General features: G+C 45.8%; 49 protein-coding genes (2 of these 49 only partly in view). 44 read left to right on the top strand and 5 right to left on the bottom strand.

The window, feature by feature from the left end:
- From LRL21_RS21250 to LRL21_RS21260, 3 genes are all read left to right on the top strand, one after another.
- Window positions 1–330, top strand: partial view of an ABC transporter ATP-binding protein gene (locus LRL21_RS21250; RefSeq protein WP_240417789.1) — the end only. It extends 531 nt beyond the left edge of the window; 330 of the gene's 861 nt are visible here — the last part of the coding sequence; the start codon falls outside the window, past its left edge; it ends in the stop codon at window positions 328–330.
- Between the two features lie 43 nt (window positions 331–373).
- Window positions 374–1,159 carry an ATP-binding cassette domain-containing protein gene (locus LRL21_RS21255; RefSeq protein ID WP_240417790.1) on the top strand — a complete coding sequence of 262 codons (786 nt, stop codon included), beginning with the start codon at window positions 374–376 and terminating at the stop codon, window positions 1,157–1,159.
- Between the two features lie 271 nt (window positions 1,160–1,430).
- A complete protein-coding gene (locus LRL21_RS21260; RefSeq protein ID WP_240417791.1) occupies window positions 1,431–2,966 on the top strand; it encodes an MDR family MFS transporter in 1,536 nt (511 codons plus the stop codon).
- Between the two features lie 166 nt (window positions 2,967–3,132).
- On the opposite strand, the gene LRL21_RS21265 is transcribed toward LRL21_RS21260, so the two are convergent.
- From LRL21_RS21265 to LRL21_RS21275, 3 genes are all read right to left on the bottom strand, one after another.
- Window positions 3,133–3,633 (bottom strand): SRPBCC family protein, encoded by a 501-nt coding sequence (locus LRL21_RS21265; RefSeq protein ID WP_240417792.1) that lies wholly within the window; start codon window positions 3,631–3,633, stop codon window positions 3,133–3,135.
- 53 nt (window positions 3,634–3,686) lie between these two features.
- Window positions 3,687–4,073 carry a DoxX family protein gene (locus LRL21_RS21270; RefSeq protein ID WP_240417793.1) on the bottom strand — a complete coding sequence of 129 codons (387 nt, stop codon included), beginning with the start codon at window positions 4,071–4,073 and terminating at the stop codon, window positions 3,687–3,689.
- Between the two features lie 219 nt (window positions 4,074–4,292).
- On the bottom strand, window positions 4,293–4,628 hold the full coding sequence (locus LRL21_RS21275; protein ID WP_240417794.1) for an ArsR/SmtB family transcription factor: 336 nt from the start codon (window positions 4,626–4,628) through the stop codon (window positions 4,293–4,295).
- A gap of 160 nt (window positions 4,629–4,788) precedes the next feature.
- On the opposite strand from LRL21_RS21275, the gene LRL21_RS21280 reads away from it, so the two are divergent.
- The 23 genes from LRL21_RS21280 to dmpG all read left to right on the top strand — a co-directional run bounded on the left by LRL21_RS21280 (window position 4,789) and on the right by dmpG (window position 33,068).
- The gene (locus LRL21_RS21280; protein WP_240417795.1) at window positions 4,789–8,658 is read left to right on the top strand and encodes a glycoside hydrolase family 44 protein; all 3,870 of its coding nucleotides are present in this window, start codon (window positions 4,789–4,791) and stop codon (window positions 8,656–8,658) included.
- A 57-nt stretch (window positions 8,659–8,715) separates the two neighbouring features.
- Window positions 8,716–8,961, top strand: coding sequence for a hypothetical protein (locus LRL21_RS21285; RefSeq protein WP_240417796.1), 246 nt, complete (start codon window positions 8,716–8,718; stop codon window positions 8,959–8,961).
- Window positions 8,962–9,179: 218 nt separating this feature from the next.
- Window positions 9,180–11,021 carry a sensor histidine kinase gene (locus tag LRL21_RS21290; protein WP_240417797.1) on the top strand — a complete coding sequence of 614 codons (1,842 nt, stop codon included), beginning with the start codon at window positions 9,180–9,182 and terminating at the stop codon, window positions 11,019–11,021.
- Complete coding sequence (locus LRL21_RS21295; RefSeq protein ID WP_240417798.1) at window positions 10,999–12,621, top strand: response regulator; 1,623 nt, start codon at window positions 10,999–11,001, stop codon at window positions 12,619–12,621. The genes LRL21_RS21290 and LRL21_RS21295 overlap by 23 nt, the downstream gene beginning before the upstream one ends.
- 167 nt (window positions 12,622–12,788) lie before the next feature.
- Window positions 12,789–14,171 carry an ABC transporter substrate-binding protein gene (locus tag LRL21_RS21300; protein ID WP_240417799.1) on the top strand — a complete coding sequence of 461 codons (1,383 nt, stop codon included), beginning with the start codon at window positions 12,789–12,791 and terminating at the stop codon, window positions 14,169–14,171.
- Window positions 14,172–14,199: 28 nt separating this feature from the next.
- The gene (locus LRL21_RS21305) at window positions 14,200–15,141 is read left to right on the top strand and encodes a carbohydrate ABC transporter permease (protein ID WP_240417800.1); all 942 of its coding nucleotides are present in this window, start codon (window positions 14,200–14,202) and stop codon (window positions 15,139–15,141) included.
- Between the two features lie 38 nt (window positions 15,142–15,179).
- The gene (locus tag LRL21_RS21310) at window positions 15,180–16,022 is read left to right on the top strand and encodes a carbohydrate ABC transporter permease (RefSeq protein WP_076234907.1); all 843 of its coding nucleotides are present in this window, start codon (window positions 15,180–15,182) and stop codon (window positions 16,020–16,022) included.
- A gap of 40 nt (window positions 16,023–16,062) precedes the next feature.
- Window positions 16,063–16,980 carry a dihydrodipicolinate synthase family protein gene (locus LRL21_RS21315; protein ID WP_240417801.1) on the top strand — a complete coding sequence of 306 codons (918 nt, stop codon included), beginning with the start codon at window positions 16,063–16,065 and terminating at the stop codon, window positions 16,978–16,980.
- 50 nt (window positions 16,981–17,030) lie between these two features.
- The gene (locus LRL21_RS21320) at window positions 17,031–18,008 is read left to right on the top strand and encodes an aldo/keto reductase (RefSeq protein ID WP_240417802.1); all 978 of its coding nucleotides are present in this window, start codon (window positions 17,031–17,033) and stop codon (window positions 18,006–18,008) included.
- A 17-nt stretch (window positions 18,009–18,025) separates the two neighbouring features.
- Window positions 18,026–18,943: a dihydrodipicolinate synthase family protein gene (locus tag LRL21_RS21325; RefSeq protein WP_240417803.1), complete on the top strand. Its 918-nt coding sequence runs from the start codon at window positions 18,026–18,028 to the stop codon at window positions 18,941–18,943.
- Window positions 18,944–19,206: 263 nt separating this feature from the next.
- Entirely contained in the window at window positions 19,207–20,949 is a 1,743-nt protein-coding gene (locus LRL21_RS21330; RefSeq protein ID WP_240417804.1) for a sensor histidine kinase, read from the top strand.
- 1 nt (window position 20,950) lies between these two features.
- A complete protein-coding gene (locus LRL21_RS21335; RefSeq protein ID WP_240417805.1) occupies window positions 20,951–22,525 on the top strand; it encodes a response regulator transcription factor in 1,575 nt (524 codons plus the stop codon).
- 102 nt (window positions 22,526–22,627) lie between these two features.
- Entirely contained in the window at window positions 22,628–23,902 is a 1,275-nt protein-coding gene (locus tag LRL21_RS21340) for an ABC transporter substrate-binding protein (protein ID WP_240417806.1), read from the top strand.
- A gap of 96 nt (window positions 23,903–23,998) precedes the next feature.
- Window positions 23,999–24,877, top strand: coding sequence for a carbohydrate ABC transporter permease (locus LRL21_RS21345; protein ID WP_076234921.1), 879 nt, complete (start codon window positions 23,999–24,001; stop codon window positions 24,875–24,877).
- Window positions 24,877–25,707 carry a carbohydrate ABC transporter permease gene (locus LRL21_RS21350; protein ID WP_240417807.1) on the top strand — a complete coding sequence of 277 codons (831 nt, stop codon included), beginning with the start codon at window positions 24,877–24,879 and terminating at the stop codon, window positions 25,705–25,707. The genes LRL21_RS21345 and LRL21_RS21350 overlap by 1 nt, the downstream gene beginning before the upstream one ends.
- A 39-nt stretch (window positions 25,708–25,746) precedes the next feature.
- Window positions 25,747–26,769, top strand: coding sequence for a Gfo/Idh/MocA family protein (locus tag LRL21_RS21355; protein WP_240417808.1), 1,023 nt, complete (start codon window positions 25,747–25,749; stop codon window positions 26,767–26,769).
- A 27-nt stretch (window positions 26,770–26,796) separates the two neighbouring features.
- On the top strand, window positions 26,797–27,792 hold the full coding sequence (locus LRL21_RS21360; protein ID WP_240417809.1) for a 4-hydroxythreonine-4-phosphate dehydrogenase PdxA: 996 nt from the start codon (window positions 26,797–26,799) through the stop codon (window positions 27,790–27,792).
- Between the two features lie 17 nt (window positions 27,793–27,809).
- Window positions 27,810–29,063 carry a nickel pincer cofactor-dependent isomerase, group 22 gene (locus LRL21_RS21365; RefSeq protein WP_240417810.1) on the top strand — a complete coding sequence of 418 codons (1,254 nt, stop codon included), beginning with the start codon at window positions 27,810–27,812 and terminating at the stop codon, window positions 29,061–29,063.
- Window positions 29,064–29,372: 309 nt separating this feature from the next.
- Window positions 29,373–29,621, top strand: a complete 249-nt coding sequence (locus tag LRL21_RS21375; RefSeq protein ID WP_240417909.1) for a hypothetical protein — start codon at window positions 29,373–29,375, stop codon at window positions 29,619–29,621.
- A 44-nt stretch (window positions 29,622–29,665) separates the two neighbouring features.
- Window positions 29,666–29,977: a UxaA family hydrolase gene (locus tag LRL21_RS21380; RefSeq protein ID WP_338044656.1), complete on the top strand. Its 312-nt coding sequence runs from the start codon at window positions 29,666–29,668 to the stop codon at window positions 29,975–29,977.
- Window positions 29,967–31,139 carry a UxaA family hydrolase gene (locus LRL21_RS21385; protein WP_240417812.1) on the top strand — a complete coding sequence of 391 codons (1,173 nt, stop codon included), beginning with the start codon at window positions 29,967–29,969 and terminating at the stop codon, window positions 31,137–31,139. Before LRL21_RS21380 ends, LRL21_RS21385 begins: the two co-directional genes overlap by 11 nt.
- A gap of 23 nt (window positions 31,140–31,162) precedes the next feature.
- Window positions 31,163–32,068, top strand: coding sequence for an acetaldehyde dehydrogenase (acetylating) (locus tag LRL21_RS21390; RefSeq protein ID WP_240417813.1), 906 nt, complete (start codon window positions 31,163–31,165; stop codon window positions 32,066–32,068).
- Window positions 32,058–33,068 (top strand): 4-hydroxy-2-oxovalerate aldolase, encoded by a 1,011-nt coding sequence (gene dmpG / locus LRL21_RS21395; protein WP_240417814.1) that lies wholly within the window; start codon window positions 32,058–32,060, stop codon window positions 33,066–33,068. Before LRL21_RS21390 ends, dmpG begins: the two co-directional genes overlap by 11 nt.
- A gap of 216 nt (window positions 33,069–33,284) precedes the next feature.
- Here the strand turns inward: dmpG and LRL21_RS21400 are convergent, their stop codons facing one another.
- Complete coding sequence (locus tag LRL21_RS21400) at window positions 33,285–33,770, bottom strand: PCYCGC domain-containing protein (RefSeq protein ID WP_240417815.1); 486 nt, start codon at window positions 33,768–33,770, stop codon at window positions 33,285–33,287.
- Window positions 33,771–33,922: 152 nt separating this feature from the next.
- Between LRL21_RS21400 and LRL21_RS21405 the strand changes: the two genes are divergently transcribed.
- From LRL21_RS21405 to LRL21_RS21470, 14 genes are all read left to right on the top strand, one after another.
- Complete coding sequence (locus LRL21_RS21405) at window positions 33,923–34,825, top strand: LysR family transcriptional regulator (protein ID WP_240417816.1); 903 nt, start codon at window positions 33,923–33,925, stop codon at window positions 34,823–34,825.
- 127 nt (window positions 34,826–34,952) lie between these two features.
- Complete coding sequence (locus LRL21_RS21410) at window positions 34,953–36,311, top strand: sedoheptulokinase (RefSeq protein WP_240417817.1); 1,359 nt, start codon at window positions 34,953–34,955, stop codon at window positions 36,309–36,311.
- A gap of 19 nt (window positions 36,312–36,330) precedes the next feature.
- Window positions 36,331–37,344, top strand: a complete 1,014-nt coding sequence (locus LRL21_RS21415; protein ID WP_240417818.1) for a response regulator transcription factor — start codon at window positions 36,331–36,333, stop codon at window positions 37,342–37,344.
- Entirely contained in the window at window positions 37,341–39,125 is a 1,785-nt protein-coding gene (locus LRL21_RS21420) for a sensor histidine kinase (protein WP_240417819.1), read from the top strand. The genes LRL21_RS21415 and LRL21_RS21420 overlap by 4 nt, the downstream gene beginning before the upstream one ends.
- A 94-nt stretch (window positions 39,126–39,219) precedes the next feature.
- Window positions 39,220–40,716 carry an extracellular solute-binding protein gene (locus LRL21_RS21425; RefSeq protein ID WP_240417820.1) on the top strand — a complete coding sequence of 499 codons (1,497 nt, stop codon included), beginning with the start codon at window positions 39,220–39,222 and terminating at the stop codon, window positions 40,714–40,716.
- A 57-nt stretch (window positions 40,717–40,773) separates the two neighbouring features.
- Window positions 40,774–41,679, top strand: a complete 906-nt coding sequence (locus LRL21_RS21430) for an ABC transporter permease (RefSeq protein WP_240417821.1) — start codon at window positions 40,774–40,776, stop codon at window positions 41,677–41,679.
- Between the two features lie 2 nt (window positions 41,680–41,681).
- Window positions 41,682–42,551, top strand: a complete 870-nt coding sequence (locus LRL21_RS21435) for a carbohydrate ABC transporter permease (protein ID WP_240417822.1) — start codon at window positions 41,682–41,684, stop codon at window positions 42,549–42,551.
- A gap of 29 nt (window positions 42,552–42,580) precedes the next feature.
- Entirely contained in the window at window positions 42,581–44,056 is a 1,476-nt protein-coding gene (locus LRL21_RS21440; RefSeq protein WP_240417823.1) for a sulfatase, read from the top strand.
- 30 nt (window positions 44,057–44,086) lie between these two features.
- The gene (locus tag LRL21_RS21445) at window positions 44,087–45,631 is read left to right on the top strand and encodes a sulfatase family protein (protein WP_240417824.1); all 1,545 of its coding nucleotides are present in this window, start codon (window positions 44,087–44,089) and stop codon (window positions 45,629–45,631) included.
- A gap of 7 nt (window positions 45,632–45,638) precedes the next feature.
- Window positions 45,639–47,903 (top strand): beta-glucosidase, encoded by a 2,265-nt coding sequence (locus LRL21_RS21450; protein ID WP_240417825.1) that lies wholly within the window; start codon window positions 45,639–45,641, stop codon window positions 47,901–47,903.
- Between the two features lie 204 nt (window positions 47,904–48,107).
- Window positions 48,108–48,488: a GntR family transcriptional regulator gene (locus LRL21_RS21455; protein ID WP_240417826.1), complete on the top strand. Its 381-nt coding sequence runs from the start codon at window positions 48,108–48,110 to the stop codon at window positions 48,486–48,488.
- Between the two features lie 4 nt (window positions 48,489–48,492).
- Window positions 48,493–49,206 carry an ABC transporter ATP-binding protein gene (locus LRL21_RS21460; RefSeq protein WP_240417827.1) on the top strand — a complete coding sequence of 238 codons (714 nt, stop codon included), beginning with the start codon at window positions 48,493–48,495 and terminating at the stop codon, window positions 49,204–49,206.
- Window positions 49,203–50,795, top strand: coding sequence for a hypothetical protein (locus tag LRL21_RS21465; protein ID WP_240417828.1), 1,593 nt, complete (start codon window positions 49,203–49,205; stop codon window positions 50,793–50,795). The genes LRL21_RS21460 and LRL21_RS21465 overlap by 4 nt, the downstream gene beginning before the upstream one ends.
- A gap of 175 nt (window positions 50,796–50,970) precedes the next feature.
- The gene (locus tag LRL21_RS21470; RefSeq protein ID WP_240417829.1) at window positions 50,971–52,356 is read left to right on the top strand and encodes a protoporphyrinogen oxidase; all 1,386 of its coding nucleotides are present in this window, start codon (window positions 50,971–50,973) and stop codon (window positions 52,354–52,356) included.
- Window positions 52,357–52,445: 89 nt separating this feature from the next.
- On the opposite strand, the gene rarD is transcribed toward LRL21_RS21470, so the two are convergent.
- Entirely contained in the window at window positions 52,446–53,336 is an 891-nt protein-coding gene (rarD, locus tag LRL21_RS21475) for an EamA family transporter RarD (RefSeq protein WP_240417830.1), read from the bottom strand.
- 202 nt (window positions 53,337–53,538) lie between these two features.
- Here rarD and LRL21_RS21480 point away from each other — a divergent pair, with 202 nt between their 5' ends.
- The 4 genes from LRL21_RS21480 to LRL21_RS21495 form a co-directional block, all read left to right on the top strand.
- Window positions 53,539–54,273 (top strand): class I SAM-dependent methyltransferase, encoded by a 735-nt coding sequence (locus LRL21_RS21480; protein ID WP_240417831.1) that lies wholly within the window; start codon window positions 53,539–53,541, stop codon window positions 54,271–54,273.
- Between the two features lie 42 nt (window positions 54,274–54,315).
- Window positions 54,316–56,400, top strand: coding sequence for a LuxR C-terminal-related transcriptional regulator (locus LRL21_RS46310; RefSeq protein ID WP_240417832.1), 2,085 nt, complete (start codon window positions 54,316–54,318; stop codon window positions 56,398–56,400).
- Window positions 56,401–56,678: 278 nt separating this feature from the next.
- The gene (locus LRL21_RS21490) at window positions 56,679–57,053 is read left to right on the top strand and encodes a cbb3-type cytochrome c oxidase subunit I (RefSeq protein WP_240417833.1); all 375 of its coding nucleotides are present in this window, start codon (window positions 56,679–56,681) and stop codon (window positions 57,051–57,053) included.
- A gap of 258 nt (window positions 57,054–57,311) precedes the next feature.
- Window positions 57,312–57,671, top strand: the 5' end (the start) of a protein-coding gene (locus LRL21_RS21495; RefSeq protein WP_240417834.1) for an MFS transporter. It continues 903 nt past the right edge of the window; the window shows 360 of its 1,263 coding nt (coding positions 1–360); it begins with the start codon at window positions 57,312–57,314; its stop codon lies off the right edge, out of view.

A 57,671-nucleotide genomic window follows, 5' to 3' on the forward strand; every position in this document is an offset into this window, starting at 1 on the left:
ATCGCCGATGAGCCGACAACTGCCCTTGACGTTACTGTTCAGGCAGGCATTTTACGATTGCTAAAGGGCCTGCAGCAGGAATTTGGTATGGGCATGCTGTTCATCTCTCACGATTTGGGTGTTGTCTCTGAATTGGCGGATCGCATCGTTGTGATGCGCCAAGGACAGGTCGTCGAGTACGGGGAGGCTTCCCGCTTGTTAGACAATCCGACCCACCCCTATACGCGTCATTTGCTGGAGATGGTGCCCGTATTGGGACGCACACTTCCAGCAAAGGTACTGACCTACGATCAGCATGTGCAGCAGACTGAGGTCGTTGGGGCTATTTAATTAAGCTGGCGAGGCCGGCATATACAGAAGGTGGCGGATGCAAATGCTGGCTGCAAAGCAAATACAAAAACAATATATACAGCGCCACTGGTTCGGGCCTCCGTCGGTGACCGAAGCGGTTAACAAGGTTACGCTTGAGCTGCGTGCCGGGGAAACAGTAGGGCTGGTTGGAGAAAGCGGAAGCGGTAAAAGCACACTGGCTCGGTGCATGGCTATGCTTGAACCGATAACAGAAGGCAGTTTGACATGGAACGATAAGGATATAACACAAATATCGTTCGAAGAGTCAAGAGAGCTTAGGCGTAACATCCAGCTAATATTTCAGGACCCTGTTGATGCCTTGAATCCAAGGCTGACGATCGAACGGATTTTGACGGAGCCGCTATACCATTTCGCCATCGGCACCTTGCAGGATCGTAAGCATAAAGCGAGACAGGCGATTGAACGTGTCGGCCTGAACAGGGATCACCTCAGTCGCTATCCGACGGAATTAAGCCGTGGGCAGTGTCAGCGTGTCAATATTGCCAGAGCGTTAATGATTGACCCGCAAATTCTGATCTGCGACGAGATTATTTCTGCGCTCGATGTTTCCACAGGAGCACAAATCGTCCGTTTGCTGCTCGATTTGCAGCAGCAATTTGGATATGGTTATTTATTCATTTCTCATGATCTGGCCAGGGTCATGCAGGTGAGTCACCGAATCGCCGTCATGTACAAAGGGGAAGTCGTGGAAACACGTGCTAGCAGCGGGTTCCATCTGGAGGCGGAACATCCTTACACGCGCAGCCTGTTGGCTGCGGTACCCAAGCTTCGCTCCACTCCACAGTAGAGCAAGCTGTGTCCGAATATCATACACGACAGTGAAACGAATCAGAGACCGCCTCAATGGTGGTCTTTTTGCATGTTCAGTGACTTTGTTGTCAAGACTGTGGACAGTGGAAATATTCGCTATAACCAAAGTTACCGTTGCTAACCATTTTCTGTTATGTAAAAGTAGTTAAAGGCTAGGAGCTGCGTGTTGTTTATATTCGGTTTAAACAAGTGCGATATGCTTCTTGCATAAAGCCTCCGTCATACGGCAGGTGCTCAAATTCTATGAGGTGATTCCTATCGAAAAAACGAAAACGAACAACAAAACCTTGATTCTGATCGGACTATTGATCGGGCTGATTTTTGCTGAGCTCGACGAGACGATTGTCTCCACGGCGATGCCGACGATCATCCGCGAGCTGCATGGCTTGTCCCTGTATGGTTGGGTCGCAGGTATCTACATGCTCACCCTGACAATGTTTATGCCGATCCTTGGCAAGCTGGCCGATTTGTACGGTCGCAGGCGGATTTATCTGATATGTATCGGTCTGTTTATTACAGGCTCTATTGTCAGCGGCATGGCATCGTCGATGACGATACTGCTGATTGGCCGAGGTATACAAGGGATCGGCGCCGGGGGATTAATGCCGCTTGCCCTGGTCATTATCGGCGAGGCTTATCCACTTGAACAACGGGCTAAGATCCAAAGTCTGTTCGGGCCCATGCTGATTATTCCGCAGCTATTGGGACCGACTGTTGGTGGTTACATTGTTGGCAATATTGATTGGCACTGGGTATTTCTGATCAATATCCCAATCGGACTGCTCGCAGCGCTTTTTGTAGCCAAGGGCATGCGAGAATCGATTGGCGACGAGAAGCGGTATATCGACTGGGCGGGTGCGTGCACGCTCATATTGGCGCTGCTTTCACTGCTTCTGACTCCAGTACTTATCGATAATCAGGGCTACGCCTGGTCGTCGCCGATCATTATTGGACTGCTGAGCTTGTCGGCACTGCTGTTTGCATTGTTGGTATGGATCGAAGCGAAAGCCAAGGAGCCGATCATCCCACTGCATCTGTTCCGCAACCGTAATGTAGTCGTGTTATCGCTGCTAGTATTTATCCTGATGCTCGGAATTATGGGCGGCATGGCGACATTTCCGTTTTTTGCACAGCATGTAATGGGCCTGACGCCGACGGAAGCCGGTTATTTGATGCTGGCCTTTATGGCAGGCGCGATTCCGGCAAGCATTGTGAATGGGTTTCTGATCACGCGGGTAGCATACCGCAGCCTGTTTATCGTATCATTTTTGCTGCCAATTGCTGGTTTCCTGATGCTGACGCAAATCGGTGTCGCGACAACCTGGATTTACATCGTCGGGGCATTTTTTATACTCGGCGTTGGACTTGGTGCGCTATTCGGCGGAGACAATCTGATCGTTCAGGAGTCGGTGGATACCAAGGACAGCGGTATTGCCCTGTCAACGGTCCAGCTGTTCCAATCGCTTGGCGCGACTATCGGTCTTAGTATTTTTGGCAGCCTGCTGTCCAAGCACATTAAGGACGGAATCGCCGCTCTTGACAGTCGACTTCCTGCTGGTGCGGCAGCTAATATTGAGACGGGCAACATTCCCGCAGATCTGCCAGCAGCTTTACTGCACGATATTAAGCAGGTATTCAGTTATTCATTTCAGAATATGTTCGTGATCTCACTCGTATTTGCAATTGCCGCTTTTATTCTCTGCTGGTTTTTGAAGAAAGAGGTGCTGTCTCAGAAAGCCGAAGAGGGGATGGGAACACAAAGCGAAGCGGGCGCAGGTGGATAAATCGGAAACAAGTCTTCTCAGCATGCTTATATTTGGATCGTGCTCTGGATAGCTGGGACAACAATATCCCCTCTATGGACTTCTATGCCATTACTCTTGCATTTAATGGTATTAAGAAGTACAAATAGAGGGGATAGCTTTAGTTTAGGATTAAATAGCTTATCGTTTATAGAGACGCAAGGTAATCGTCGAGTTGGCTGAAGGTTCCGGCAAAGCCCTGCTGCATGGAACCACGCATGGAGTGGAAAAATAGGAGTTCTTCCTCAGTAGCGTCAATAGGGCCTCCTTGCAAGGTTATGGTCGTTGTGCCTTGTTCCTCTGTGAACGTGAAAACATTATAAATTTCAAGTGGAAAAGTCTGGCTGAATGGCGCCCGGACAATATTACCTTCTTCATCGGAAAATGAATTGACAAACACAATCTTCTCAGGGGAAACGATTTCGTGATATACAAACTTACCCCACATTTCGTGGCCTTCAGCGGCCTTCATACAGTAATGAAAAACACCGCCTGGACGGATATCCGCTTTAGCGACATGAATAGTAAACCCTGTGGGTCCCCACCAATGCTTCAGGTGCTCTGCTTCGGTCCATACCTTGAATACGAGCTCGCGCGGTGCTTGGAAGGTACGGGTAATGACCAATTCGTTTGCATTGTTTTCGGACATGTTAATGCCTCCTATTTTGTAATTGTATGGAAAAGGAATGCCAATATATGAAGTTATTTGGCAAGATTCCGTGAAGCTGCCCTTAGTCTTTTGTGATATAGAACATAGGAGCCAATAATGACCAGGTAACCGATTAGAAAAAACACCAATCCGCCAAGAGGGTCGCCGACAGCTATTGTTGAGTACATGGCACCCGTCAGATCGATTACAAAACCGGCATATGCCCATTCCTTAACCCTCGGAAAGCCAGGAACAAGTATGGCAACCACTCCTAATAATTTGGCAACGCCCAGGAAGGGCAGAAGATAAGCAGGATATCCTAAATGGGCAAATAATTCAACTGCATCGGGAGCGGACAAGAGATCCGGAATTCCACCAACACCCATTAGCGCTAGCATTAATACGGTGAAAACCCAGTAAAATATGTTGACTTTTCTCATTGATTATCGGTTCCTCCTTGGCGTTGTATACACATAGCAACTATGATTTCCTTGAACGGAGAGCATCATATCTTCAGCAGCAACTGTTCGGGAAGATCAAGTGTCGATTGTGCAACCTCGATTGGCTCATACTCCTTAATTACTTTCTCCAGCTCAACTGTCGATTTGAAAAGGTTTGGAAATCATTCCCATACCTTCTTTTCATGCTGTTTGTCAGGATTACTGCTTGTCCTCATGATTCACGTCCTTTCTTTGCAGCTCCTGCAAGTAATCATCCAATCGATCGAATCTTTCTTCCCAAATATGCCGGTAGGACTCCATCCAGGTGTCCAGCTCCTTAAATGGATCAGGCCGCAGCTTGTAGATTCGCCGATTAGCGATCGCATTCACCTCAACGAGTCCGGCATCGCAAAGCACACGGAGATGTTTGGATGTTTGCGGTTGGTTGAGGTCGAGTTGATGGGCAACTTCCCCAACGGAAAGGGGACCTTTACATAAGAGCTCGACGATGTGTAATCGATTTGGCTCAGCGAGAACGCTAAAAGTTAAATTCATGTTCTCAATATACCCTAAAGAGAATATTCCAGTCAAGGAATATTAAATATTCATAAACCGTATACGATCGTATAGTTACGGCACCGCATTTCCTTATGCTATAGTCTGATAGTCGAAACTATATGATTTATACATCAAATCAATCAAGGAGGACTTTTCATTGACTCAACGTTTATACCGAATACCTATGAAGCTGTCGTTTTCGATGGCACTGCTCATTGCCTGGTCAGGCACAGCGGCAGGAATTGGGAGCATACCGGCCGCCGAAGCGGCGACAACTCCTACACAGCTAATCGTATACGACGACCAGCTGCGCAATTCTTTCAACGATTACAGCTGGGCAAAACATTCTTTATCGGAATCGACAACTCGCCATGCCGGAACCAAATCGATTCGGATGATACCTAACAACGACGATGGTCTGTACTTGTATAACGATCGTGTCCTTAAGGTTTCCGACTATCCCATTCTTGAGCTATGGTCTCATGGTGGTAAAGGAAACGCGCAGAAACTCGAAGTCGTCATGCAGGCAGGTGGTCAGCCGGTCGCCATTCAGCAGCTTGATCCAGCTGTGTTTAAGTCCGGTACGTGGCAGAAAACCAGCATTGATCTTAGCAAGCTGAACATACCGAACGGCATCTTTGACGGCATTCTTATCCGCGGAACCGTAAATGGTCTACAGCCGGAGGTTTATTTTGACGATCTGGTTCTGAATGGCGGTGGCGTTGTCCAGGAACAGAAGCTCACAAGCATCTCAATGTCGTCTGTTTCGCTAACTTTGAAAAAGGGGCAGGAAGGCGCTTTGAGCATTACCGCCACCTATTCTGACGGAAAGACAGCTCCGATTCCGCAAGGTGTGACTTGGAGCACTAACAATCCTGCAGTCGTAACTGTCAACGGTGCAGGTAAAGTGACGGCTCAGAAGGCAGGCACGGCTGTCGTGACGGCGCAATATGGCGGATTCTCTGCCACGTCGACGATTACTGTATCCGATGATGTGGTCGTGATGACCGGTATTGAAGCTGCTCCATCACAAATGGAGCTTAAGCCAAGCGATGCAGGAATGCTCGCTGTAACAGCTTCTTATTCCAATGGAACAAAGATTCCACTCACACAAGGTCTGCTATGGAGCTCCTCTAACGAAGACATCTCTACCGTAGCCAATGGAAAAGTAACGGCGCTTAAGTCTGGTTCCTCTGTCATTACTGCGGTATATGGCTCTTATAGCGCCAATGTGAACGTTACCGTTACGGATGTTGCTTTGCCACCGGACGATGACGGGCAGAAGGGCATCAAGATTTACGAGGATACGCTTAATTCGGCATTTAAGGATTACAGCTGGGCGCCGCACAGCTTGAACGAAGAGTCCAAGGTGCATACAGGCAAAAAGGCTGTTGTTTTCGACCCGAGCCAACGAGGTGGTCTTTATTTCTTCAAGGATAACGGGTCGGTTAACGTGAAGGATTATGATCGGCTCGAATTCTGGATAAACGGCGGCGAAGCGGGTGGACAGCAGCTGGAGCTTGTGTTCAATTCGGGCGGTCAGGCTGCAGGGCAGATTAATGTGAGCAGTCTGATCGAAAGTGGAAGTATTCCAGCTAATGGATGGGCCAAGGTGCAAATTAGTTTACCTGAGCTGAAAATAAAGGATAACCTGTTCGACGGGCTGCTGTTCCGTGGTTTGACTGACGGCGCGCAAAACAAAATTTACCTAGACGACATTCGATTGCTGGAGAAGTACGTAGCACCTCCGACAATGGTAGAGGGTGTTTTATCGCAATATGGCATGGTATTGGCCCCAGGAGACAGCTCCAAGCTGACGTTTGAAGCGCGTTACTCGAATAGCACGAGCGCAGACGTAAGCGACAAGACGACCTGGACCTCGAGTGATCCGAGTATAATCACAGTGAACAAAGGCTCGCTCACGGCTGTTGGCAGCGGCCTTGCAAAAATTACAGCGAGCTTTGGCTCGGCAAGTGCGTCGATGTACATTCAGGTTGTGTCGAATACGCCAGAGGCTGTCTACACGGACGGAATGGCAGCCGGTTACAGTGACTGGAGCTGGGGCACGCAGAACTTTGGCAACACGCAGCCGACAGCCTCCGGTTCGAAATCCATTTCTTTTGTTGCTAAAGGCTACGAAGGCATATGGCTGCATCGCAATACCAAAATCGATTTGACCAACTATTATGGATTAAGGTTAAAGCTGCATGGTGGATCGACGGGTGGACAACAGCTGCGTGTCAACCTGATGGATGACCGCAACTTTGTCGGTGAATTTGATCTGACGAACGTATTGCCGAACGGCGTACCTGCGAATCAGTGGACAGAAGTGAAGCTGAAATTTGCCGACTTGGGTGTAAGTAATCTCAATCTTGACGGTATTGTCGTTGCGGCGTGGGGTGAGAAGAACCAAGGGACGGTCTATATCGATGATATTGAATTGTTGAAAACGACATCGATCGTCAACTTGCCTGCTCCTGAGCTGCCTACGGTCAAAGTGGCTATCGATTCAACGAAGGAGCGCAGAACGCTTAGCCCTGGCATTTTTGGTGTTAACTTTGAGGATTCTCCGACGGAGGGGCATTCCACGATGAAATTCCCGATCAAGCGTTGGGGTGGCAATGCAATGACTCGTTATAACTGGGAAATCGATACGACGAATCGCGGCGGTGATTGGTACTTCCTGAACGTACCCTACGACAATCCGGATGCCTCCAAGCTGCCGAATGGCTCTTTATCCGACCGTTTCATTCAGGATTCGAAGAACGCGGGTACGCAGGTGCTGCTCCAGGTTCCGACAATCGGTTGGACACCGAAGGATCGCAAAATCAGCTGGAGCTATTCCATAGCGAAGTACGGTGCTCAGCAGAGCAATGAGTGCGACTGGCATGAAGCTTGGTGCCGGCCGGATGCTGGTAACGGCAAGCTCAAGGACGGCAGCTACGTGACAGGCAATAAGCCGGAGGATACGTCGAAGCAGGTCGGACCGGAATTCATTGCCAAATGGATTAAACATCTTCAAGATCGGTTTGGCCCATACGTGCACAATTATGCGCTCGACAACGAGCCTATGCTGTGGCCGCATTCTCATTGGGATGTACATCCGGGCATGACGACCTACGATGAAATATGGAATTATACGAAAGCCTACGGTGAAGCGATAAAGGCGGCCGATCCAGAGGCCAATATCTTTGGTCCGGTGCCTTGGGGCTGGTGCGAGTACTTCTACTCTGCAAAGGACGGCTGCTCCCCAGGAGCCGATATGCAGGCACACGACGGCAAGCCATATATGGAATGGCTGCTTGGCAAGGTGGAAGAGTATCGTAAACAAACCGGCAAGCGTTTGATCGATACGCTTGATATTCACTATTACCCGGCAGAGAATAATATCGCATTCTCCAGTGATGAGACTTCGGCTATGTCCAAACGCCGCTTTAATTCGCTCAAGTCATTATATGATCCGAACTTCGTGGACGCGTCCTCCTGGATTCAGGAGCCGGTGAAGCTGATTCCGCGGATGCACGATATTATCGCACGCAATGCGCCGGGAATGAAGCTGTCCATCTCCGAGTACAACTTTGGAGACGGCAGTGGTATTAACAGCGGCTTGGCCCAAGCCGAAGCGCTCGCACTGTTTGCCCGTGAAGGCGTCGATTACGCTATGCGCTGGGGTGGATTACAAGGCAATACGCCGCTTGAGGACGCCTTCAAGCTGTTCTTGAACTATGATGGCCAAGGCAGCCGAATCGAAGGCGACGTCGTTAGCACGGTTAGCTCCAATCTGGATGCAGTCGGAACTTACACGATCGTATCCAGTCAAGGCAAGAAATACGTGCTTCTGTTTAACAAGGATACTGCTCCGCGTGTTGCGAAGGTTCAAGCCGATGTATCGTTGAATGCTTCCGCACAAGTATATCGCTTCGAAGCACAGAAGCGTTTGGCTCCAGCGGGTACCGTGCAAGGCAGTGCGGAAGGGTTATCGTTAACACTCCCCGCGAAGTCAGCGACGTTGGTCGTGTTGCCGTAGCATTCATTAGTACATTGCAAGTAAATTGATAGAGCGTAGCTCCGAAGGGAGGAAAACATGCTAATAAACCAGATCAGCAAGCTCAACAGGTCGGATAGAATTATTAGCCGAAGGAAATGTAAAACAGTCGACTCAGGAAATTCATCCAGCCTTGTCCAGCAATTTGTAAAGTGTCTGGAGTTATCTGACGAAGAGATTCTCGATAAATTTCAACTGACCTTGGATGGTCAGCAGATAACAACGGATCAAGCCCGTCATTTTATTGCTTTTGTTCGTCAAGAAGTAAGCCGTAATCAGGAATAGTCAAACTAAATAATAGAAGCTCAAAAATGAGAAAAAGCCGTATAATGCGGCTTTTTCTCATTTTATAAAGATGCTTGAATTCGGTCCAAGACTTCCCGTAATATTTGGCAAGAGCACAATAGCCCGATCGAAAGCATCGAAGAGCCTTGATAAATAGTTTGCCATGCAGACTGTCTTCGGGATAAAATGTTAGAAAAGTTTAATGGGGAGTCGATGCCATGAGGGGAATACATTTAAGCATTAAAAATAAATTGATCATTTATTTCCTGATCTCTATTCTTTTGCCAACAACGATTATTTCGATTATTTTTTATACCCGGTCTTCTGAAATCATCACAGATAAGATCAACTTATCGATTGTCAAAAACTTAAGCTCTGTGGAATCCATTCTGCTGCAAAAGCTGGATTCGATCAACGATTTTTCTGTATTGATGGCGCTTAACCCTGAGCTGCAGCACATAATAAGCTCACCTCAGCCGGACAATGCAGATGGTATTATTGATGAGATCGTGAAGCTGGACCGAATATTGGATAGTTATTATTTGTCAGATTTTTCGGCATTGACGAAGACAGCGCTTTATCCCAAATTATTTGTAGTAAACCGACCTCAATACAAAAGTGTAAACATTACAGATAAGGTATTTGACATTAGCGTTGTAGAAAATCAAAAATGGTATTCGCAGCTTCCGAATCAGTTGACGATTGTTGGGATCGATCACATCACCGTGTTCGGGAAAAAGATTCAAACGATGAAGATAGCGAAGAAATTAGTCGCCTTAAGAGCTGCTGATATGGCACCATATGCAGCGCTGCTAACTACCGATATCGACGCCAACTTTTTCGTTGACCTGCTGAAAAATTATAAAATTACACCTGGAAGCTCAATTTCATTGCTTAATGCTGATGGTGATGTGCTTCTTAGCAGTGATTTATCCCCTGATGGCCCCCGCTCGGTTAAGGATTCGGAAGTGATCCGCAAGCTGGTTAAAGACATGCATGACCAAGCTGAACAATCTCATATGGATCACATAGATGGTAAACCGATGCTCATCTCAACCCATTATATCGTACCGCTGCAGTGGACCATTCTTTCCTTAACACCGTTGAATGAAGTTAATATTGAACAAAAAAAATTGAACCAGATCATGGTTTTCGTCATAGTGATCTGTATGTTATTTGCCTTACTTACGGCGTTGGTTCTCTCAGGCAACATATCCAAGCCCATACTGGCCTTGGTGAAGTCGATGTCCACCATTGAGCACGGTAATTTTGATATTAAATTAAGATATCGCAAGAAGGATGAATTCGGTATTTTATTTGAACAATACAAGCAGATGATGGAGAAGATCAAAGATCTCGTAGAAAGGTTGTATGTGAGTGAGGTAAGTAAAAAGGAAGCAGAATTGCAAGCCAAGGACGCGGAGCTGAAAGCCTTACAGGCGCAGATTAATCCGCACTTTCTGTATAATGCTCTGGATTCTATTAATTTATATGCAATGAGATACAATGTTCCTAATATTAGTGATATGGTTAGCTCGTTATCGAACTTCTTCAGGTATGGTCTTAGCAAAGGGAAAAGCATTATCACGCTTAATGATGAAAAGAAGCATGTGGAGAGCTATCTGGAAATTCAAAAAATGCGTTTTGGCGGCAAGCTGAACTATACTTTGGACTTTCCCAACGATATTCTGCAATGTCTGACAGTTAAATTAATTTTACAACCACTGGTTGAAAATTCAATTATACATGGTATTCAAAAGGTGGAGGGTGAGGGCTGGATCCGCTTAAGCGTCGTCAAGCAGGGGGAGAAGCTGCAAATCAGTATTTCCGATAATGGTGCAGGCGCTAATGTGGAAGAGATGCATGAAATGCTGGACTTTGAAAGCCATACGTCCAAATCGTTCGGCACGAGAAATGTAAACGAGCGGATTAAACGGTTATTTGGAATGAAGTATGGTGTTCGTTTTTACATCAATGAGGACGGCGGTTTAACGTCGGTAGTCGAAATTCCAATTTTATGGACAATGGAGGGTTACCATGTTGAGGATGGTATTAGCTGATGATGATTTTATTGTAAGAGAAACTTTGAGAGAGGTTATCCCTTGGGAGGAATTCGGAATTACGATTGTAGGAGAAGCGGAGCATGGACAGCAAGCCTTTGATTTGTGCAGTGAATTAGCTCCCGATATTTTGTTTACTGATATCAAGATGCCTTTTATGGATGGCTTGGAAGTCGCTATGAATTTGAAGGAAGCAGGCAGCAAAACCAAAATTATCATTATTAGCGGCATTCAGGATTTTAATTATGCCAAAACCGCATTGGAAATTAACGCTGAAGGCTATATTCTCAAGCCGATCAAGATCAATGATATTCGAGAGGTAATCACGAAGGTTGTAAGCAATATCGATATGGAACGTAATATGCACCACAAGATTGAACAGCTCAAGCAGCAGCTGAATGGAAATTCCAGACTGATGAAGGAAAAGTTTTTAAGAGATTTGCTGCTGGGCGTTGTCTTTAATGGACAGGAGATTCGGGATAAGCTGGATTACTTTCAATTACCTCTGCAAGCCGATGCCTGTTTGATGGTAGCCGTTATGCAAATGGACAACTATTTGAAGCAGATTGAAAATAAGAAAGAAGCAGAGAAGCAGCTTATGAGCTTTTCCATTCAAAATATTACAGACGAGATCTTCCGGAATTATGACGCTGGTATCGTTCATTGCTTGAATGAGAACGAGTTTGTGTTAATCTTCAATGAAAAGTCGCAGCACGACGATAAGCATATCCAAATCTGTGAGGAAATCATTCAGTCCTTATTTAAATATTTGAAAATTTCGGTCTCTATTGGAACCGGCAATCAGGTGGGAAGCATTGACCGCGTGTACGCTTCATACAAAAATGCGGTCCATGCTGTGCAGCATAAATTTTATACAGGTTTGCGCTCCATCATTCGCATTGAAGATATTACCAATCCGTGGCATGCGAAGCGTAAGCTGGACTCCATGGATTATACGAACTTGTTCGAAGCAGAGAACCGATTAATCGGCTTTATTATGCTCGGTGATACGAATGGCGGGTTACAGCTGCTGGATACGATTTTTAATGGGTTTCTGAACTCCGATGTGGAGTCCATCAGAGGCTTTTGCATGGAATTAATCAGTGGAACCTACCGAAAAGTATATGAAATGGGCGAGGATTTGGAGCGGATTCTTCCTAACCGCAATCTGGTTCTGTTTAACATATTAAAGGCAGAGCATATCCAGGAAATGAAGCTGCTCATGACCTCGATTTTCGTGGAGGCAGCCCATTATTACTCACAGAAGTATAACCAGAAGCATCTGGATCTTGTGAACAAAATCAAAGCTATTATTAAAAGACAGTATACGCAAAACCTGAGTTTATCGGAAATCGCCGATGAGGTATTTATGTCGGTTACTTATATTTGTTCGGTTTTCAAAAGAGAAACGGGTGAGACCATCAATGAATATTTGAATCAGGTCAGGATGGAGGAGGCAGGACGTTTATTAAAAACAACCAAAATGAAGATATGGGAAATCGCAGAAGGGCTCGGATACGATAACCACAATTACTTTAGTACGGCATTTAAGAAATATACGGGACTCCAACCCCAGCAATACCGGAATGAGCATAAATAATTAGAGTAGTCCTTAAGATATTAGAGTCTTTATCATAAGTTAATGCACTGACTTTAGAGTATCATTCCATTATGATCAATAGTGTAATCACAGCATATTGTCTAAGCGCTTACACAAGGCTGGATTATCCATAAATAGAATAGGGCGGTGTTAGAATGGGTTTGAACATGAGCAGATGGACAGGCATGGTATTGATGACAGCCATGGGTACGACGTTGCTGGCAGGCTGCAGCTCCACTCCAGAGAAGACCACAGGAGCAGCGGGTGTGACTGGCACACCGGATAACAAGGTAGTGACGATTCGCTTGTGGCACAACGATAAGAGCGAATTTATGAAACGCAAAATGGATGAATTTAACGCTACGATTGGCAAAGAGCAGGGAATCAATCTGGAGTTTCGCGCGATGGGTAATGATTATGCGGATGCGCTGAAGGTTGCCTTGGCCGCAGATCAGGGACCTGAGCTGTATAAGTTCGTGGGTACGGTGAAAGACCCGTTCATCAATGCAGGCTGGATGCTTCCGCTTGAGGACTTTGCCAAAGCCCCTGAATTTCTAAAGGACTATAAAGATATGATTATTCCGGAATATAACACTTACAAAGGGAAGACGTATTCCGTTCCATTCGTAGTGATTACGACCAAAATGCTGTATAACAAGCGGTTATTTGAAAAAGCGGGTATCAAAGAAGTTCCGCAAGCCTGGGACGAGGTTGTTTCGGCTGCTAAGAAAATTACAGCTGTAGGTGAAGGTAAGGAATATGGCTTTGGTACACATCTCAAGGATGTAGGCGCGATGGGCGGCAAATGGTCGAATGCCGTGATGTTTGCTCCATCGGTTGGACATATGGGATACGACTTCCAGAAGGGGCAATACCGATTTACTGATTTCAAACCGATTCTGGAGAAGATTGTTCAGATGAAGCAGGACAAGAGCATTTTCCCTGGAGCTGAGGGGATGGCGATTGATAATTTACGAGCGCAGTTTGCTGAGGGACGTATTGGTATGATGATGGGCGCGAGTTGGGAAGTCACTAACTTAACCGACGCCTTAAAGCCTAAGGATGATTGGGGCGTTGCGCATGTACCGGTGTTGGACACAGCAAAGCGCTATAAAGAATATGCTCAGATCGGCGATTACCTGGTGTTTGGAGCAGCTGCCAAAAAAAATCCGGAAAAAAGCTTTATTGTTTATGAATATGTACACAGCAAGAAATTCCAAAGGGATATGCATGAAGAAGGCGTAGATTTTATGGCAAATGCCAAAGCAATCGAAGGAGCAAAAACACCTGATAAGAAGGGGTGGAAGGAATTTTCTGATTTAAGCACTTCCTATTTCACCAAAACACCACCGGATGGAGCTATCAAGCTGGAGGGTGACACGTATCAGAATACGATTGGCAAGATTTTATCAGGCTCCGTAACCGATATCGGTAAAGAACTGGAAGGTCTGGACAAACGATACAACGACGCTTTGACACGGGCGATCAAGGATGGTTTTGATCTCGGTCCATTCAAGGACGCAGCTTGGGACACCAGATTGAAACCATGACAGATGTTTGGCAGGAAAGGAGCAGCTTATGAAGACCGCAACATTGAAATACCGCCAAAGGAATGAGCATTCCATCGTGGGCAGAGTGCTCGGTAAAGATTCATTTCAAGCCTATCTGATGCTGCTGCCGATGCTGATCGGATTTGCGTTCTTTACGATTTATCCCATGCTGTGGCTGATGAAATGGGCATTTTATGATTATGATGGCATAACGACGGCCAAATTCATCGGAATTGATAATTTTATAAGAGCTTTTACAAGAGATCCCAAATATTGGGAATCGTTGCTGAATACATTTATTATCGTTTTTGCCAAGCTAGTGATCGAGTTTCCGTTGGCCTTGTTCCTGGCGGTGCTGCTCAATAAGGGGACGCGAATCAATTCGATGTTCCGTACCGCTTTCTTTATACCGACGATTAATAGTACAGCTGTTATCGGTCTGATTTTCTTCCTCATGTTCGAGCCTTACCAGGGTATCGTGAACCAGGTGTTTATCAAAACCGGACTTATGGACACCTCGATTGAATGGTTTGGTACGAAGGCACTTGCTAACACCATCATTGTCATTGCCAGTGTTTGGCATAATTTCGGAATTAATATGGTGTTCTTTCTCATGGGTATGCAGACGATACCTAACGAATTGTATGAATGTGCTGAAATCGATGGGGTAACCCGATGGCAAAAGTTCATCTATATTACGCTGCCGATGCTGGCGCCTATCATGAAAGTTTTATTGATGCTGGCGATCATTGGAAGCATGAAGATGGCCGACTTGGTACTTGTACTCACGAATGGACAGCCTGGTGGACAGACGGAAGTGGTCATGACCTATGTATTCAAATACTTCTTCTCCTACGGAGTATCCGATTCGATGAATCAGTTCGGTTATGCGTCTTCGCTTTCTGTCATTACGGGTCTGGTGCTTGCTGTGATAACCGGATTGTATTATAAGCTGACCAAAAATGATTAAACCGTTTATTAGGAACCGAGGAGGTGCAGTTGCTTCACATGAATACCCATAAGGCCATCTCTTCCACGATACTGTATACGGGGCTAAGTATACTCTTTGTTCTGACGTTATTTCCTATCTTGTATACGATGCTCTCCTCCTTCAAGACCAATCTGGAGGTGATGTCCTCGGGCAGCTTGCTTCCAACCAGCTTCAGCGTTAAAAACTATGTGGATGCCTGGAAACTGGGACATTTCGATTTGTATACGTGGAATAGTATTTATATGACATTTTTCATTGTAGTGGGCACTATTGTCACTTCGACCATGGGTGGATATGTGTTTTCCAGAGGAAAATTTCCCGGTAAAAATCTGATTTTTGTCATACTCGTATCTACTATGTTTATTTCTGCAGGAACCCTGTATCTGTATCCGCAGCTGATCGTGGCCAAATTATTCCATCTCAACACGTCGTTGTGGGGAGTTATCATTATTAACATATTGGGCTTTAACATCACGCAGCTGTACATTGCCCGCAAATATATCGATACGATTTCTCCGGAAATTGATGAAGCAGCGAAGATGGACGGATGCAGTTTTTTCAGAATATTTTGGAATATGATATTTCCTCTGATCAAGCCTTTGATTGCAACGATTGGCCTATTATCCTTCATGAATGCATGGAACGATTACTTGCTTCCTATGGTATTCACAATTGGCAACCCGAATAATTCGCCACTTGTGGTCGGTGTCGTTGCACTTAAGAGTCGAGGAGAAACAGTAAGCTCGTGGAATTTGATGCTGGCTGGAACGACCATGTCGATTATCCCTATGCTGGTTGTATATTTATTCTTGAATCGATTCTTTATCGCAGGACTAACGAGTGGAGCTATTAAAGGCTAGTAAACCATACAATAACGATAGAAATAGGAGGAAAAATATAATGGCAGCAACAATAACAGGGATTATTCCCGCACTGGTGACACCCTTCGACAAGTATGGCAATTTGGTAAAGGATTCAGCTGAAAAGCTGTTGGAAAAGTATGTAGAGGAACGCGCAGATGGCCTATACATGCTGGGTTACACAGGCGAAGGCAGGCTGATGTCGGTAGCTGAGAGAAAAGAGTGGACAGAGGTCGTGCTTGGTATCAATAACGGAAGGATACCGGTTATTGTCCATGTCGGCTATTCCAATGAAGAAGAAGCCCTGGATCTAACCCGTCATGCAACGAAAGCAGGAGCCTTTGCTGTGTCTTCGGTACCTTTATCCAATTCAGCTACGCTGCAAGAAAACGTGTTGTATTTTAAAAACCTCGCTGAAGCTTCCGATCTTCCTTTCTATATTTACTGGAATCAGGAGATTATTGATAATGAGACAGGAAAACGTGCAGCTGCGGTGAAGCTTGTGGAAACGATGTCACAGGTCAGGAATTTTGCCGGTATTAAATATACGGACAGCAACTTCTACTACTTGGAGCGAATCAGAAAATATATGCCGGAGCTGAATCTGCTCACCGGTGTCGATACAATGGTTCAAGCAGGAGCGCTGTTAGGTGCGGATGGAGCGATAGGTGCGCTGCAAAGTGTGACCTGCGGACATATGCGCGTCATGTGGGATGAATACAAGGCTGGTAATCTGGAAAAAGCACAAAAGCTCCAAATACAGGCAAACAACGTATATGAAATGCTGGATCGCCCGGATGTTGGCGTGATTCCAGGTATTAAAGTGATCATGGAGCACGAAGGAATTCCTGGCTTGCCTAAATTGCCAACACCACCGCTTACTGATCCTGTTATTATTAAGCAATTATTAGAAGTGTATGAAAGCAATATCGTAAATAAAGTGACAGCCAACTCGTAATTCGATGCTGGAGTTTCGTATCGATTATATATCAGCAGCAGGAGGAATTTATGAAGCCGCAACCGTTAGCACATTGGGGATTGAACACGAGCAGACTCGTATTTGGATGTATGGGATTGGGAGGGGACTGGACTAATGGGCCTATCACCAAAGAACATGTACATCAAGCTGAACAAGTAACCGAGGCTGCTTTAGAAGCCGGTATTAGCATGTTCGATCATGCAGACATTTATCGGAGTGGCAAGGCAGAGCTCGTATTCGGGCAAATGCTGAAAGCTCGTCCTTCTTTACGGGATAACATGATTATTCAGTCCAAATGCGGCATTCGCTTCGCGGACGGTGATGGTCCGGGACGTTATGATTTTTCAAAAGACTATATCCTGAATTCCGTGGAGGGAATTCTGAAGCGTCTCGGAATCGAGACTTTGGATATACTGCTGCTTCATCGTCCAGATCCATTGATGGAGCCAGACGAAGTTGCCGAAGCAATCGAAACCTTGTATACGTCAGGCAAGGTTAAACGATTCGGTGTATTCAACATGAGCGCAGGACAAATCCGTTTCTTGCAGCAGGCTTCATCGCAACCGTTCATCGTCAATCAGCTCGAAATAAGCCTTGCGCATCTGCACTTCCTTGATCAGGGGGTTCACATCAACCAGGAAGCTGGAACCAGCGTCAATTTCGCTGATGGATTGTTGGAGTATTGCCAGACTGAGCACATTCAGGTTCAAGCCTGGAGTCCACTCGCCAAGGGTATATTCTCCGGGCAGCCGGTAGACGGGGCATCGGAAGCTGTTCGTCAAACAGCGGCTTTAGTGGCGAAGCTGGCACAGCAGAAGGAAACGTCGCAAGAGGCGATTGTTCTTGGCTGGCTCATGAGGCATCCAGCTCGAATCCAGCCTGTGATCGGTACGACCAACCTGCAGAGAATTGTTGCCTGCCGAGACGCTGAACGTCAAGCAGAGCTAATGACACGGGAAGAATGGTATCAGCTCTATGTCAGTGCCCGTGGCGTAAAATTACCTTAATAAGAGAGGAACTAACCATGACTATCACTAAAGGTATATGGCCAACAATGGTTACTCCATTCAAGGCAACCAAACAAATAGATTACGATGGGTTGGAGCGGTTGATCGAATGGTATATAGCGAAAGGTGTACATGGATTGTTTGCCGTGTGCTTATCAAGCGAAATGTATCATCTTTCTCTAGCCGAGCGTGTGCAGGTAGCAAAGTTTGTTAAAGAGCAAGCAGGCAGCAGAGTACCGGTTGTCGCATCCGGCCATATTTCTTATTCGATAGAGGACCAGATTGAAGAAATCAAACAAATATCGGCTACGGGTGTGGATGCCTTCGTATTAAATGTGAATCGTTTGGCTACCGCCTACGAGTCTGAAGAGGTTTTTAAACAAAATGTTGAGACCATCCTGACTAACGTGCCACATATCAAATTTGGACTATACGAATGCCCGGTTCCATACAAACGCTCCTTAACACCCGAATTGCTGAAATGGTGCGCGGATACAAACCGATTTTATTTCCTGAAGGATACGGAAGGTGTCCCGGCGCATATGCAAGCCAAGCTGGAGGCTGTGAAAGGCACACAGCTGCAAATCTTTAATGCAGAATCGGCAACGCTATTAAGTTCCTTAGAGCAAGGTGCATCAGGTTATAGTGGAATTATGGCCAACTTCCAACCTGATTTATATGTCAGACTGTTTGATCTTTACGCAACGAATCCGGAGCAAGCAAGACGATTGCAAAATTATATCGGAATGTCTTCTGCCATGGGACGTGTGCTCTATCCGGCAGGCTCCAAATATTATCTGCAATTGGAAGGCTTGGAAATTTTATTGGATGGACGTACAGTCAGTAAGGAGCTTTTTAATGTATATATGAAGCAGGAGATTGAACAATTAAGATTGTCGGATAATGATTTGCGAAATCAGATTAAATCGATATAAATAGTCATACATTAAATATGAAATGGTTGATCTCACATTGTTGATGATCAGCCTTTTTTTTATTTTCATGCAGAGAATCTGAAGTTGGGGACAATAATATACGATCCGGTATTTGCCAAAAAGGACTTGTTTTATTATTGCATAGATTACATTAAAATAATCCTTATTTCATCTGTAATTTTACATTATTTCTGTCATGAGGATTTGTTATAATGATCAGATGCTTTAGAAACTTACATGACTTGACGAGGCAGGTGACCTGAATGTATAAACGCAGCTTATTTGTCAAATTATTAGTTTGGTCCCTTCTGGCTACGACCATACCTTTTCTATGCTCCAACTTAATTTCGTACAGGTCAACCTCAGCTACACTTCAGGCGAACATGATCGAGCTGAATCGGAAAACGATGAGTATTGGCATGGAAAACGTCAAAAAATATTTAGAGGAATTAAATCAATTATCGGTATCGTGGTACTACGATCAAAGTCTGATGGAGTACCTCTGGCTGGAAAAAACGAATTTTCAACAGGATATTTATATCGACCGTCAAGTGGCTTATTTAATGTACAGTCGGCCTGAAATTAAAGTAGTCAATTTTCATAGCGGGATGAGTGGGCAAAAATATGCGAAGCTAAACTATTCAGTCTTGAAAATTTCCCAACAATTGCAGCTCCCATCCGATCAGAAAGAATCGTGGACCACCATTCCTGATTTTGAGATGCAGCAGTTGAACGGCAACCGCTATTTAACCATTAATAAGAAGCTCATTGATTATCCGAAGCCTAATGTGCTGGGCATGCTGTCCATGTATATTTCGTTAGACGAGATTGGGCGATTAAGCAGACAGCTATTCGATCCAGATCAAGAGTCGCTGTTTATGTTGATGAAGGACAGTGGAGAGCTTATGTATGCGCCCAAAGAAGCATCGGATACATCTGCTATGCAGCCAACAGAGCTTGGTTTGAACATGCATGAGCAGCCGGGATATCGATACGGTGAATATAACGGTAAAAAAGGAGTATTCATCATCGTAAACGACACGTTTTATGAGATGCCGCTGACCATGATCAAATTTATTCCTTCGGATTTCATTAACCAGGCAGCCCAAAAAACGTTGGATCAATCCATTGCTATCCAGTTCATAGCGCTTGCATTCATTCTATTGTTTACATTCATCATCTCCTACTCGACCATTACGCCTATTAAAAGGCTGATTCGCAATATGACCCGAGTGGAGATCGGACAATTCGATGTCGAAGAATTCAAGACCCGAGAGGACGAAATCGGCATTCTCGAGCTTCGGTTTCAAACGATGGTGCGCAATTTGAAGGAAATGATTATTCGGGAGTACGAACAGCGCATTGAAATCTCAACGGCCCAGCTAAAAATGCTGCAGGCGCAAATTAATCCGCATTTTTTATATAACACGCTGCAATCGATTGGTACCGTCGCACTCCGTCATGGGGTCGAGGAAATTAATGATAAAATATTTCAGCTGGGGTCGATCTTGAGGTACAGCATGGATTTCAATACGGAAACCGTTTACTTGCAGCAGGAGATTGAGCATATCGAGGATTATCTTTCACTTCAGGAAAACAGGTTCAAGCACAAGCTGTCATACAGCATACACTGTGAACCGGACGCGCTAAAAGTGAGTGTTCCCAAAATGATTTTGCAGCCGCTTGTTGAGAACAGCATTATCCATGGCATCGAAAGTGGGACAGGCATGGGTATGATTCATTTGGACATGGCACTGGACGCTGGCTGGTTGACCATTCGCATTACAGACAATGGGAAAGGAATGGATTATAACGAAATCGAACAGGTTCAGCTGCGCTTTCACGAACCTAACGTTTACAAACGAGAGGAAGGCGGCATAGGCTTGATCAATGTGCTGCAGCGATTACGGCTCAAATATGGAGATCAATTTAAGTGGCATATGACCAGCACACCTTATGACAAAACGGAAATTAGTCTGATCATTCCGATCCAGGAGGACCTATAGTATGAATGTATTAATTGTCGATGATGAAGAGCACGTTAGAGAGGCAATTGACCTGTCAGTTGATTGGGAGAAATTTGGTGTTACTGGCAGGTATATGGCCGGGAACGGGATAGAAGCGCTGGAGTGCTTGAAAGCCTATAAGCCAGCTGTCATGTTCTGTGATATGAGAATGCCTCAGATGAACGGGATTGAGCTGCTCCAAAAAATAAAGGAGGAAGGCTACGATACACATGTTATTGTGATCAGCGGCTACGACGATTTTGAATACACCCGCGCAACGATCAAGGCCAAGGGAGTCGACTACATCTTAAAGCCGTTCCGTAGAAAAGATGTAGAAGATGCTCTGCAAAAGGCCATTCAGGTTTGGAAGGAACATTCAGATTCGAAGCAAACCGAAATGGAAAGGGGATATATGGTACGGAAAGCAGATGCCCTGCTGGATGAAAAAAAGCTGGCATCCTACTTCCGTGGGGAGATTCCTTTATCGCCATCCGTACGCAAAATATTTGAGAAAACGGGTCTGCCCGAGCAATCAATCAAAATCGCCCTCATACTCCCCAAAAACCGAAAACGTATTCTGGATCAGCGCTTTCTGATGGATGACGATTTGTTCACGTATGCGGTCGGCAACATTGCCCAATATGCGCTTGGCAGCCACTTTGCCCATTATCTCTGTAGACTAGATGATTATCAATGGCTGCTGCTTATGGGTGGAGATACTTGGGGATCGAACGAGGAGGATTACAAGTTCTATGTGGACCGGTTGATGCGGGCATGGAAGCAGACGATTCAACTCGATGTAATGGTTGGCTCGAACAGAGGGTTTGCCGATTTAACGCACATTCATAAAGTCATAGGAGACGCAAGGAATACGCTCTTAAATGGGGATGTGCTGTCAGAGGGTGCTCATCCAGCTGCTAAAGCGCCGCATGAGCTTCCATCCTTGATGAACGAATTATTTTTGCTGAAAAAAGTGATAGAAACGGGCAATAAAGCGTTTGCCACAGATCTCCTGAACAAGTACACAGACGCTTTAAGACAAAGAGGAGCATTGCTGCTTAAGGAACTTCAGGTGTGCACGATGGAAGCGAATTTACTGCTAGGCCGCTGTAAGCAATTGGTTCAGAATCAGACAGATGATGTGCAGGTCCCGTATATGCCGCTGTGGATTAACGATTTGGATGAATGGGAGAAGGTACTCGTAGATCAAGTCCACACTTTAATAGAAGGCTTGAATCCGCTTACCTCATCAGGTAGAAGTATGGCGGACATTAAGGATTATTTGGATACGCATTTTTATGAGGATATTTCATTAACCTTTTTAGCGGAGCAATTTCATTTTAGTCCACAATATATATCCAAGAAGTTCAAGGATACTTACCATACAACGGTTGTAAGCTATTTAACTGATTTAAAAATGGAACGGGCCAAAGCGCTGCTGGAAGGAACGACACTTTCCATAGCTGATATCGCCAATCAACTCGGATACGATGATGAGAATTACTTTAGTAAAGTGTTTAAAAAACAGGTCGGCGTGTCGCCGTTTCCGTATCGTAAAGAAAATGAGATTAAATAATTACCTTTTTCAGCGCGTATATTCCATGCCCGACGAAGTCATAATTCTTTACAATAAGGATAGTTCAACAATGAATTGAAGAACACTTAGGAGGAGTCTTAGATGAGAAAATGGATGTCCACAGTGACCGCTACCGCTTTGATGGTTACCATCCTGGCAGGATGTGCCGGGGGGGAGGAAGCCCCCAAAACAAGCGCGTCGTCCCAGCAAAGCACAGGTCCGAAGATTACGCTCAAGCTGATTCAGGGTAAAGTGGAAGTTACCGATCAAATCAAACAAATGGCAGCCGATTACACGAAGGATAATCCCAACGTAACGATCGATGCCCAGGTCGTACGGGATTTGGATACGATGCTGAAAACAAGATTTGCTTCCGGGGATGAGCCGGACGTATTTTTCACCAAAAGCTTCAGTGGTGTTAACGACTGGAGTGAACGACTACTTGATTTGTCAGGTGAGCCGTGGATGAACCAGGTGATGGATTCTGCGATGCCCGGGATGACCATCAATGGCAAAAAGTACGGTTTCCCGACTGCTATGGAAGGTTATGGATTTATTTACAATAAAGACTTGTTTGCCAAGGCTGGTATTGACAAGGTGCCAACCACTTTGACAGAGCTCAAGCAAATGAATGAAAAGCTAAAGGCGGCTGGAATTCCCTCTTATGCCGAAGCGTACAAAGAAGGATTTGTATTGGGGCGCAACCTGTTCAACCTGCCATTCGCTTATGCCAAGGATTCGACGGATTTGATTGGCAAAATTAACGCAGGCACAGCTAAAGTACAAGACGTTCCACTGCTGGATAACTTTTTTGATGTATTGGACATGACTGTCAAATATGGAAAAGGTGTTGAATCCGTAGGTGTTAGCTATGATAACCAGGTTGCTGATTTTTCATCCGGCAAAACGGCTATGATGCAGCAAGGGGTGTGGACGATCGATTTGATCACGAAAGTGAACCCGAAGCTCAATATCGGTATGTTCGCGATTCCATTAACCGACAATCCAAGCGATACCAAGCTTCCAGTAGGGATTCCTACTTACTATGTAATCAATAAAAACTCCAAGCAAGTCGAGGAATCCAAGAAGTTTCTGATCTGGCTGCACAAGAATGGCCAAAAATATTTGGTCGATTCGATGCACCTGATCCCGGCCTTTAAAGATATGAAGGCGACCAAGGAATTGGGTCCGCTTGCAGCTGATATGAACACATATGTTGAGAAAAATCAAACGATTCCTTGGGCATATTCGTTGTGGCCTGCCGGGATGGATGTGCAATTCACGAAAGCACTGCAAGCTTACGTCGGAGGTCAGCTAACCAAAGAGAAAACGCTGGAAGAAATTCAGAAAATGTGGACCACTGCAGTGAAAAAATAAATAAAATCAAGGGGTCGGCCCATGCATCGATACCCGCCCTGTTGAGGCAAAACGGCATGGGCTGATCGTTTAAACGGGAGAAGAGGAGTATTCTTCATGTCGCGAATGAGAACCAGAAAATTATTGATATATATCGCCTTTGTCTCCCCGGCTGTTCTTTTCTTCGCTTTGTTCATTTTGCTGCCTTTTATTAGAGCTATTATTTTTTCCTTCCAGGACTGGAACGGGATCAGCAGTGAAATCAAGTGGGCCGGATGGAGCAATTACAAACGACTGCTGGAAGATACAGAGCATATGAAATCCTTTATCTTTACGATGAAGTATGTTTTTGTCAGTACGATATTGGTAAATTTGGTCGGATTTGCTCTTGCTTTTGTACTTAATATGGCACTTAAAACGAAAAATGCATTAAGAACCGTGTTTTTTCTGCCGCACGTGATGGGGTCGCTTGTGATCGGATTCATCTGGCAGTTTATTATTACACAAGGCTTTCCGCAAATTGCGAGCTTAACAGGAATCGAGATTTTTCAAAAAAACTGGCTCAGTATTCCGGAGTACGCTTTCTGGTCGCTGATCCTGGTGAGTGTGTGGCATTACGCTGGTTATCTGATGGTTATCTATCTTGCTGCGCTGCAAGGAATTCCTACCGATTTATTGGAGGCCGCTCAAATTGATGGCGCTAATCGTTGGCATCGGCTTCAAAAGATCATTATTCCACTGATTATGCCTGCCATTACAGTATGTCTCTTTCTTGCCATTTCACACGGGTTCAAGGTGTTCGATCTGAACTTCGCATTGACGAAAGGCGGACCTTACGGAACGACGGAATCGCTCGCTCTGCATATTTATCTGGACGCCTTCACTAAAAATGAATACACGTATGCTTCGGCTAAAGCCGTTGTGTTCTTTGTCATCTTGGCATCAGTTACCGTAGTACAAGTGTTTGTTATGAAGCGCAAGGAGGTGGAAATGTAATGAAGGAACAATATACTTTAGGCAAGTTCGTGATCGAGCTGTTCATGATCATCCTGGCCGTACTGTTCTTTTTTCCACTGTATTTGACATTTGTTAACGGCTTTAAAAAGTATAACGAAGTGATGGCCTCAACAGCGTCGCTGCCCGAATCTTTTCAATTTTCCAATTTCGTTACCGTGTGGCAGCAAATCCATTTTCCGGGTGTATTTGCGAACTCCTTGATCATTACAGTAGCGAGCGTCATGGGTATATTGCTCATCAGCTCTGCCGCCGCATACCAATTGGTGAGAAGTCCCGGTATTGTCAGTCATGTGATTTTTTTGGTCATCTTGTCCTCGTTGGTCATTCCTTTTCAATCGATGATGATTCCGCTTGTGAAGGTAGCCAAGGATTTCCATCTGATTAATTCACTATACGGCATGATCCTGATGTATTTGGGATTCGGCACACCACTCGCTTTGTTTCTTTATCACGGCTTTGTCAAAGGTATCCCGATTGAATTGGAGGAAGCTGCGACCATTGACGGCAGCAGCACGGTCGGCGTATTTTTCCGCATTTTACTTCCGCTGCTCGCTCCGATCACAACGACGATTGCGATTTTGCATACATTATGGATCTGGAATGACTTTCTGCTGCCGTTCATCATGCTAAGCGCTAAAGCTAATCAGACGATTCCGCTCGCAACATATGTATATTTCGGTGAATATACGAACCAATGGCATTTGGCATTGGCGGCGCTGACGTTGGCCATTGTTCCGATCATTATTTTCTTTTTGGTTATGCAGAGATATATTATTCAAGGCATTACGGCGGGAGCTGTAAAAGGCTAAAGAATAACAATAAGGATAGGTATAGGGAGGCGTCACCATATGACAAACATACGAATAGGCGTTATCGGCTGTGGAGCCATTGCAAGAAGAAGGCATTTACCTGAGTATGCCTACCAGCCCAATGTTGAAATCGTGGCGGTTGCCGACACGAATCAGGAACGTGCAGAAGAAATGGCTGCTCTATATGGAGCGAATGCTTATACGGATTATCGCGAACTGCTTCAGCACGAAGGCTTGGATGCTGTCAGCGTATGCTTGCCTAACGCGCTGCATGCTCCGGTAAGCATAGCTGCACTGGAAGCGGGTAAGCATGTTCTATGCGAGAAGCCAATGGCTATCTCCATTGCGGAAGCGAGCGCGATGATTGCAGCCTCGGAGACAACCGGCAAGCTCCTGATGATCGGGCATAACCAGCGTCTCATGCTGCCTCACGTTAAAGCCAAAGAAATATTGGACAGCGGTGTGCTTGGACGTGTTCTGACGTTCCGTACCTCGTTTGGACATGGTGGTCCTGAAACGTGGAGCATAGAAGGAGCCGGAGGCTGGTTTTTCCAAAAAAAGCTTGCCTTTATCGGAGCCATGGGTGATCTGGGCGTTCATAAGACGGATCTCATCCGTTTCCTTCTGGGAGAGGAGATCGTCGAGGTAGGAGCATTTGTCGGCACGCTGCAAAAGCAAGATACGGATGTTGACGATAACGCTGTATGTGTGCTCAAAAGCGAGAACGGCATCATCGGGACGCTGGCTGCCAGCTGGACTTATAAGGCCAAGGAAGATAACAGCACAGTGCTGTATTGCGAGAACGGTATTTTGCGACTGATTGAGGATGCTACCTATAATGTCATCATTGATTTTAATAATGGGGAAAGAGTACTTCACCAGATGGGAAAAGTCGCTACGAATGATAAGCAAACCGAGAGCGGTATCGTCCGCACCTTTATCCATCATATCACTACGAATACGAAACCGTCGATTTCCGGCGAAGAAGGCTTGAAATCGTTGAAGGTTATACTTGCCGCATTAGAATCGGCAGAAACTGGGACCATAGTGCGCGTGCAATAACGAAATACACATAAAAAGGAGCAGGGAATGATGATAAGAAAACCGGTCATTGGCGTTACATTGGGAGATGCAGCAGGCATCGGCCCAGAATTGGTTGTCAAGGTTCTGCAAATCGCAGATGTTCGCAATTTGGCAACATGGGTATTGATTGGTGACGAACGTGTACTTAACCAAGGACAAATGGATGCGGGTCAAACGCTGTCCTATCATAATATTCAAAGCATTGAACAAATCGATAACAAAGATGAGCTGTATTTCATCGATTTGCATAACTTGTCAACAGATGCTTATACACAAGGCCAATTATCTGTTGCTTCCGGCAAAGCGACTGGCGAAACATTGACGTATGCCTTAAAGCTTGCCCAACAGAAAAAGTTGGATGGATTCGTATTCGCACCTATCAATAAGGCAGCGCTGCATAGCGGAGGCTTTCATTTTCAGGATGAGCTTCATTTCTTCGCTTCCTTGCTGGACTGCAAGGAAGGGTTTAGCGAAATTAATGTATTAGGCGATCTATGGTTCACTCGGGTAACCTCACATGTGCCGTTGAAAGAAGTCAGCAGTCTTGTTAAGAAAGAACGTGTAGGCCGAATCATTCGTTTTGCCCAACAAACTTTATTGAATGCTGGCTTTGAGAACCCAAGAATTGCAGTAGCCGCACTGAATCCGCATGCAGGCGACAATGGCTTGTTGGGCATGGAAGAAATTGAAGAAATCATGCCGGCAATCAAGGAAGCGCAGGAACAAGGCATTCAGGTGGACGGACCGTATCCGGCAGACACGATTTTCCTTCGTTTAAAAACGAATCCTTTTGATTGCTTAGTCAGCATGTATCACGATCAAGCTCAAACCGGGATGAAACTGATGGGCTTCAATAAAGGAGTTACAGTCAGCGGTGGTTTGCCTGTTATTATTACCACCCCTGCACACGGAACCGCTTTTGATATTGCAGGTCAAGGCATTGCCGACCCAGGAGCGACAGAGCAGGCGATGAAGCTGGCCGTCAAATTGGCAGGATTCTGATCGGAGGCGTAATTCAAATGAAATTGCCACGGATGGTCCGTATCAAACAGCATTTTACAGGACCCGCTGTTAAGGACATCGAGGAAGAAGTCAGACGTCAAATCAGTCTTGTTGGATTGGAATCGAAAATAACGCCCGGCATGCGGATTGCCATAACGGCAGGAAGCCGGGGGATTGCCAATATTGCTTTAATTATCAAGTCCTTTGTGGTGAACTTACAGCTGCTTGGAGCCAGGCCTTTTATTATTCCCGCTATGGGCAGCCACGGTGGGGCAACAGCTGAGGGTCAAGTCAAAGTGCTGGAAAGCCTGGGTGTAACTGAAGCTTATTGCGGGGCTCCGATCCTCTCTTCGATGGAGGTGGTGCAGATCGGTGAAACAGAACGAGGCGTTCCGGTTTATATCGATCGTCATGCCTCTGAAGGCGATGGTGTGATCCTAATCGGGAGAGTGAAGGTGCATACCGACTTCAAATCCCCAATCGGCATCGAAAGCGGCATAATGAAGATGGCTGCCATCGGCCTTGGCAAGCACAAGCAGGCGCTTGCCTTGCACAATTATGGCATTCAGGGCATACGCGATCATATGCCTGAAGTGTCGCGGGTCGTTTTTACTAAAGCGAATATTTTGTGCGGTGTAGCCATTGTGGAAAACGCGCATGAACAAACAGCGGTCATCGAGGCGATCCCAACTGAGCTTATTGAAGAGCGGGAGCGGGAGCTGCTCAAATTGTCGGCCTCTTTGATGCCCAAGCTTCCTATTCAGGAGCTGGATGTGCTGCATGTCGATAGAATCGGCAAAAATTATAGTGGAACCGGCATGGACACGAATATTATTGGCAAAATGCGAATTCTCGGCGAGGAAGAACCGGAATTTCCCAAGATCAAGTATGTCATAGCCGGAGATCTGAGCGACGAATGTCAAGGGAACGCGTTAGGTATCGGTCTAGCCGATATTACGACCAAACGGCTGTTTGACAAAATAGACTTTCATAAAATGAATGAAAACGTCATTACGAGCACATTTCTTCATCGGGCGATGATCCCGATTATTTTGGACAATGATTTGGAAGCGATGAGAACCGCATTGCGCTGCAGCTGGGGTGTTGTGCCAGAGCACGCACGGGTCATCCGTATTCCCAATACGCTTGATATTGAATTCATGTATGTTTCCGAATCGCTGCTGCCGGAAATTCGCGCATTGGATCATGTTGAGATTGTTGGCGATATAACCGAAATGCAGTTTGACGATAACGGAATTTTTCTCAATTAGGGTCTGAATCGAAATATTAACAGCTTTGCGCTTATATGCGCTGCCATTCAATCCATATGTCAATACGATTTTACTTGCCAAGGAGCTTGGTGTAGATACGGTCGTTAATTTCGCGGGATGTCCGGGTGAATCGGAACACTCGCTGCGTTCTGTGTGGGTCACATGTCCTTGGCCAACGGATTTCCTGGATACTTTAACATGGCAATGGGTGCAAAAAGTGATTCCATATTGGGAAAAGATGGGTCAATATGCGAGGGATAACGGAATCAGGATCGCAGTAGAGCCTCATCCGGGCTACTCAACGGCGTGTTGGATACGAAGTCTTACAAGGATGTCGTTAATCGTTCGTGGGCGTTTCGTACGGTTGGATATGGTCATGGACAGGAGTTATGGAAGGAAATGTTCAGCGCATTACGCACTGTAGGTTATAGTGGTGCAATCAGTATCGAGCATGAGGATGGGATTATGTCCACCCAGGAAGGCTTTCACAAAGCGGTAAAATTTTTAAAAGAGGTCATGATTATCGAGACTGCTGGTGAGATGTATTGGGCTAAATAGACCCACTGCACTTGGAGCTGGATAGTAACAGGAGGATGAGAAGCTTGGGCATTACAGAAAATATGCATCGCGCTGTCATGATGAAAAAGAAGGATAATGTGGCTATGGCTTTGGGAGATATCCCTGCCGGAGCTGCGGTTGAGCTGCGCGTCGAGGATATCCATTTTACGGTTACGATGCGCGATTCCATTGCTTTCGGGCATAAGTTTGCCGTTCGACCGATTTCGATAAAGGAAGATATTGTTAAGTACGGTGAAGTCATTGGCATGGCGAACCGGAATATTCAGGAAGGCGAGCATGTACATGTCCACAATCTGGACGGAAAACGAGGCAGGGGGGATCAACATGGAGCTTAATTCAAAATTTTGGGGTTATCGTCGCAAGGATGGAAGAGTAGGCGTTCGCAATCATGTCCTGATCTTACCAACGATTATTTGCGCCACACAAACAGCTAACCGCATCACAGATTTGGTGCAAGGCACTGTATCCTTTATTCACCAGCATGGCTGTGCCCAGGTAGGTGTGGATTACGAACAAACCTTTCGCACCTACGTAGGCATTGGAAGCAACCCGAACGTGTATGGAGTTGTTGTACTTGGACTCGGTTGTGAAACGCATCAGGGTCGGAGCGTAGCCAATGAGATCGCCAAGCAAACAGGGAAACCGGTCGAGCTTGTATCGATCCAGGAAAATGGCGGGACCCTGATGACCATTGCCAGAGGGGCACAGATTGCTGCCAGAATGGTTCAGGAAGCATCGATGCAGCGCCGGGTAGAGTGCGACATCAGCGAGCTGATCGTTGCAACGGAATGCGGCGGATCGGATGCATGCTCCGGCCTATCGGCCAATCCGGCTGTCGGCGTTGTCAGTGATATGATTGTTGATGGTGGCGGCACCGCGATTTTGGCGGAAACATCCGAAATTATCGGAGCCGAGCATCTGCTGGCGAGTCGTGCCGTTGACGACAAAGTTGCTAAACGGGTGTATGAGGTTATCGAAGCGATGGAGAGCAAAGCGACCCTGATGGGTGTCGATATCCGTACGGGTAATCCTACTCCAGGTAACATCGAAGGCGGTCTTAGCTCGTTGGAGGAGAAGTCGCTTGGAGCCGCCGCCAAAGCGGGTACTCGCCCTCTGCAAGAGCTTATTAATTACGCTGAGCATCCAACCAAGAAGGGCCTTGTTTGGATGGACACGCCAGGGCAGGACATTGAACAGCTTACCGGTATGGTAGCCGGCGGTGCTCAGGTTATTTTATTCACGAGCGGTCGAGGAACGCCTACTGGCTCACCGATAGCTCCAGTCATCAAAATTGCGACGAACAGCCGCATGTTTGAGACAATGGCAGATAACATGGATATGAATGCGGGAACGATTATTGAAGGAAAAGAAACGGTACAAGAGGTTGGCCGTCGAATTTATGACGAGGTGCTGATGGTATCGGATGGAAAATGGACGAAGTCGGAAATTTTGAAGCAGTACGATTTTGGGATTAACCGTATCGGTCCTACTTTTTAATTACGATCAGAAAGGAGAAGCATATGAATAAAGTAAAAGTAGCCATACTCGGATCAGGCAACATAGGCACCGACTTGATGTATAAGCTGGAACGGAGCGATGTTCTGGAGCTGACCGCGTTGATCGGTATTGACCCGGCCTCGGAAGGATTGCAAAGAGCCCGGTCCCTCGGCTATACCACCTATGATAACGGGATACAAGCTATCGTGGATCATCCGGATCTGGCTGACCTTGTATTTGACGCAACATCGGCTAAGGCTCACGTGCGTCACGCCAAGGTACTGCAGGAACTGGGAATAACGGCCATTGATCTGACTCCGGCAGCTCGAGGTCCGTTTTTAAGCCCAGTAGTGAATTTCCAGGACCATCTTCATGCACCTAATGTTAACCTCATTACCTGCGGTGGACAAGCGACGATTCCTATTATTCATGCTATTAACAGCGTGGCCGACGTCTATTATGCGGAAATTGTCGCTACCATTTCCAGCAAAAGCGCAGGTCCCGGCACTCGGGCTAATATCGACGAGTTTACGAACACAACTCGCCGTGGAATTGAGGAAGTCGGAGGCGCCGATCGGGGTAAAGCTATTATTATCTTAAATCCGGCGAATCCTCCGATTATGATGAGAAATACCGTTTACTGCCAAGTGAAAAATATGGACCAGGCTGCTATCAGCCAATCAGTTCATGACATGGTGGCCAGAGTCAAGGAATACGTGCCAGGCTATCGTCTCAAACAGGAGTTGCTGTTCGATGAAGATAAAGTAACGATTTTCCTGGAGGTTGAGGGAGCTGGTGATTATTTCGAAGCGTATGCCGGTAATCTGGACATCATGACAGCTACTGCTGTACGCATCGGTGAAGAGTTTGCCCGTCATCGGTTGTCCGGTGCTCTGGTAGAGGAAGGAGGGAAACAGATTGAAGCGTAACAGCACAGAATCGATTCGAATAACCGAAGTGTGTCTAAGAGACGGCAGCCATGCGGTTGCTCATCAATTCACAGTAGAACAGGTTCGAGCAGTTGCCCGTACTTTGGATGATGCAGGCATGCATTATATAGAAGTGAGCCATGGTGATGGCTTAGGTGGTTCAACCCTACAGTATGGACGTTCGCTCGTTGATGAAATGAAGCTTATTGAGACAGCGGTAGAGCAATGCAAGCAAGCACAGGTTGCCGTACTGCTCATTCCCGGTATCGGGACTGTACAGGAGTTGAAGCAGGCTCACTCGATAGGAGCTAAGCTGGTACGAGTCGCAACACATGTAACAGAGGCGAATGTTTCGGCGCAGCATCTTCATGTTGCTCGCGAGCTGGGTATGGAAGCAATCGGCTTTCTCATGATGGCTCACTCTGCACCTGTCGAAGTTCTTGTTGAGCAGGCCAAGCTGATGGAAAGCTATGGCGCTCAGGCTGTGTATGTGACCGATTCCGCCGGTGCCATGCTGCCTCAAGACGTCAGAGAAAGAGTCAAAGCGTTGCGGGGTGCCTTATCTTGTGAAATCGGTTTTCACGCACACAATAATCTTTCACTTGCTGTAGCAAATACACTTGTCGCGATAGAAGAAGGTGCGACCCGTATCGACAGCAGTACCCGCTGTCTCGGAGCAGGGGCTGGCAATACGCAGACGGAAGCTCTGATCGCCGTCCTTCAGCGTATGGATATGCACCTTGGTATCGATTTGTACAAAATGATGGATCTTGCCGAGGATGTAGTCGCACCGATCATGCATCGCGTGCCGGAGATCAATAAGGGCAGCTTGGCCATGGGCTATGCCGGTGTGTATTCCAGCTTTCTGCTCCATGCAGAAAGAGCTGGCAAACGGTTCGGCGTCGATCCACGCGATATCCTGATGGAATTGGGCCGTTGCAAGGCTGTTGGCGGGCAGGAAGACATGATTCTCGATGTGGCAGCCAGCTTACGTAAATAATTGGACATTGTAAGCACGACTGGAATGTCTTACTGTCTAATAGAATGGAATTCTGGATATAAATGTAAGAAAAACTTCGGATCGAAGCCTATTCGGTGAAGATACATTCGTGTTTTAAATGTAGCTTTTCTTGCAATACCAGAATATTCAGCTCCGCTGAAAACTTATAAATTGCCGATATTATAAAAAGGCTCTCCTATGTTGGAGAGTCTCTTTTTATGCAGGCATAGGTGTATCCGTAGGCTTGGCATATCCTTTGTTGTATCGCGTATCAATATAATCACGAATTTCCTTTACCGATTTTCCATCTTTACTTAATTGAGCTGTAGTTAAAGCGATCTCCATACAAACTCCACACCGTGTACCGTGATCGTCCCACACAACACTTCCATCGGTTTTTACTTCCTTTATAAAACAATTCATATTGCTTTTATGACCAGCCTCATCTCCACATCCACAGTAACAAGGAATCCATTTGAGCTTATCGATGCTTAGAGCGGCGATCTGATAAATTTTTTGAGTTTGCTCAGGTTGGTTATTAAGAAATTTGGGAAGAGTGTTGATCGAACTGGTCATTTCCTGCAGATCTCCATTGTGGGCTACTGCATGGGATGTTGCATGCTCCGGGGCGCCTTTACTACACGCAGCCATGCTGATCATCGCTAGTAAAGTCAAAGATATCTGGATTGCTTTAAATCTCATTATTTTCCTCCCTAAGACCTTTATATTAAGCAATGTATTATAAAAACATATGAAAATCAAGTTATCCGGTACCTCTACTCATGCAGCTTAACGCAACAGGCTTCCTTTACATTCGCACATGTAATAAGATATGAAATAAAGGGGGCATTTCATTGACACTGCAACAATTAAAGTATGTGATTGAGGTGGCGAATCAAGGCTCCATTAATGAAGCTGCCAAGCGATTATTTATTTCTCAACCGAGTCTTTCAAATGCGATTAAGGATCTGGAAAAAGAAATGCAGATTGCCATATTTGAAAGATCGAATAAAGGGATTTCACTTTCGAAGGAAGGTGTCGAATTTTTAAGCTATGCGCGACAGGTTGTTGAGCAGGCTGAATTATTGGAAGGGCGTTATCTCGATGCCAAACCTTCCCCGCAGCACTTTTCCGTATCTACCCAGCATTACGCTTTTGCGGTCAATGCATTTGTAAATCTATGTCAGGAGCATGGTCAAGACGAATATGAATTTGCATTGCGTGAAACCAAAACCTACGAGATCATTGAGGACGTCAAAAGCTTACGCAGCGAAATTGGCATTTTATATCTGAATGAATTTAATGGAAAAGTCATCCATAAGCTGCTGAAAGAAGCTAATTTACAATTTAACAGCTTATTTACCGCTAAACCGCATATTTTCATCAGCAGCAAAAATCCGCTGGCCCATCAATCCATCGTAACGATAGAACAGCTGCAGCAATATCCGTATCTTTCTTTTGATCAGGGCGAGTACAATTCCTTTCATTTCTCCGAAGAAATTCTCAGTACACTTTCCCATAAAAAAAGTATACGCGTGAATGATCGGGCGACGCTTTTTAATTTACTGATTGGGTTAAACGGGTATACCATATCGACAGGCGTGCTGAGCAAAGATTTGAATGGTAATGATATTATTCCTGTACCGTTGGATTGTGAGGAAGTCATTAATGTCGGTTGGATTTCTCATCGCAATGTTGCGTTGTCCAAGCTCGGCTATGCCTACATACAAGCTCTCCAACAGGTCATATCCACATAGCAGCACTTAGACTTGTATACAAGCGCACGCTCACAATGATCTCAAGAAATAACATTCGGCAGCTGCTACAGTGCCGTTCTGCACTGGCAAGTGACTGACAACCTACGGAGTATGGAGGCTTAAGCATATGAACTTTATCGGCCTGGATATTGGCACTACATCGATATGCGGTATTATCATGGATGCAGCGAGTGGCACGATACTTAATTCCGTAACAAAAAGCAACAACGCTTCTATAGATTCGATTCATCCTTGGGAATTTATTCAGGATCCAGATGTGATCCTCAAGATCGTCTTCGAGATTTTGGATCAATTGACAAGCGGCGGTGTTCATGCAGCTGGTATAGGCTTAACCGGACAAATGCATGGTATGCTCTACGTGGATGACGTGGGTAACCACGTATCACCGCTGTATACGTGGCAGGATCAACGAGGGGATTTAGCGATCAACGACATCAGTGACGGTGACACCTATGTGTCCCGCTTATCGGGGATTACATCCATGCCGCTGGCGACGGGCTTTGGATTGGTGACCCATCACTATAATTTGCAGAACGGACTTATACCGGCAAATGCTGCCTGCATATGCACCATCGCAGACTATGTAGCCATGAAGCTAACAGGAGGGTGCAAGCCGCTTATGGATCCGACCAACGCTGCAAGCTTAGGTCTGTTTAACCTCGAATTCATGGATTTCGAAGCTCATACGTTGGAGGCGGCGGGAATCGAGTGGAGGATGCTGCCGGAAGTAGTTCCTTCAGGCACCGTCATCGGACATTCACAGGCAGGGATACCCGTGACAGTTTCACTTGGAGACAATCAAGCCAGCTTTCTCGGATCCGTCAGTTCGATCACGGACTCGGTGCTGTTGAATGTTGGAACAGGTTCACAAATCTCAATATTTAGCAAACGCTTTCTTACGATAGAACCTCTTGATATTCGTCCATTCCCAGGCGGGGGATATCTGCTTGTTGGAGCTTCCCTGAGTGGCGGAAAATCCTATGCGCTGCTGGAAAGCTTTTTTCGTGAGGTATGCGTACAGCTTGGCGGTTTGGAGGACCGAGGCAGTCTGTATGCAAGGATGAGTCAATTAGCAGAAAAGGCTGTACTGGATAGAGAGCTTCGCGTCCAGACCCAGTTTTATGGCTCCAGATCCGATCCTTCTAAGAGAGGGTCCATTGAAGGTATTGACTCACTGAACTTCACACCTGGTCATCTCATCATCGGTGTAATCGATGGGATCATTGCAGAGCTGTACCAATTTTATACAACGTTCCCGAACGAGCGCAAGCAGCAGATCAAGTCACTTATCGGGTCCGGCAATGGAATTCGAAATAATGCTACATTACGCCAAAGGCTTTCCATGACCTTTAACCTACCGCTGCAAATTGCGGCTCATCCGGAAGAGGCAGCGTATGGCGCCAGTTTGTGTGCGTCCGTGGGGTGCTCGGTATTCCCGGACTTTCAGCACATTGCTTTTGAATAAATGGGAATGGGGCGATCGAATGTTTCATGTATTGGTAGCGGAAGACGAGGTATGGATTCGGAATGCGATTGTGGAAATGATTGAACGTTTTGAGCTTGGCTTTAAGGTGGTAGCACAGGCGAGTGACGGTGTGGAGGCATGGAATTTGATTAATGAGTATTGGCCTAATGTTGTGATTACAGATATTATGATGCCCCAATTGGATGGACTTTCGCTTCTCCAAAAGTGTGATGAATATAATATTTCCATTGTTCCTATCGTAATAAGTGGTTATGAAAATTTCAATTATGCTCAGCAAGCGATGCGATATGGGGCTACAGAATATTTGTTAAAGCCAGTGCCAGCGGCTGATTTGAAAAGAGCATTGATACGCTCGGTAGAAAGATTACAGCAATCCCATCATCATCATGAGCCGCTCCATAAAATTCAAAATTTTATAGAAAAGATGGAGGTCATGGATCATCAAGAGCTTGCGAAGGAAGCGGTTCTGTTGATTCATTTTATCATGAAAATGAAAACAGCGAATCCAGGTGTTAGATCCGGTCTTTTACGTATTTTTTTGAACAAATTAAATGATCAGCTAGTCAGTATTATACCCAACTATCACAAGGCGGATTTAGGGAACGAAAAAGATATCGAGTCGATACAAAGCCACTTTCTGAAACTGTTGGAAGAATGGTCCCGTCATCAACATCGTGATGATCATAAAAACCATATGATGATGAAAAAAGTGAATGAATATGTGCAGCAGCATTACCACAAGGAAATCACACTTTCCCAAATCGCCGAGTATAGCGATCTGAGTATTTCCAGATTTTGTGTTCTTTTTAAAAAGAATAACGGAGATTCATTTATCAATTACTTGAATTTATATCGAATCGATAAGGCTAAACAGTTGCTGTTGGATTTGGATCTTAAAGTATACGAGGTCGCAGATATGGTCGGATTTTCCTCTTTACCTTACTTCAACCGTCTCTTTAAAAGCATCATGAATCAGTCGCCAAATGAATATAGAAGGAGTCTCGGGCTATGAAATTACCCCGTATTCAAGTCAGGTCTATTAAACATAGAATGATTATTCTATTCCTGGCACTCAGCTTGGTTTCGATTGGCTTGATCACGCTATTTTCCCATTTCTACTACAGCAAAGCGGTTAAAGAGGACTTTGTGACCATAACCACAGAAGCGACAGATCGGCTGAACCATCATATGGAGTTTTATTTTAAGCAAATGAAAAACTCAACCAATACGTTAATTAATACTTCTTTGACCCAAACGTGGTTAATGAAAGAGTATGTTCCTAAACCGGAGGATATTAGTGAAATCGAAATGGAGATGAAGGCCTATGTATCTTTTAACTTTCCAGAAATTGAAAATATGTATTTAGTATCTAATGATAAACGGGTTTTACCTTTATTTAACGCTGCTTATTTGAATAGCTCCTACGTAAATGAGGCCTGGTATCCGTCTGTTCCTGTATCCAAAGTAACCGTTCTGCCTACACATCGCTTGAAAGGAACGGGGCCTCACGTATTAAATATGCTCATTCCTATTTACAGCACGCAAAACCTGGAGATGATAGGAAATCTGATCGTACAGTTCTCCTTGTCCGAAATCGAAGCAACACTTACCAAATCAAAATTGGGGAAGACCGGTTATTTCTTTATTCTTTCCGAGCAAGATACCTATGTGTATCATCCGAATTCAGAATGGATAGGCAAGCAGCGTAGTGAAACGTCCCTCAATGAGCTGATTTTGAATGATGAGACCAAGAGTACGATGTATGACCTGAATGGAACTCCTTATTTGGTCTCATACGGCATTTCGGGTTACACGGGTTGGAAGATCGTTTCTTTCGTCCCTTATTCGGAGATGGCCCACAGCTTGCAATCAGCCGTCCAATCTACGTTTATAACGTTCGCAATGATATCGATCATCATCATGGTGTCGATTCCTTTATTACTTCGCCAATTTATTAATCCGATCAAGCATATCAAGTCGCTGATGGAATCTGTAGCCATGGGTAACCTGAACGTAAGGGCTCACAAAGTATCCAATATTAATGAATTTGAAATTTTAATCAGCAGTTTTAATAAGATGGTCGAGCAGCTGTCTATTTTAATGGATGAGGTATCCCATTACAAGGTCAAAGAAGTGGAGCTTCAACTACAGCAAAGCGAAGCCACGATCCGTGCGCTTCAAAACCAGATTAATCCTCATTTGCTGTACAATACGCTGGATATTATTAAAAGCATTGCCTTTCTGGAGGACGTCCCGATTATCGAGAGGATCACCCACAATTTGGCTGATGTGTATCGTTATGCCTCTAAATGGTCTTATGATGAAGTAACATTGAACGAAGAATTGAGCTCGTTAACCAAGTATTTGGAAATTATTCATATTCGCTATCCTAAAAAATTCGAGAGTAGTGTTCGCGTAAATGACAAGTTCCTGAGCTGCCCCATTATTAAGCTTAGTATTCAACCTATTGTGGAAAATGCGGTTAAATATGCTGTTGAGCCAAAAGGTGGTGAAGCGGCTATTATCGTGAGCGCATACCAGGATCATCAGGATTTGATTATCGAGATTGCTGATAATGGTCCGGGTATATCCGATGATAAGATAACAAGCCTGGAGGAACAATTTAACAACCGTTCGTCGAATGAAGACACGTTGATGAGCAGTGCGATCGGTTTGGCAAATGTACACACACGGTTATCACTAAAATATGGACAAGCTTATGGCGTGTCCGTCCATTCCTTCTCTGGACGCGGCAGTGTGATCAGTCTTAGGATACCTTATCGCAGCTCGTAAAAAGATAGGACTATAAATAAAAAGATTGTGTAAGGAAAAAAAGTGCAATTAGCAGTATGGTTATTAATGAAATGAGAAACGAGGGGGACAAGACATGAAGAAGTGGATACCCGCATTACTTGCTGGCGTGTTTACGGTCAGTGTGGTTGGCTGTTCACAAGGAAGCACTGCATCAGAAGGGAAGACCAGTTCTAGTAAAGAACAAATCAATGTGAATATGATGACGTTTAGTTATGCTGGCGGTGGATGGCCAGAAGATCACCCTGTGATTAAAGAGATTAATAAAAAACTGAATATTAATTTTAAGGTTCAATGGGTACCTTCCGACACCTATGCCCAGAAGCTGAATGTAATGGCCGCATCCAATGAGTTTCCTGATGTATTTATGGTTCAGGAAGCGGAATTTAACAAATGGAGAGACAAAGGCATCTTCATGGACGTAAAGCCCGAATTGGGCAAATACGCGAACTTGTCCAAATATATTACTTCGGACGGTCTGGCCAAAATGAACCCCAAAGACAAATACTACGGTTTCCCTTATTATGTCACCGATACGCGGGATACCTTGGCCATTCGCAAAGATTGGTTGGATAAGTTAGGACTCAAGATGCCAACTACAACGGATGAATTTTACGAGGTTGCTAAAGCGTTTGCAACGAAGGACCCGGACGGCAACGGTCAAGCGGATACGCCCGGGTTCTCGTTTGGTATCGTCAATAACAAGTTCTCCCAAATTGAACCGATCATGGGTGCCTTTGGTTTAGGTAATGAATGGAGCGATGTGAATGGGCAATTGGTGCCTATGCAGGTTCAGACGAATGAGTTGAAGGATTTTGCAGCCTTCATGAAAAAGGCATACACAGAAGGTGTGCTGGACAGAGATTTTCCTGCTAATAAAGTGAAGGACAGCGTAGCTAAATTGGAAGCGGGCAAAGTAGGGATTGCCATGGTTGTTACCAACGAGTTTTTCAACGGAACCTTGCCTACTTTGAAGAAATTAACTCCAAGTGCGGACCTGGTCCAGCTGCTTCCTCCGAAGGGGCCAACAGGCAAGCAGGCAACGCAAACACTTGCAATGACGAATAAAGTGGTTATTAATGCGAAGATTGATGCCTCCAAAAAGCAGCGTATTTTGGAACTGCTAGACTATATGCTGTCAGATGAGGGTTACGATTTAATCAAGAATGGTATCGAGGGTGTGCATTATAAAAAGGGCAATGACGGTAAATACGAAAAGCTTGAAGCTTTCGATAAAGATCGTCCGCAATTGCTGTCTACATGGTTTTTCCGAAGATTTGATCCCGATATTCAAATCCGGAAGTGGGACGATCAAGAAGCTGCCAAAAGAATTAGAACTATTATTGAAACCAATGAAAAGTATCGCTGGAAAAATCCTGCCGAAGGCTATTTTAGTGAAACGGTGACTAAGAAAGGAGCAGGCCTTCAACAAAAGTGGATGGAGACGATGACCAAGGTTATTGTAGGACAAGCTCCACTGACAGCTATTGATGATGCGGTTGCAGCCTGGAAACGAGACGGAGGAGACGAAATTATTAAAGAGACCAATGCTCAGTATCAGTTATTGAAATAATGGATATACAATTTGAATGAAATAGGGTTGGCTTCCTGCCAACTCTTTATATCAGGAGTGGTTAATTTGCAAAAAACATTAAAGCAAGGAATACCATTATATGTAATGATCCTGCCTGGCTTGCTATATTTCCTTATATTTCGTTATGCGCCCATGGGTGGTATTCTGCTGGCATTTAAGGACTTTGATCCTTTTGATGGGGTTTGGGCAAGCCCGTGGGTAGGCTTCAAGCATTTCCAAACCTTATTTATGGAGCCTGACTTTTGGAGATTATTCAGCAACACCCTTATATTAAGCGCTCTCAATTTATTTTTATATTTTCCTGCACCGATTATTGTTGCCATCTTATTAAATGAAGCTCGGGTAAAATGGTTTGCCCGAACCGTGCAAACGGTTGTTTATATCCCGCATTTTGTATCATGGGTAGTCGTTGTCGGCATAACGATCGTGCTGTTCGCCTCCCAGGATGGAGGGATTAACAAGCTGCTCGCTGAAAATGGATATGCTCGGCTGGAGCTGTTAACCCACCCCGATTATTTTAGAGGCTTATACGTATTTCAAACGGTTTGGAAGGAGATGGGCTGGGGAGCGATCATATTTCTGGCAGCACTCGCTTCCGTAGACCCTACCTTGTATGAAGCAGCAGTCATGGATGGGGCAGGAAGATGGAGACAAATGTGGCATATCACCTTGCCCGCTTTGCGAACGATTGTGGTGCTTATGTTTATTCTCAGGCTCGGACAAGTGATGGAAACCGGCTTTGAACATATTTATCTTATGCAAAATTCGTTGAACCTTGCAGTTTCGGATGTTTTTGATACGTATGTGTATCGTCAAGGTGTTCTCCAGGGAGAATACAGCTTTACAACAGCTATAGGTTTATTTAAGTCAGCTGTGGGATTGCTGTTTGTATTGGCAGCCAACAAATTGGCCAAAAAATTCGGCGAGGAGGGCGTTTACTAACCATGAATAAGCTCTTAGCCAGAAGGAATGATATTCTTTTTAACTTTTTCATATATGGACTCCTGACCCTTTCATTACTGACCGTGGCTTTACCCTTTTTATATGTAATGTTCAGCTCGTTCTCGACGAAGTCTGAGTATTTATCGAGGGGGTTTTATATCTTTCCGAAGGACTGGACGTTAAATTCCTATCTCTATTTGGTTAATAGTAAAGGTTTTATAGCATCTTATGCGAATACGATCTACATCACGGTCATTGGCACGGTGATCAATGTACTCACCACATGTTTAATGGCTTATGGTTTGTCAAAAAGCTGGCTCAAAGGAAGAGTCACGTTGAATTTTATGGTGCTGTTCTCAATGATTTTTAACGGAGGAATGATACCTACTTATCTGGTACTGAAGGAGCTTTCTTTGATAAATAGCTACTGGTCATTGTTTCTTAGCGGTGCGATCGCTCCGTTTATATTGATTATCATGAGAAGCTTTTTTTCCAACATTCCGACTGAACTGGAAGAATCGGCTAGAATCGACGGCTGCAGCGAGTGGAGGCTATTGTTCAGTATCATCATTCCGCTCTCGCTTCCGTCCATAATAACAATTACATTGATGTACGGGGTGGCGCATTGGAATGCGTACTTCCAGGCTATTTTGTATTTGAACGATTCAAACAAATGGCCCGTTCAAGTATTTTTACGCCAACTGCTGCTGGAGTCGGACTCATCTATGGAGTTGAATATTGGGAACTACGAATATGGCCCACCCGTTCGTATGGCTGCTGTACTTCTCATTGCGTTACCGCTGCTGTTATGTTATCCGTTCCTGCAAAAGTATTTTAATCAAGGGATGTTTGTAGGCTCTGTGAAAGGATAGTGACTTTTAGAGAAAGAGGTATTGCCAATATGAAAGCGATTGTTGTTCTGATGGATACGCTAAACCGACATATGCTGGAGAGCTTCACCCCTTCTTCATGGGTCAAGACACCGAATATATCGAGATTAGCTGAGAAGAGTACGCTATTTAACAATCATTGGTCCGGGTCATTACCTTGCATGCCAGCCAGAAGGGATATGATGACAGGACGCCTTGGCTTCCTCGAACGTGGATGGGGTGGGATAGAACCGTTTGATGTTACACTCCCGCAAGTATTGAAAAGTAAAGGTGTATTCTCGCATATTGTGACAGATCACTACCATTATTTTAAAACGGGCGGAGAAAACTATTGTCAAGCCTTTAATAGCTGGGATTTACACCGCGGTCAGGAAAGCGATCCTTGGGTTTCCCGAGTAAATAAGCCGGCTAACTTTACTGAGTCTGTTTATGGAAGAGCTGAACCTCAATATGAGAAAAACCGTACGACCTTCATCAGCGAGGAGGATTATCCAGGCCCCAGGACGATGAAGGCAGCCTGTCAGTGGCTGGAGGATAATGAGGCTGCAGCTTCATTTTTTCTCATGGTGGAAGCATTTGATCCGCATGAGCCGTTCGATTGTCCGCAGCATTATTTGGATTTATACGAGGATGATTATACGGGGCCAAGGTTTGACTGGCCAAAGTATGCCAGAGTTGGCGAACCACCTGAAGCGATCGAGCATCTGCAAAAACGCTATGCGGCTAATCTGACGATGATCGATCATTGGCTTGGGAAATTGTTAGATGTGATGGATAGCCAACAATTATGGGACGATACGCTTCTTTTTTTGACGACTGACCATGGATTTCTATTAGGCGAGCACGAATGGACAGGGAAAAATATCATGCACGTCTATAATGAAATTGCTCATCTGCCTTTAATGATCCATCTGCCGGGAGTCGTACCTGATAAAAAAGGAATTTCCGCTATTACGCAAAACATAGATTTGATGCCAACCCTGCTTGATTATTTTGGAATCGATATTCCACAGACGGTAAGAGGTCATTCTTTACTCGGCCTTGTAAAAGGAACAGAAAATCATATTCGCGATTACGCGCTCTACGGCACGTTTGGTATGACAGTAAATGTTACCGATGGGAAATACACCTACTTGCGTGCCCCCATCCATGAAGATAATTACCCTTGCTGCGCGTATACCGCAATGCCTACTACTTTTGGTGCTTATCTGGGTACCCATAATCCGGATCAAATTGAGGTCGGACGATATTTGTCCTACACCAATTATCCGTTATTCCGGATTCCTATCAGCCAAGCTGGAGTACCCTTTAAGATGGCGCAGCACGTACAGCATTCGCTGCTATATGATATCGAATCGGATTACCATCAATTAGAACCTACCGAGGACGAGGCACTGATCAAGCGATATACGGAGCTGCTCATTCAGGCCATGGAACTGGAAAAAGCCCCGGATGAGCAATATATGCGTCTGGGATTGAATCGATAAGAAATCATTTAAAATTATGGAGGATGAACAATGAGAATTTTATTTTTGGACTTGGACTCAACCAGCCCTGACCACTTAGGCTGCTATGGATATCATCGGAATACGTCCCCCAACATTGATAAAATTGCAGCGGAAGGTGTTCGTTTTACGAATTATTACACCTCAGATGCACCTTGCGCTCCTTCTCGAACCGCGTTAATGAGCGGGCAATTCGGTATTCGCAACGGTTTGGTCGGCCATGGCGGGACGGCGGGGGATATGAAGCTGGAAGGGATAAAGCGCGATTTGATGGGCAGGCTTACGCGTGGTGGTTCCTTTCCTTCTTATCTGAATTTAATGGGTAACCTGAATACAGTTCTCATTAGCCCGTTTGCCCAGCGTCATTCCACCTTTGGGTTTTATGCGGGATTCAACGAGATCCTCAATACGGGCAAATATGGCAATGAATCGGCTGAACATGTTACGCCTGTTGCACAGGACTGGATTGATCGAAATGCGCAGAAGGATGATTGGTTTTTATATATCAATTATTGGGATCCGCATACGCCTTACCGTGCTCCCATGGAATATGGAAATCCATTTGAGCAGGACCCGCTGCCAGAATGGTTAACCGAGGACGTATTAGAAAGGCATAAACAAATGGTCGGTTCGCATACGGTAAATGAGTTAAATATTGATTTCATCAATAAAACATACGATAACCAAACACATCCTAGCTTCCCTCGACACCCTGGAGATATTCAGGACATGGATGGTTTAAGAACGATGATCGATGGATATGATTGCGGAATCCGTTATATGGATGAGCATCTTGGGCGGTTGTTTGCATCACTGGAGCAGCAGGGTGTTATGGATGACCTGATTATTATGATATCCGCCGATCATGGGGAAAATATGGGGCAGCTTGGTATCTATGGTGAGCACGCCACTGCCGATCAAGGAACATGCCGTCTCCCTATGATCATTCGCTGGCCGGGTATGAAGCAGGGAATTGTTAATGAGGATCTTCATTTGCATCTGGATTTACTCCCCACTATGGCAGAAATGTTAGGCGGTCCGAGCATGCCGGATTGGGATGGAGTGAGCTATGCTTCTGTTCTAAAAGAAGGCGCGAGCTGCGGACGTGATTATGTTGTCGTATCGCAATGTGCGCATGTCGCCCAGAGAAGTGTCCGTTTTCGTGACTGGATCTATATTCGCTCCTACCATGACGGGTTTCATCTGTTTGACAAGGAAATGCTGTTTAACCTTTCCGAGGACCCTAAAGAGCAGCATAATGTTGCAGCTTCCAATAAAGATGTATGTATGGAGGCCGTTTATTACTTAAATGAGTGGCATGACGACATGATGAGACGCTCTGGCGACGACAAGGACCCTTTGTGGACGGTGATGAAAGAGGGCGGACCTTACCATGCCAGAGGCTACTTGAAGGGATACATTAAACGCTTGGAGGAAACGGGTAGGGGACATCATGTGGAGGAATTAATCCGCAGACATCCAAGCGAGTTTCCGGAAAAGATTCACCCCGCAGCCATGATAGTTCAAAAGCAGCTGAGTTCAAGAATGAAAGGATAGGATGAATATGCAGCGAAATCCAGCTGAATGGATAGCTCAAATGACATTGGAGGAAAAAGCGAGCCTATGCTCCGGGCTTGACTTTTGGCATACGAAAGGGATTGAACGTCTTGGCATTCCGTCTATTATGGTAACCGACGGGCCTCACGGCTTGCGCAAGCAGCGGGCTTCATCGGACCATCTCGGGCTGTTCGACAGTGTACCGGCAACCTGCTTTCCATCTGCCGCCGGGATGGCCAGCTCTTGGGACCGTGAGCTCATTCGCAAGGTTGGTATCGCACTGGGCGAAGAATGTCAAGCTGAGGAAGTGGCGGTTCTGCTTGGACCTGGCGTGAACATCAAGCGGTCTCCGCTCTGCGGCAGAAACTTCGAATATTTCTCTGAAGATCCGTACTTGTCCTCTGAAATGGCGGCGCATCATATTATGGGTGTGCAAAGCCAGGGGATAGGTACCTCATTGAAGCACTTGGCAGTCAACAATCAGGAGCACCGACGCATGTCTACCAATGCCGTTGTCGATGAGCGGACGCTTCGTGAGATCTATTTGTCCAGCTTCGAGGGCGCGGTCAAGCAAGGCCAGCCTTGGACCGTCATGAGTGCCTATAATCAGGTAAACGGCGAATTTTGTTCAGAGAACGGTAAACTGCTAACGGACATCTTGAAAGATGAATGGGGACACGAGGGAATCGTCGTATCCGACTGGGGGGCCGTGAACGATTGTGTAGATGGACTGGCGGCAGGCTTGGAGCTGGAGATGCCATCGAATAACGGTACTAGCGATCTTAAAATCGTCGAAGCTGTTCGAAGCGGCAAACTGGCGGAAGAGGTGCTGGACCGTGCAGTAGAGCGGCTGTTGACCGTTATATTCAAAGCTGTTGACCAACATAAAGAAGGTGCAGCTTACGATCCAGACGCCCACCACCAGCTGGCACGTGAGGTTGCAAGGGAAAGCATGGTGCTTCTGAAAAATGAGGATGACTTCCTGCCGCTTGCCAAATCAGGAAATATTGCGCTGATCGGAGCGCTCGCCACAACGCCACGATATCAGGGAGGCGGCAGCTCGCATATCAAACCGACCAGGCTCGAGGGTATTCACGAAGAGATGTGTAGGACCGCTGGAAGCACCGCTACCATCGCTTTTGCGCAGGGATATGATCTGAACAGTGATGAGATGGACGAAGACCTGCTCGCAGAAGCTGTGCAAGCGGCCGTTCAAGCAGATGTTGCTGTTATCGTGGCTGGTCTGCCTGAACGCTGCGAATCGGAAGGCTTTGACCGTAAGCATCTCCGCATTCCAGCTAATCAAATTCGTTTGATCGAAGCGGTAGCAGCGGTCCAAAGCCAAGTGGTGGTCGTGCTGAGCAATGGCGCCCCCATTGAAATGTCTTGGATTGGAGGTGTGAAGGCTGTGCTCGAGGCTTATCTCGGAGGACAGGCGCTTGGCGGCGCTATCGCTGATCTACTTTTTGGCGATGCAAATCCTTGCGGTAAACTGGCGGAAACCTTCCCGCAGAAGCTCGAGCATAATCCGTCCTATCTGTACTTTCCAGGCGTTGGGGATCGTGTCATCTATAATGAAGGTATTTTTGTCGGGTATCGTTACTATGACGCAGCTGACCGGGCACCCTTATTTCCTTTTGGTCACGGTCTTAGCTATACCCGATTCAGTCACTCCGATCTTACAGTAAGTAACAAGGAAATCTTGGATACAGGCACAATTCACGCCAGCTTAAACATCACCAATACTGGAGATCGGCACGGAAAAGAAATTGTGCAGTTGTATATCCGCGACGTGGTCAGTACGGTTGCAAGACCGCTCAAAGAATTGAAAGGCTTCGTTAAAGTAGAGCTTCAGCCTGGGGAGACTAAGGCGGTAACCTTCGTGCTGGAACAACGCTCTTTTGCCTATTACAACGTGGATTTGCAGGATTGGCACGTGGAAACAGGTGAATTTGAAATTCTGATCGGAAAGTCCTCTGCTGAAATTACTCAGCGTGAGACCATTCGTGTCCAATCTACCGTTAGCCTCAAAAAAACGTACACACGCAACTCAACGATAGGAGACTTAATGGAAGATCCGAAGGCCGCAGCGATCGTGCAAGATTTGTTAAAGAATTCGCCATTTGCTAATGCTGGTTCCGATCATGCAGGGGCGTCAGAGATGATGGCTGCTTTCCTCAAGTATATGCCACTGCGTGGATTGGTCGCTTTCAGCCGTGGTGCCATGACGGATGAAATGCTGGAGGATGTACTGGGAATATTGAATGTATAAGATGTAGACGGACTGAAATCTCACTTTTTTTGCAAAACGAGCCTTGGAAATAATTCAGAGGTTCGTTTTTGTATATGAATGGATGCATTGGATATTCCATATGGCTTCGTGGCATTTGCATGTTGAAGTGTATGGTCTGTTATGATACACTACATACGATAGCAAGCAACGATAGATGTAACCTGGCAGCAGAGGTGAACGTAGATGGATTTCGTTTGGAAGTCGGAACAATTTCATATAGACCCCTCCCGTCCGCTATATGAGCAATTTGTAGAGCAGCTTCGTGCATTGATAGTGCGTGGTGTGCTGGCTCCGGGTACTCGGATGCCTTCAGTACGGGAACTGGCAGCGACAATCCGTGTCAATCCGACTACTGTAATGAAGACGTACCAGGAGCTCGAAAGAGCCAGACTCATCGTAACGTTCCGTGGGCAGGGAACCTATGTGACCACCGATAACGAAGCCATTAGGGAAAGCAAAAGGACAATCGTCAAGGAAGCTATGAAACATCTGCGGGAGATCGCAGAATCGCTTGATCTGACCGTTGACCAACTGCTTGAACTGGCGCAAGAGAAGGAGGAGTAGTCCTATGACGAATGATACTGGCACCTCCATAGCCTTGGAGTGCAGGCAGGTAACGATGAAAGTAAGAAAAAAGGAGATTTTGAATGAGGTAACGTTCTCTTTAGAAAAGGGACGTATTGCCGGATTGCTGGGTCCAAACGGTGCAGGCAAATCAACCCTGCTCAGTATTTGCACCGGATTAACGGAGCCTACAAGCGGATCGGTACGGATCTTTGGTCAGCCAGCAGGCATAGAAAGCTTGCGTTCCATCGCAGTACTGCCGGACCGGGGAAAATTGCCCGGATGGTTGACGGCTGGGGAATGGCTTGCTTTTGCCGGTCAGATTTATCCGGATTGGGATTTCGAAAGGGCGGAGCAGTTAGTTCACTCATTACGAATCAACTTGGGTACGCGCATATCCGCCCAATCCCGCGGAGAGGAAGCTCGACTGCAGCTTATCAGCTGTCTGGCCCGCACCTCGCCTCTTGTCCTGCTGGATGAACCGTTCACCGGTGTGGATATGATTTCACGGGAGCTGATCGCTTCATCGGTCGTTGCTGATTTGGCAGACGGAGAACGGACCTTTCTCATAGCAACTCATGATATACGCGAAATGGAGCAGTTGTTCGATCGGATTATTTTGATCGGAAATGGCCGTGTTGTAGCCGACAACGAGGTCGATAGCTTAAGGGAACAAGGAACCTCCGTGGAATCCCGTTATAGGGAAGTGTTCTCATGAAAAGTGTATGGACACTTGCAAAGCTTGAGCTTAGCAGGTACAGCACTTACCTGCCTGGAACCTCGCAAAGCAATTACATACGCATCGGCCTGATCTTCCTCCTGCTGCTTGCAGCCAGTATGGCGTGGTCACGTGGTAATGTGAACGTCGGCAGCTTGTATGAATTGGGCTTCATCGCGTACGTGGAGACGATGCTGATCATCATGGTATGGGAGGCACTGAACGGAGGCCGAGCCGGAAGAGGCCAGCAGTGGTGGCTGCTGCTGCCTTATTCAAGGCTGACACTTGTTCTTGGCAAGGCTTTTAGCTTTGTGTGGCTGGGACTTTATCTCATTCTATTTATGCTTCTGCTCTGTACCATCCATTATGCGTTATTCGTCTTATGGGGAAGCGTACCCTATGCAGACGCAAGCAGCTTATGGCAAACGGCAGGTACCGCAGGATGGGCAGCTCTCGCAATACTACCCGTCATGAGCAGTATCGGTTTGCTCATGTCCGTGTTTCAAATGTGGTGGACTCGTATTGGAACCGTGATTGTCTTCATCTATATTTCGATGCCGCTGCTGATCTTTGCACTCCTGGCTGGCAGCTCCGCTGCGATTGATTTTCAGTTCACGATACCAAGTGCACAGAATGTATGGCTGCTTGTGGCTGCGGGATGGTTATTCTCTTGCGCGGCTGTTTGGCTTTCAAGCGCGATAGGCATGAAGCAGCTAGCGAAGCTTCGTTTTCATGGCTATCCGGTCGTATCATCCCCGGAATTGCAGGTTCCACTGACAATGGTGCCGTCGCAGGTAACGAAACGACGTTCTGGTGCTTTCTGGGCTTTGGTTGCCATGGAGAAACGACGGTATGACTGGATCAGTCGCCATGCTCCGAGGCGCATACGCTGGATCGTGTATGCACTGTTGGCCCTCATTGCCTTCTTTGGCTATCAGAATAGCGGCAGCCTGACGGATCTCATTTTCTTTCATTCGATCATAACGATGTTCAGTTACATGGGTATTGTTGTATATGGATTGAATAAAAATGCAGATTTCAGCAAAGGATTTGCTCATTGGTGGCTGGCTTTTCCACATTCCCGATATGTCTTGCTGGGCAGCCGAATATTTGCTTATTTAACGTCGATGTTAACCTATTGGTTATTGGCCATGTTAAGTGCAGGTGTAGGATTCGCTTTACGGCAATGGTTGAATCCAATGTCGGGGACGGATATTCTCATCGCAGGAAAATATATCGCCGAAAATGTAGTGCTCATGATCCCGCTTGCTGTTTTTTACGTGTTAGCTGTACAAATCATGCCAGCCGTGAATAAGTATCCGCTACTCATTATCTTGCTTGTTCCTTTATTAGCGAGTTACGGCTTCTGCATTCAGCTGCCTAATCTATGGGTTATGCCGGATCGGTTATCTGGGCTTGCTCTGCGTGATGGTCCTGCTCCGGACTTCCTCAAGCACCTGACCTTGCTTTACAGCATTGGCATTCCAGCAGCTTTGATCGGCTTCGGGCTCGGTGGGAAATATTTAAATAGATACGCGATGATGAGGAATTCAATCTGGTTCCGAGGCCTTCGTGGGAAAGAACATTAACGCCAGACGGACAGATAGATAACCTCCAAAATTGTCGGATGTATGAATTTTTCTCATTCACTCTTAGATTGGCTCAGCAATGAATGGTTAAAGCAGGCAAGGAGACGTATAATACGTATAGTGACATCCAATGTTACTGCATATTATTTATCTAATTAGGTTAGGTGGAATCACTATGAAAACAATAGTCGTTGTTGGTGGTGGCATTACCGGGTTATCCACTGCCTATTATCTTCAAAAGATGATAAAAGCCCAGAAGCAGGCGGCAAAAATCGTGCTGATAGAAGCGAATGATACCTTGGGCGGTAAAATCAGAACCGCTCATGAAGGTGAGTTTATAATGGAGACGGGAGCGGATTCGATTGTCGCCCGTAAAACGAATGTAGCTCCATTTCTGGAAGAGCTGGGCTTACAGGAGGACGTTGTATATAACGCAACAGGAGTCTCTTTTATTCATACAGATGGCGAATTGAAAGCCATTCCGAAGGATGCGGTTTTCGGTATCCCGCTTAGTCTGGAATCATTGGCCAAGACGGATCTGATTTCAGCGCAGGGAAAGGTAGAAGCTTTAAAAGACTTCTACACACCAAATGAAACCTTTACCAAGGAGCATTCAATTGGGGAATTCCTGGAATATTTTCTCGGTAAGGAGCTAGTGGAGAAACAAATTTCTCCTGTACTGTCCGGCGTGTATTCCGGTCGGCTGCAGGATTTAACCATTGCGTCGACGCTTCCTTATTTGCTGGATTATAAAAATGAATACGGCAGCATCATTCAAGGCTTGTCGGAGAACAAGCAGCGTTTTCAGGGGACAGGCGGCAAGAAATTTTTGTCGTTCAAGCAGGGTGTGTCTTCGTTAATTGATAGAATGGAAGAACGGCTAACGGATGTTGAGCTGTATAAAGGTGTGCAGGCTGAACAAATCGGGAAGCAGCAGGATCGGTACATCGTTTCTTTGTCCAATCAGATTGAGCTGGAAGCGGATTTCATCGTGCTGAGCACACTGCATCCGGTGGCACAGCACCTTCTCCATGATGAGAGGCTGGATGAGGATTTCGAGCAATTGACCAACAGCTCTCTCATCAGTGTCTATCTGGGATTTGACATTCCGGACAGCGAACTGCCCAAGGACGGGACAGGCTTCATCGTCGCAGAAGGCAGTGATCTGGTATGTAATGCCTGTACGTGGACCAGCCGCAAATGGGAGCATACCTCAGAGCAGAACCGTTTACTGGTAAGACTTTTTTATAAAAGCACCTGTCGTGATTATGAAAAGCTTCTGCAAATGACACAGGAACAATTAATCCAGGTAGCGCGACAAGATATCGAAGACTGCCTTGGCCTTACAGGTACACCGATTTCATCTGATATTACCAAATGGCACGAAACCATGCCTAACTATCATTTGAAGCACCCGCATATTGTAAAATCATTGGAAGCCAAACTAGCAGAGAGCTATCCTAATGTCATCTTGGCCGGGTGCTCCTATTATGGTGTAGGTATTCCCGATTGTATCCTGAACGGAGAACATACCGCACAAAGGATTGCCGAGCGCTTGTGAGATATAATCGAACAGGCAGCATCTACCAATAAATCAGTACACGTAAAAACCTTCCTAATTCAGGAAGGTTTATTGTTGATGCCAAATCCCTACGCAGCTTGATTGACAACTTTTGCCGCTCTCGATTTTTTGAACGTGACCAAGGAATAGATGATCAACGCAAGCCAGATAAACGAAAAAGCGATCAATTGCGGTTCAGTAAACGGCTCGTGAAATACAAAAATAGCTAACAGCAGGCTTGTTGTCGGAGCGATATATTGGATAAAGCCGACCATCGAAAGTGGAAGCAGCTTGGCTGCCTGAGCAAACCAGAATAATGGCAAGGCGGTTGCCGCTCCCGATAATAGAAGAAGCACAATCGAATAGCTGGGTAAAGAAGAGACTGTGGCTGAGCCGGCTGATTGAATGTACAACAAATAACCGAACGCAATAGGGAAAACAACGATGGTTTCCCAGGTGAGACCCAGCAAAACATCCAGACCCGCCATCTTTTTGGCAAGACCATATAGCGCAAAAGAGACAGCTAAGGAAATCGCCACCCAAGGAATCGTTCCGTATTGAATGGCCATTATCAACACACCGAAGCCCGCCAACAGAATTGCCACCCATTGACCGGCTGAAAGTCGTTCTTTTAAGAAAATGACGGCGAACACAACGCTTATCAACGGATTCATATAATAGCCTAAGCTCGTCTCGATCACATGTCCATTATTGACTGCCCATATGAATAAAAACCAGTTGCAGCTTATGAATATGGAGCAAAGCAAGACGGCTACTTTGCTTTTTAGATTGGGAACAACCGATTTAAGCTGCTTCCATCGTTTCGCTGCACTAACCAGAATAGCTACAAAAACTAATGACCATACAATTCGATGAGCAAGAATCTCCCAAGCAGGCATGGATTGGAAGAGACGCCAATATAGCGGCAAAAAGCCCCACGAAAAATAAGCTAATATGCTATAGATGACTCCTTTTTTCATGAACACAAGACTCCTTTTTCAAAAGTAAGTCCTAGTGTAACAAAATTACCCCAATAATGTAACCCTACCCGAGTCATCTACTCCAACATGGGAGTTGATGTTTGTTTAAAATAAAATTTTCAATGGATACTTCCTATATCTTAATGGTAAAGTAAAAGATAGGCAGTACATAGGACTATTTAGTCAGGAGTGTTGAACATTTATGAAACAGAACCAATATGATGATCACGATTTTTTTGATAAATACAGTCAGATGCCTCGTTCTATCGGTGGATTACAAGCCGCTGGGGAATGGCCTGCGCTCCGTGCTATGCTTCCTGAACTTCGCGATAAAAGAGTTCTTGATCTTGGCTGCGGCTATGGATGGCATTGCCGATATGCGCGCGAGCAGTCGGCCAAGTCAGTGGTAGGTGTAGATCTATCCGAGAAAATGCTAGCACGCGCCATAGATAGCACTGACGATTCCGGGATCGAATATCGTCGGCTGGCAATTGAAGATATCGATTTTGCCGCAGAGGAATTCGATGTAGTCATAAGCTCACTGGCGCTGCATTATGTGGAGCCATTTGATAGCGTTTGCCGTAAAATACATCATTGTCTTGCACCTGGAGGCACCTTCGTGCTTTCGGTTGAACATCCGGTGTTTACCGCACTTGCTGCACAGGATTGGTACTATGGTCCGCAGGGGGAACGCTTGCATTGGCCTGTTGACCATTACCAGAATGAAGGTCTGCGGCAGGCAAGATTTTTGGATACCGATGTTGTCAAATATCATCGAACTCTCGCTACGTATATGAATGCGTTAATAGATTCCGGTTTCACCATTACGAGGCTCTCCGAGCCACAACCAACACCTGAAATACTCGCCAAATTTCCTGAAATGCAAGACGAAACCCGCCGTCCTATTTTCCTCTTGATTGCAGCAGTCAAGAATTAGAGAAGTGACAATTTATGGAATCCACAAAGAAGGGTGAACAAAGTGCGCGAAAAAGAAATTGACACAGCGATTGTGCAGCAGGATTCGGTGGACGATAGGGGTGGACCTGGTGGAATGAGCGGATTCGAGATACGAGAGGAACAGTTCCTGGTCGGTCGGAATGGGCAGCATGAGCGATTTAACGCCTATTTGACGGGACAAAGTAATTCTGGTCAATCCATTTGGAATATTTACGGAACTGCGGGTGTAGGCAAGAGCTTTCTGCTCGATTCATTTTGCCGAAAAGCACGGCTTGCAGGCATCCCGATGCTGCATCTGGACAGCCGCGATTTTAATCATAAGGGCGAGCAGTTGTTTCGTCAGCTGCTGGATCAGCTAATACTGCTGAAGCAGGTCGATGAGCATGTCTTACAACAGCAGCCGCTGGAATCCTGTTTGACCCTGCTTAAGCAGCTGTCTCAGAGGACTCAGGTGGTGCTGGCCTTTGACACGTATGAGGAAATGGGAGAGCTGGACGGATTGCTGCGCGAACGACTATTCAAGCGTCTGCCTGACAATGTGCTGCTCATTCTTGCCGGCCGCTATAAGCTTAATGACCAATGGATCTTGTCTCCTGCTTTGAGAGAACGGATTTATTATATGCCGCTCGGAAACTTGACTGACAGCGAAAGCGAGTCATACCTTCGATGCTCCGGCATTGTAGAAGACCATAAAATCACACGAATTCAAAGGAAAACCGGTGGACATCCCCTCGCCCTGTCCCTTGCTGCCGCGGTACCCCTCCAAGACGAATGGACAGCGTCTCCAACCGACGATACCGGTTGGTTTGACCTTCTGGTCAAGGCATGGCTTCGCGAGGTCCCTGATGCAAGACTTCGTCGCATGGTCGAAGCGGCGGCCGTACTGCTTCATGTTAACCGGGAAGTGCTGACCTTTATTACGGAGGAAGAGGTCGACGATCCATTGTTTGATGCATTGATTTCCTTGTCCTTTGTACGTAAAACGGGACGTGGCTGGATGCTGCACGATCTGATGCGGATAGCTGCGCGCAAGCAGCTGGAGGAGCGGACACCGGAATATTTTCACCGACTGATGGGCAGAGCCGCGTACTATTATGCTGATTTGATCAGGCAAATCTCAGGCTCCCGCAGCACAGAGTGGGAGGTAGGGGAGCTGTTCTACTATACAACGGGCAACATCATGGTACGGGCTTTGATTCAGTCCTCTTCGAGAGGTCAGTATGCTTGGGAATCGTTGACGCTGGCCAATATCGAAGAAGGGGAGGCTTACCTGCGAGGAAGAACGGAAGCAGCAACAGCTCTATCTTTCTCCGGGTCCGACCCGCAAACGGAACAAACCTATCATGAATTTGTGGCCAAGGAGGATATGAAGCTGACGATCAAGGGGATTGATCTGCAAGCTTTGGTCCGGCTGGATCGGCAGTCCGTCATGCTGCTTCGCTCAGGAAGCGGTGAAGCGGTCGGATTGGCCTCCATGATTCCGATCCATTCGGCAACCCTGCCTTATTTGAAAACGGACCCGTTTTCCGCTCCGTATTTATCTTCTCTATCACCTGAGGAATTGAAGCTTCTGGAGGTCGATCCACCTGGTCAATCGGGATGGTTCATCCGAACTATCGATTACAAGGACTGGAAAAATGTCAATCTGATCATCGAAGCGATGTATTTGATTTTTTCCTATTTGTGCTCGGGTGGACTTTTTATCGCTTCTCCGCCGCCATTGGAATTTTTTCAGGGGGCGCACTTGAGTATGGGCTTTCAAATTGCCCCCGGTGTTGTTCACCGGCATTATGATGGCAAGACGTCAACGCCGACATTTGTGCTCGACACGAGAGGAGAGAAGCTGGAGGCATTTCTTCGATTTCTGCTTAAGCAGGGAGGGTATTCCGGTTTTGCACCGAACTTGCCGGCCGGTCTGCTTGAGCGGCTGACGAAACGGGAGGGAGAGGTCGTTCTGCTCGCAATAGACGGACAAACCAATGGAGAAATTGCCAAAACCCTTTATGTTAGCGAGGTTACTGTAAAAAAGCATATGAGTTCGATTTTCGTCAAGCTGGCGGTGAAAAACCGCAACCAATTAATTAAGCTTTTTACGAGTAAGCCCTAAGCACTTATCTATTCCAGCTCACACCTTTAAGTGGTGTGGGCTTTTTATTTTTTAACGTCATATACAATAAATGTGAATGATACTTAGCGCTTGCGTGTATGAGACCATTACTATACGAACGGATAATATCAAGCATCAAACCTTCCTGTTATATTAATTCATGAATAAGGTGCTGGGTGTTGACTGATCGGCTGCGGGGACACCGTTTCATCATGATTATTTAGGTAAAAGACGTATTTCATGCGGCTATGGCCCAACTAAGTAGGGGGAAGATAAGTATGGGAATCAAATTCATTAAAGTCTCTGTTGTTTATTTTGTTATCGGTATTCTTCTGGGCATGTATATGTCCATGGCAAGCCAGCATGTATTCGCGAGTGTGCATGCACATATCAACCTGCTGGGCTGGCTGTCGTTTGCAGTGTCTGGCATTATATACCATTTATTTCCAAGGGCGGGGTACAGCCGTTTGGCCCTCGTACATTACTGGCTGCACAACATTGGATTGCCACCGATGATGCTGGGATTGTTTCTGTTACTTAGCGGAGCTGCGTCATTCGAGTTCCTGATTCCGATTGGGGCAACTCTGGTTGTAATTAGTGTCATCCTGTTCGCGATCAATTTACTGATCAATATCCGATCGTCGGAAGGGTAAGAATCGTACTCCCTATCTGTGACAAAATCCTTATTCATCGATATAGTAATATTTTCCATGGAGAAGTTTATTATTATGCTATCATGATAATAAACTTCTCTATTTCTATGTTAATACGGATATATGACCTATTTCACTTAAATGGAGAAAATAAATAGCCAGAACTCCTGTTCATAGCTGCTTTTACGCTTGACGGGGTGAAGCATTATACATACATTAAATAGGTACCTATTTAACCTGAAAAGAAGGTCATTCCGAATGGAAGTCTGGAAACGCAATTTATACATTTTATGGACCGGTAATTTTTTAACTGCGGTTGGTATTGGAATGATTATCCCTTTTTTGCCTCTTTATGTGCAGGATCTTGGTGTACATGATGTGAAACAGGCCGCTCTGTGGGCCGCTATGATTTTTGGGATCAATCATCTGATGATCGCGCTCATATCACCCTTGTGGGGCAGATTTTCCGATTTATATGGGCAAAAGCTGGTCATGGTAATTACCAGTATAGGTTCTGCCGTTATTATCGCGGCTATGGGTCTTGTCGATAATCCCTTACAGCTGCTTCTGCTCCGCGCCGCTTTTGGGACGATGGGCGGTTATCCAACTTCCTCTGTA

This window comes from Paenibacillus periandrae (assembly GCF_022458865.1).
GTDB lineage: Bacteria > Bacillota > Bacilli > Paenibacillales > NBRC-103111 > Paenibacillus_S > Paenibacillus_S periandrae.

Excerpts from the sequence above, each read along its gene's own strand:
- LRL21_RS21325 (WP_240417803.1), top strand. The coding sequence starts at position 18,026 with ATGACTATCACTAAAGGTATATGGCCAACAATGGTTACTCCATTCAAG.
- LRL21_RS21265 (WP_240417792.1), bottom strand. The coding sequence starts at position 3,633 with ATGTCCGAAAACAATGCAAACGAATTGGTCATTACCCGTACCTTCCAA.
- LRL21_RS21275 (WP_240417794.1), bottom strand. The coding sequence starts at position 4,628 with ATGAATTTAACTTTTAGCGTTCTCGCTGAGCCAAATCGATTACACATC.
- LRL21_RS21445 (WP_240417824.1), top strand. The coding sequence starts at position 44,087 with ATGAGAATTTTATTTTTGGACTTGGACTCAACCAGCCCTGACCACTTA.
- LRL21_RS21305 (WP_240417800.1), top strand. The coding sequence starts at position 14,200 with ATGAAGACCGCAACATTGAAATACCGCCAAAGGAATGAGCATTCCATC.
- LRL21_RS21490 (WP_240417833.1), top strand. The coding sequence starts at position 56,679 with ATGGGAATCAAATTCATTAAAGTCTCTGTTGTTTATTTTGTTATCGGT.
- LRL21_RS21255 (WP_240417790.1), top strand. The coding sequence starts at position 374 with ATGCTGGCTGCAAAGCAAATACAAAAACAATATATACAGCGCCACTGG.
- LRL21_RS21435 (WP_240417822.1), top strand. The coding sequence starts at position 41,682 with ATGAATAAGCTCTTAGCCAGAAGGAATGATATTCTTTTTAACTTTTTC.
- LRL21_RS21350 (WP_240417807.1), top strand. The coding sequence starts at position 24,877 with ATGAAGGAACAATATACTTTAGGCAAGTTCGTGATCGAGCTGTTCATG.
- LRL21_RS21300 (WP_240417799.1), top strand. The coding sequence starts at position 12,789 with ATGAGCAGATGGACAGGCATGGTATTGATGACAGCCATGGGTACGACG.
- LRL21_RS21465 (WP_240417828.1), top strand. The coding sequence starts at position 49,203 with ATGAAAAGTGTATGGACACTTGCAAAGCTTGAGCTTAGCAGGTACAGC.
- LRL21_RS21295 (WP_240417798.1), top strand. The coding sequence starts at position 10,999 with ATGTTGAGGATGGTATTAGCTGATGATGATTTTATTGTAAGAGAAACT.
- LRL21_RS21400 (WP_240417815.1), bottom strand. The coding sequence starts at position 33,770 with ATGAGATTTAAAGCAATCCAGATATCTTTGACTTTACTAGCGATGATC.
- rarD (WP_240417830.1), bottom strand. The coding sequence starts at position 53,336 with ATGAAAAAAGGAGTCATCTATAGCATATTAGCTTATTTTTCGTGGGGC.
- LRL21_RS21330 (WP_240417804.1), top strand. The coding sequence starts at position 19,207 with ATGTATAAACGCAGCTTATTTGTCAAATTATTAGTTTGGTCCCTTCTG.
- LRL21_RS21415 (WP_240417818.1), top strand. The coding sequence starts at position 36,331 with ATGTTTCATGTATTGGTAGCGGAAGACGAGGTATGGATTCGGAATGCG.
- LRL21_RS21285 (WP_240417796.1), top strand. The coding sequence starts at position 8,716 with ATGCTAATAAACCAGATCAGCAAGCTCAACAGGTCGGATAGAATTATT.
- LRL21_RS21385 (WP_240417812.1), top strand. The coding sequence starts at position 29,967 with ATGGAGCTTAATTCAAAATTTTGGGGTTATCGTCGCAAGGATGGAAGA.
- LRL21_RS21450 (WP_240417825.1), top strand. The coding sequence starts at position 45,639 with ATGCAGCGAAATCCAGCTGAATGGATAGCTCAAATGACATTGGAGGAA.
- LRL21_RS21460 (WP_240417827.1), top strand. The coding sequence starts at position 48,493 with ATGACGAATGATACTGGCACCTCCATAGCCTTGGAGTGCAGGCAGGTA.
- LRL21_RS21335 (WP_240417805.1), top strand. The coding sequence starts at position 20,951 with ATGAATGTATTAATTGTCGATGATGAAGAGCACGTTAGAGAGGCAATT.
- LRL21_RS21425 (WP_240417820.1), top strand. The coding sequence starts at position 39,220 with ATGAAGAAGTGGATACCCGCATTACTTGCTGGCGTGTTTACGGTCAGT.
- LRL21_RS21410 (WP_240417817.1), top strand. The coding sequence starts at position 34,953 with ATGAACTTTATCGGCCTGGATATTGGCACTACATCGATATGCGGTATT.
- LRL21_RS21480 (WP_240417831.1), top strand. The coding sequence starts at position 53,539 with ATGAAACAGAACCAATATGATGATCACGATTTTTTTGATAAATACAGT.
- LRL21_RS21365 (WP_240417810.1), top strand. The coding sequence starts at position 27,810 with ATGAAATTGCCACGGATGGTCCGTATCAAACAGCATTTTACAGGACCC.
- LRL21_RS21470 (WP_240417829.1), top strand. The coding sequence starts at position 50,971 with ATGAAAACAATAGTCGTTGTTGGTGGTGGCATTACCGGGTTATCCACT.
- LRL21_RS21320 (WP_240417802.1), top strand. The coding sequence starts at position 17,031 with ATGAAGCCGCAACCGTTAGCACATTGGGGATTGAACACGAGCAGACTC.
- LRL21_RS21455 (WP_240417826.1), top strand. The coding sequence starts at position 48,108 with ATGGATTTCGTTTGGAAGTCGGAACAATTTCATATAGACCCCTCCCGT.
- LRL21_RS21345 (WP_076234921.1), top strand. The coding sequence starts at position 23,999 with ATGTCGCGAATGAGAACCAGAAAATTATTGATATATATCGCCTTTGTC.
- LRL21_RS21355 (WP_240417808.1), top strand. The coding sequence starts at position 25,747 with ATGACAAACATACGAATAGGCGTTATCGGCTGTGGAGCCATTGCAAGA.
- LRL21_RS21340 (WP_240417806.1), top strand. The coding sequence starts at position 22,628 with ATGAGAAAATGGATGTCCACAGTGACCGCTACCGCTTTGATGGTTACC.
- LRL21_RS21420 (WP_240417819.1), top strand. The coding sequence starts at position 37,341 with ATGAAATTACCCCGTATTCAAGTCAGGTCTATTAAACATAGAATGATT.
- LRL21_RS21440 (WP_240417823.1), top strand. The coding sequence starts at position 42,581 with ATGAAAGCGATTGTTGTTCTGATGGATACGCTAAACCGACATATGCTG.
- LRL21_RS21290 (WP_240417797.1), top strand. The coding sequence starts at position 9,180 with ATGAGGGGAATACATTTAAGCATTAAAAATAAATTGATCATTTATTTC.
- LRL21_RS21360 (WP_240417809.1), top strand. The coding sequence starts at position 26,797 with ATGATGATAAGAAAACCGGTCATTGGCGTTACATTGGGAGATGCAGCA.
- LRL21_RS21310 (WP_076234907.1), top strand. The coding sequence starts at position 15,180 with ATGAATACCCATAAGGCCATCTCTTCCACGATACTGTATACGGGGCTA.
- LRL21_RS21315 (WP_240417801.1), top strand. The coding sequence starts at position 16,063 with ATGGCAGCAACAATAACAGGGATTATTCCCGCACTGGTGACACCCTTC.
- LRL21_RS21270 (WP_240417793.1), bottom strand. The coding sequence starts at position 4,073 with ATGAGAAAAGTCAACATATTTTACTGGGTTTTCACCGTATTAATGCTA.
- LRL21_RS21390 (WP_240417813.1), top strand. The coding sequence starts at position 31,163 with ATGAATAAAGTAAAAGTAGCCATACTCGGATCAGGCAACATAGGCACC.